This window comes from Kutzneria sp. CA-103260, assembly GCF_018263855.1.
Taxonomy (GTDB): domain Bacteria; phylum Actinomycetota; class Actinomycetes; order Mycobacteriales; family Pseudonocardiaceae; genus Kutzneria.
Genome location: NZ_CP073318.1, coordinates 518009 through 575679, shown reverse-complemented (window position 1 = coordinate 575679; position 57671 = coordinate 518009). Strand labels below are relative to the sequence as shown.

Sequence of the window (57671 nt, the reverse complement as noted above, 5' to 3'; positions counted from 1 at the left end):
GCGGTCGACACGGACAGCTCGACGCCGGCGCCGCTGTGTTCCTTCTCCCCCAACCGGGTCTCCGCCTCCACCTCGCCGACGACCTCCACCGCGGTGGAGGCGTCGACCAGCGTGTCCATGGCCCGCAGCAGGCCGTCCGGGTCGCCGAACTCGCGTTCCATGGCGGCGGTCAGCAGCTCTTCGTGGATGGCTTCCAGCGTGTCGACGAGGAGATGCGTGCCTCGGGTGGACGGCGAGAGCGAGCTGTCGGCGTAGAGTCCGCCGGCCGAGCCGATGGTCCGCAGGTCCACGTAGACCGCGACATCACCGGCCCGCTCCACCACGTCGCTGAGGTACAGCAACGCGTGCGTCTTGCCGGTTCCCCTGCGCCCGTACAGGATCTGGTGATCCTCGGAGTTGAGCATCGCCGAGAACGACCCGGCGGCCACGTAAGTGGTGGCCAGCGTGGACCGGTCGGTGCTCTCGGCGCGGCGCGGGATGCGCATCAGGGCCTGATTGACGTGCCGCTGCCGCCTGTCCGTCATGGTGGCCAAGCCTGCCCTGGGCCTCGCGGCGGGCGCATCGGCTGGGCGGGTGAGGCGACTTGACCGGGCCGACCGGACGGTGGCAACCTATTCAACAGGCGATGAATTCTGGAGGTGGCCATGGGCTGCGTGATCATCGGCGGCGGCCCCGCCGGCATGGTGCTGGGACTGCTGCTGGCCCGCGGCGGCGTGGACGTGACCGTGCTGGAGAAGCACGGCGACTTCCTGCGCGACTTCCGTGGCGACACAGTGCACCCGACAACGTTGCAGCTGTTGGACGAGCTCGGTCTCGGCGAGCGCTTCGCCAAGCTGCCGCAGAGCCGGCTGGACCGGATCGTGTTCCCGCTCGGCGACGACCAGGAGGTCTGCGTCGGCGATCTGCGCCGGCTGCGCGTGCGCCATCCGTACATCGCGATGGTGCCGCAGTGGGATCTGCTCACCATGCTCGCCGAGGCCGCGGCCGAGGAACCGACGTTCACGCTGCGGATGCGCACCGAGGCCACCGACCTGATCCGCGAGAACGGTGTGGTGCGCGGCGTGCGCTACCGCACCGAGGACGGCGAGACGGGCGAGATCCGGGCCGATCTCACGGTCGCGTGCGACGGCCGCTGGTCGATCGCCCGGCACCAGGCCGAACTGCGGCCGAAGGAGCTGCCGGTGCCGATCGACGCCTGGTGGTTCCGCTTGTCCCGCAAGGAATCCGACCGCGCGCAGGCGTTGATGCCACACGCCGGGGCCGGTCGCTTCATGGTCGTCATTCCCCGCGAGGAGCACCTGCAACTCGGCTACATCGGCCGCAAGGGCAGCGATCCGCAGCTGCGGGCCGACGGCGTGACCCGCTTCCGCCGCAACGTCGCCGAGCTCATCCCGTGGCTGGCCGACCGCGTCGGCGAGGTCGAGTCGATGGACGACGTGAAGTTCCTCGAGGTGCGGCTGAACCGGCTCAACCGCTGGCACATCGACGGCCTGCTGTGCATCGGCGACGCCGCGCACGCCATGTCGCCGATGGGCGGCGTCGGCATCAACCTGGCCGTGCAGGACGCCGTCGCCGCGGCCGCCCTGCTCGCGAAACCGCTGCGGCGCGGGCAGGTCACGTCGAAGGAGCTCGCCAAGGTGCGGTCCCGACGGCTGCTGCCGACCATCCTCGTGCAGGCTTTGCAGGGCATGATGCACCGGGCCATCGCGGTGCCGATCGTCGCCGGCGTGCGCAACGGGCCGCCGAAGGCGTTCGTCCGCCTGCTGCGGCTGTTCCCGGCCGCGTCGGTGGTGCCGGCCTACCTGATCGGCGTGGGCCTGCGCCCCGAGCACGCGCCCGCCTTCGCCCGGCGCTGATCCGCCCGTTCGGGCACCGCCTTTGCCACTACCGTTGCGCCATGGCGGAATCCGACGAGCAGTACGACGCGCTCGGCCAGACCTACGAGCGCGCCAAGCACATTCCCACCGGACTGGCCGAACAGGCCACGTTCCTGTCCGCGCTGCCGGATCTGGCCGGCAGGTCGGTGCTGGACGTCGCCTGCGGCACCGGTTTCTATCCCCGCGTGTTCGCCGATCTGGGCGCGGCCGAGGTGGTCGCCGTCGACTCCTCGGCCGAGATGGTGGCGTACGCGAACCACAGGGAGGACAAGGAACCTCGCGGCATCAAGTACCGCCAGCTGGACGCCGCCGAACTGCCGGTGCTGGGCGGCTTCGACATCGTGACGGCGGTGTGGCTGCTCGGCTACGCCGACGATCCGGCCGCGCTGGACCGGATGACCGCCAACCTCGCGGCCAACCTGGCCCCCGGCGGCACGCTGGTGGTGCTGGTGCCCAACCCCGACGCCGACTTCGACGTCCTGGCCGGGCCCTACGGCCGCTACGGCTACGACGTGGTCCGGACCGGCTCGGCGACCTTCCGGCAGCCGGTGTCGGTGCGGGTGCTCGACGAGCCGGCGTTCGCCTTCGACTCCTTCTTCTGGCCGGTCGGCGCGTTCGAGGGCGCCCTGGGCCGAGCCGGCCTGGTCGAGATCACCCGCGCGCCGACCATCGTGCCGGTGGACGAGCGCGGCGAGGAATTCTGGGCCGACCTGCGCCAAAGTCCGAGCTTCGCCGTCTTCACCGCCAAGTCGAATTAGCCGTTCACGCGGCCGGAGAGCAACTCCCCGGCCGCGTGATCGACGGCTACATCCGAGCGTAAGTCATGCAGTTGGTGGTGTTCTCCCCGACGCCCGGCGCCATCCGCACGCCACCGGGTGCCGTGCACTCCAGGTCGCGGTTGTGCATGCAGTCGGTGCGGGAGCAGGCGCCCACCTTGGCGATCGCCATCGGCAGGCCTCCCTTGCGGGCCAACGGAATGAAGGTGGCGCAGTCGGCGTGGCCGTGCTCCCCGCTGACCGTGATCGCGAAGGCGTGGCAGCCGTCGTGGTTGTATGAGCACCCCGTGACGGTGCACTCGCTGACAGCCGGCATATCCGTGGTGGTCATGAGCACTCCTCATGGTGTCATGTTCGGCGGGGCCGACGCTGCCAGTGGAATCCCATGATCGCAACACGAAATCAATTAGGTGAGCCTCAGCTAAACGGCGGAATAGGGGTTGTCACTTTCCGAGGTTGTCGATGATCAGGCCGATGGTGAAGTCGAATCGGTCGTGACCGGCGCCGGCGGCCAACTCGGCCGCGTGCTCACGGGTGTGCGGGAAGCGGTCGGCCGGCAGAGCGGTCATCCGGCTGACGAGCTCGTCCCGGCTGAGGACCCACTCGTCGCCGTGATGTTGTTGGCGCTGTTGGACAAGCGCGCGTTCCAGGGTGTACGCGCCGACGTACAGGGTGAGCGCGTCGAGGGCCCAGGCGGCGGTCCGCGGCTCGACGCCGCCAGCGAGCATGATCGCCAGCAGCCCTTCGCCGACCCGCAGGGTCTCCAGGTGGGTGGGAACCGTCGCCATCGCGGCCCGGGCGACGCCGGGGTATTTCAGGTACTGGTCGCGGATCTGGCCGTACACCTCGCGCAGCTGCTCCCGCCACGAGGCCGGGTCCGGTTCGGGCAGCACGATCCCGGCGTAGACCTGCCCCATGATCAGGTCGTCGAGGTCGTCCTTGTTGACGATGTGCGCGTACAGCGAGGACGGCCCGGTGTCGAGCACGTTGGCGACCCGGCGGATGGTCAGCGCCTCGTAGCCCTCGGTGGCGATGACGTGCAGCGCGGCGTCGGTGATGCGGTCGGTGGTGATCGGCGCCTTGCGCGGCGCGGGCGCGGCGTCCGCGCCGGGCTGGGCGTGCCGGGCGGCGCGGCGCTGCTTGGGGTCGACGGGCATGGGCACCACTCTAGCTTGACACGAACTAAGTTCGCCCAGTAGAACTTAGTTCGTGAACATCGAACTTAGTTCGTCAGAGTCTCGAGCCGCCCCGCCACCGCTCCCCCTCAGCCGGGCCTGGCTGGTGCTGGTGGTCGTGGTCGCCGCCGAGCTCATGGACCTCATCGACACCAGCGTGGCCAACCTGGCCGGCCCGTCCATCCGCGCCGACCTCGGCGGCGGCCCGATGACCCTGCAGTGGGTCCTGTCCGCCTACACCGCCGCCTTCGCCCTCGGCCTGATCACCTCCGGCCGGCTCGGCGACCTGCTCGGCCGCCGCCGGCTGTTCCTGATCGGCATGGCCGGCTTCACCGCCGCCTCGCTGGCCTGCGGCCTGGCCCCCAGCGCCGGCTTCCTGATCGTCGCCCGCCTGGGCCAGGGCCTGTTCGGCTCGGTGATGATCCCGCAGGGCATGGCCCTGCTGAAGCTCGTCTTCCCGCCCCAGCACTTCCGCAAGGCGATGGCCCCGATCGGCCCGATCATGGGCCTGGCCACCGTGGCCGGCCCGATCCTGGCCGGCTGGCTGCTGCACCTGAACCTGTTCGGCAGCGAGTGGCGCTCGATCTTCCTGATCAACGTCCCGATCGGCGTCCTGGCCGGCCTGCTCGGCTGGCGCGTCATGCCCCGCCACAGCGGCGAGGACCGCGGCGCCCGTCTCGACCTGCTCGGCGTCGGCCTGCTGACCGTCGCCTCGGCGCTGCTGATCGTGCCGCTCATCCAGGGCCGTGACCTCGGCTGGCCCGCGTGGACGTACGCCATGATCGCCGCCGCTGTCGTGCTCTTCGGTCTGTTCGTCGGCTCCGAACGCCGCAGCCGGCATCCGGTCATCACGCCGTCGCTGTTCACCAAGCGCGGCTTCGTGGTCGGCCTGGTGATCGTCGCCGCCAGCTACGCCTCGCTCAGCGCGTTCGTCCTCGTCGTGAACCTACTGCTGCAATCCGGCCTCGGCTGGTCCCCGCTGGACACCGGCCTCGCGCTGATCCCGTGGGCCGTCGGCACCGCGGCTTCCACCCTCGCCTCCGGCACCCTGCTCGCCGAGAAGCTCGGGCGCGCCAACCTGCACCTCGGCCTGGCTATCGCCGCCGTCGGCCTGCTCGGCCTGTGGTGGACCACCGCCCACTGGGGCGCGGACCTCACCGTGTGGACGCTGACCCCGGCCCTGTTCGTCACCGGCATCGGCTCCGGCCTGCTGTTCATCCCCCTGTTCGACTTCATCCTCGGCGACGCCACGCCCGAGGAGGTCGGCACCGGCGCCGGCGTGCTCAACGCCGCCCAGCAGTTCGCCAGCGCCATCGGCGTCGCCGCCCTCGGCACCGTGTTCTTCGCCAACCTCGGGCCGTCCCCCTCGTCCTACTTCTCCGCCGCCGAGCTCGTGTTCGGCATCTGCGCCGGCGGCTACGCCCTGGCCCTGCTGCTCGTCGGCCTCCTGCCCAAGCACGCCCAGCAAGCACCCGAAAGCGAGTGACACCATGACCACCAAGACCGCTCTCATCACCGGCGTCAGCCGCCCCATCGGCATCGGCTTCGCCGTGGCCCAACAGCTCGCCGAGCAGGGCTACCACGTGATTCTCACCGCCCGCGACCTCGCCCGCGTCGACACGCTCGCCGCCCAGCTCCGCCGGGACGGCCTCGCCGCCACCGCCCTACGCCTCGACCTCACCTCGCCCGCCACCATGGCTGCCGTCGCCGAATACCTCAGCTGGTCCTTCGGCCACCTCGACGTGCTCGTCAACAACGCCAGCGACGTCGTCGACTTCACCGTCCTGTCCGCCCTCGACGCCGACATCGACGCCGTGCGCTCCGCCATCGACGTCGACGTGCTCGGTCCGTGGCAGCTGGTCCAGACCCTGCTGCCGCTGCTCAAGGCCGCACCCGCCGCCCGTATCGTCAACGTCTCCAGCAACTCCGCCCTGCAGATCTCCGCCGGCCTCGACCTCGGCGCCAGCCTGCGGGCCCCCGCCCACTCCTTCGGCAAGCACGCCCTCAACGTGGTCACCGAGATGCTCGCCCACGCCCTCGTGGACACCCCCATCCTCGTCAACGCCGTCGACCCCGGCTCCACCGCCACCCACCCCGAACGCGGCGACGACGAGCACGACCGCCCCGCCGCCGACAGCGCCCGCGGCGTGGTCTGGGCCGCCACCCTCCCCGCCGACGGCCCCACCGGCGGCTTCTTCCTCGACGGCCGCCCCCTGCCCTGATCCCCTCTCTTCAGCCAAACTCCTTGCCCTTGCAGCACTTCAGCCCGAAGCCCTTGCCTTGCGGTACTTGTGCCCCGAAGTCCTTGCCTTGCACTCCCCCTCCCGAAGCCTTGCCCCGCAGTCCTTCTACCCTGAGTCCTTGCCCCGCAAGGCCTCCATCAACAGTTCTTGTCCCACAACAGTTTCCACCCGTTCGAGTGGCGAGTTCGATCTCTCTGGCAAGTAAAATCGTTGGCATGGAAGAGAAAGTCGCTCGCTTGATCGAACGTGAGCGGGCCATCCGGCATCGCCAGGCCGAACCGGTTGCGGTTGATCGCCGAGTTGAACGTCGACGACTGGGCGGCCAACGACATCGGGATGGCGCTACAGCTGTCGCCCAGCAACGCTTCCTCCCTCGTCGACTGGGCTACCCGCGTGGCCACAGTGTTTCCCGACGTGCTGGACGCCATGGACGCCGGGGTGATCAGCGAGTGGTCCGCCCACGGGTTGGTCGATCCGACCGAGGACTATCAGCCCGAACTGGCACAGAAGGCCGTGGCCAAGACGTTGGAGACCGCTGAAGGCCGGTGCTGCCAGCAGCTTCGCCGATCGGTGCAGGCACGGTTGCGGCGGGCGGATCCCGCAGCGTATGCCCAGCGGCGCGAGCAACGGCGTCGAGACCGGAAAGTCGTGCTCTACGACGAGGAAGACGGCATGGCTGCCCTCAAGTGCGAGCAGCCGGTAGAGATCGCCCAGATGATGTACGCCAAGATCGACCGCCTGGCCCGCCAGGAACCCAAGGCCGACCGGTCGATGGACGCGGTTCGCGCGGATGTGTTGGCCGCGTTGGTGTTGGAGGAACCGAAGAGTGCGGGGTCCAAGGTGCTCATCCAGGTCACCGTGCCGATCACCGCCCTGCTGGGCGTCGACGAGCGGCCGGGGCGACTGGACACCGGGCAGGTGATCCCGGCGGAGGTGGTGCGGGATCTCATGACTCATCCGGGGACCGTGTTCCATCGGCTGCTCACCGATACGGCGGGACAGTTGTTGGAGTACAGCCCAGGGGTCTACCGCCCGAAGGCCGATGTCGACCGCTTCATCCGGACGCGACACAGGACGTGCGTGATGCCCTGCTGCTCCCATCCCGCACGGTCCTGCGACATCGACCACGCGGTGGCATGGCCGGAGGGTAAGAGCACTGGGGCGAACCTGGGACCCCTGGACCGGAGGCATCACCGCTACAAGCACGCCACCAAGGCGAAAGTCACCATCACCGACGACGGCACCACCACCATCGAGACCCGGTGGGGACAGACCTACACCGCCAAGCCGGAGCCGGTGGAAGAGCCTCCGTTCTGAGGCTGTGCGGGAATTCGCTCGCCACCACCCCGTGCGTCAACCACTACTTCAACCGGACGTCGTGGCTGGTGAGCCGGGTGACGGGCGGCGGCGCGTGACCCGGCCGGTGGCCGGCGAGATCACTGTTGATCATCCCTCGGTGTCCGTCCACGGTGGCCCCGCAGCACCACCCGGCGTGCCCGACTGAACAGAATCACCCCCAATCCTGGCGACTTCGCAGGATTGGGGGTGACAACTCCTACAGCTCGATCCCCAGCAGGGCGTCGACGGCGGTGCGGATGAGGTCGGGAGCCTCGGCGTCGGAGCCGCCGTGGGTGAGGGCCTGCTCGGCCCAGGCGTCGATGGCCGCGAGGGCCTTGGGTGTGTCGAGGTCGTCGGAGAGGTGGTCACGCAGCCGAGCCACGGTGTCCTCGGCGGACGGGGCCGAGTCCAACGCGACGGCGGAACGCCAGCGGGCGAGGCGGTCCTGGGCGGTGGTGAGGAGCTGGTCGGACCACGGCCGGTCGGTGCGGTAGTGGCCGGCGAACAGGGCCAGCCGGATGGCGCCGGGATCGACCTCGTCGGCCCGCAGCCGGGAGACGAAAACGAGGTTGCCACGGGACTTCGACATCTTCTCGCCGTCGAGGCCGATCATGCCGGCGTGCGCGTAGTGCCGGGCGAACGGGTGCCGGCCGGTGAGGGCCTCGGCGTGGGCGGCGCTGAACTCGTGGTGCGGGAAGACGAGGTCGGAGCCGCCGCCCTGGACGTCGAAGCCGTCGCCGAGGCGGTTGAGGGCGATGGCGCTGCACTCGATGTGCCAGCCGGGACGGCCGGCGCCGAGCTCGGATTCCCACGAGGGCTCGCCGGGGCGGGCCATCCGCCACAGCAGGGCGTCGAGGGGGTCGCGCTTGCCGACGCGGTCGGGGTCGCCGCCGCGCTCGGCGAAGAACTCGGTCATCGTCGGGACGTCGTAGTTGGACTCGTAGCCGAAGTGCCCGGAGGCGTTGCGGTCGAAGTAGACGTCGGGGTACTCGGCGTCGTCGGCCCGGTAGGCGGCCCCGTCGGCCAGCAGCTTGGCGATGGCCTCGACGATCTCGGGAATGGCCTCGACCGCCCCCACGAACTCCCGCGGCGGCAGCACCCGCAGCGCGACCATGTCCTCCCGGAACAGGGCGGTCTCCCGCATGCCGAGCACGACCCAGTCGTCCTGGTCGCGCTCGGCCCGCTCCAGCAGCGGATCGTCGATGTCGGTCACGTTCTGCACGTAGTGCACCTCGTGCCCGTTGTCCAACCACTGCCGCTGCACCAGGTCGAACGCCAGGTAGGTGGCGGCGTGGCCGAGGTGGGTCGCGTCGTACGGGGTGATCCCGCAGACGTAGATGGTCGCCGTCTCGCCGGGGGCGGTCGGCCGGACCTGCGCGGTCGAGGTGTCGAACAGCCGCAGGGGCCGAGGCGTGCCGGGAACCCGGGGTACCGGGACTGATGACCAGGTCTGCATGCCTTCGACCCTAACTGCGGCCGCCGCCCGGGTCAGCACACCCCGTCCGACCAGCCGAGTCAGCCGCCCACGATCTGGGACGCGACCTGGTAGATCCTGGTCTGGGAATTCTGGAACACCAGCTTCAGACTCCGCACCTGGTCGAGGCCGGTCAGACCGTCGGGGTGGCCGGGCTTGGCGCCGGTGATCGAGCCCTGCGACAGGAACACGTAGTCGACACGCAGGTCACGCACGGCCGCCTGGATCGCCGGGTCGGTGTCGAGCTTGTTGAACCGCTCGAACAGGGTCATGCGCTGCTGGCCGACCGACGCGGCGTCCTGGGGCAGGAGCGGCGCGTGCCCGAACACCGGGTGCACGTCGGCCAGCGCCCACATCCACGGCGAGCCGTCGTACGGGTCGTTCATCACCATGGAGCCGGCCGGGGCCAGCTTGGCCAGCTCGTGCATGCCGGCCTCGGCGGTGTGCGTGACCACGGGTCCGTCGGGGAAAGCCTGGGCCAGGCGAGCGGTGTTGCGGTTGAGGTACAAGCCCTTGGTGGCGATGATCACCAACAGCGCCACCAGCACGACGGCGGCGGCCGAGTGCAGCCGGGGCACGACCCGGGACAGCAGGCGGGCGAGGGTGACCAGGCCGACCGCGGCGAGCACGACAACGCTCATGGTGCCGATCGCGTACAGCCGCCAGGAGTCGTTCCACCACGGCTGGGTCACGGACTTCACCCAGTGCGCGTCGGACGAGGCGTCGAGGACGAACAGCCCGGCGAACACGACGCCGCCGGCCAACCACCAGATCAGCTTTGTGGCGCCGCGCAGCAGGAACAGGCCGATCAGGCCGACGGCACCCAGGCCCATCAGCCAGACCGCGGGCAGGCCGTTCGACCGGCTGCCGGTGACGAACTGCTCGGTGGCCGCCAGCGGGGTCAGCGACGCCGGCCAGGTCGAGGTGGAGCCGCCGGCGGCGGTGAGAGTGCCCAGCACCTGGAAGACGCCCGTGACACCACCGGCCACCGCGACCAGCAGCAGCGTGCGCAGGTCGGCCAGCGGCACGCGGCGCATCGTGACCCAGCGCTGGACCAGGAAGAACACCGCTGGAATGGCGGCGGCGACGGTGACGCTGGGGTGCACAGCCGTCAGGCCGACCCCGGCGAGCGCGGTGGCGACGATGGCGCCGCTGGTGGGCACGGCCAGCACGCGGCACAGCAGGGCGAGCAGGGCCGGGATAACCGCGACGCCGGCGGTGAAGGGGAACAGCGGACCCCACACGAGGGTGTCGTACGGGAATTGCGTGAACGCGCAGGCCAAAATGCCGGTAGCGGCCGCCAGCGCGGGCATTTTCGTGACCTCGGCAACGAGCACGGACAGCGTCAGGGCGAACAATCCCGCCTGAAATCCATTGCCCACATCGAGGACCTGCGGAATCGACCAGCCGCCGATCTGCGCCACCGTGGCGTCCAGCACATGGTATGCGTTCGGATAGAAGAAACTGGTACTTCCAGTCGAATCGATGGCGGCGAGAGCGGCCGGCGACGAGTTGCCCGAGTCCGTGATGAAGCGGATCGCATTGGCGTGGAACTCGGCGTCCCACCACTGCGGGATGGCGGTGAAGCCGCTGGCCCGACCCATCGCCAGCAGGCCCACGGCGGTCGCGATCAGCACCGCTCCGGCCAACATCCAGTGCCTTGACCTGGGCCAGTACAGCCCGGACCGGGGCTGCTGGGCGTCCGGCGAGCGGAACAGCCGGCGCAAGCCGAACGCCACGGCCGCGCACAGCAGACTCCCGCCGAGCAGGGTCAGCGCATTCCACCGGATGCCAATTACCGGAGCCAGCGGACCGAAGATTCCGATCACACCATAGGTGAGCACCGGTGACGCGGCCGCCAACAGCCACCCACGAATTCCCGACGCATAGCCGATCAAGGCACCCGGCACGATCACGACCGCCAGATAAACGGCAGCCGTCATCGCGACGGCAAGAGCCGCCCCGCTCATGTTATTTCCCCCTGAAATCGTTCACTGCCAGCCGCAGTGCCGATGGATCATCTCGCAGGTCGTACGTTCAGGAGACGGGTTTTCAGATTTCTCGTTGCCCCGCCTTCCCGGTCGTTATCGACCTGAGACCGGGTCAGCTGGTAGAACGCACACCGTGACGACTCGTGTGGACAGCGTCGGCGACTTCGACCTGCCGGTGTGGCTGCCGGCCGGCGGGCAGGGCCCCGCCATCCTGCTGATCCAGGAGATCTTCGGTCTGGACGACTACCTGCGCTCGGTTGCCGGCGAGCTGGCCGCCGCCGGTTTCGTGGTCGGCGTGCCCGACCTGTTCTGGCGCACCGATCCCGGCTGGTCCTCCGCGCACGACGAGGCCGGCCTCAACGCCTCCCTGGCCGTCTCCGCCGAGTTCGACCCGGAGCTCGGCCTGGCCGACGTGGTCGCCAGCCTCGCGCATCTGCGCTCGCTGCCCGAGGTCACCGGCAAGGCCGGCGCCCTGGGCTTCTGCCTCGGCGGCTCGCTGGCCTACGGCCTGGCCGCCACCGCCGACCCCGACGCCGTCGTCTCGTTCTACGGCTCCACCGTCCCCGCCCAGCTCGACTTACTGGACCGGATCACCTGCCCGCTCCAGTTCCACTTCGGCGGCCAGGACCCCTACATCCCCCGCGACGCCGTCGCCACCGTCGAGGCCGCCGTCGCCAGCCGTCCCAACATCGAGATCCACGTCCAGGAACAGGCCGGCCACGCCTTCCACAACCACGCCGCCCCCATGTTCCACCACCCCGAAGCCGCCGCCACAGCCTGGCAACTAGCCACCACCTTCCTCACCACCCACCTCCACTGAGCTCGCGAGTCCCGCTCTCCAGCAACTGAAACACCGGTTTCAGCCATGACCAAAACCGGTGTTTCGCGTGCCTGAGAGCGGGACTCGCGAGGTAAAGCGGTTGCGCTGGTGAGGCAGGATGAACGGCTGTGGAACCGCTCGACGAAACGACGATCCGTGCCTCCTTCGTGAACTGCTCGAAAGGGGAGGCGCGGCGGTTGAACCTGCCTGGCCGGCTGGGGGACGTGGCCTGGGAGGATCTGGACTTCCTGGGCTGGCGCGATCCGAAGGCACCGGCCAACGCCTACCTGGTGCTGCCGCGTGACGGCAAGGTGGTCGGCCTGGCGATGCGAGCCGCGGCACCGCACGCGAGCCAGTTGAAGAGCTCGCTGTGCGCGCTGTGCCAGACCACGCACGCGGCGGCGGATGTGTCGTTGTTCGCGGCGCGGAGGATCGGCAACGCGGGCAAGCTGGGCAACACGGTGGGCACGTACATCTGCGCGGACCTGGCCTGCAGCCTCTACATCAGGGGCAAGCGCAAGCCGTCGACCACGGCAACCGCCCGAGTGACGTCCACTGTGGACGAAGAGATCCAGCGGACCATGAACAGCCTGAACAAGTTCGTGGACGAGGTGCTGACCGACAACGCCTGACGCTCGCGGACACACCGAATGCGGGTGTGCTCGAAACCTGCATTCGGTGTGCCCGAGAGCGTGACTCGCGGGGTTCAGCGGTTGCGGCGGTTGCGGAGGTAGTCGCCGACCACGGCGGCGCCGAGGCCGTCCAGGTCGGGGGCGATCACCCGGCCGCCGCTGCGGCGGGCCACGACGTCGACGAAGTGGGCCAGCCGGGGGTCGTCGCCGAGCCGGAACACGGTGACCGACGCGCCCAGCTTGGCCAGGGCGTCGACCTCGATGAGCGTCTTGCCCAGGGTCCGCTGCATCGGCGGGTAATTGAACACGGCCTCGCCGTCGGACTCCAGGTGCGCGGTGGGCTCGCCGTCGGTGACGACCAGCACCACCGGCTGCGCGTCGGGGTGCCGACGCACGTGCCGACCGGCCAGCAGCAGCGCGTGGTGCAGGTTGGTGCCCTGCTCCCACGCGCCCTCCAGGGCGGTCAGCTCCCCGATGTCCACAGTGGACGCGTGCCGCCCGAAGGTGATGAGCTGTAACGCATCCGTGCGGAACCGGGTGCTGATCAGCTGGTGCAGGGCCAGCGCGGTGCGCTTCATCGGCAGCCACCGGCCGTCCTGCACCATCGACCACGAGGTGTCCACGCACAGCGCGACCGCGGCCCGGGCCCGCTGCTCGGTCTCCACGATCTCGACGTCCTCGACGGCCAGCCGCACCCGGCCACCGCCCGAGGAAGCCGTGCGCAGCACAGCATTGCGCACGGTCCGCGACACGTCCCACGGCTCGGTGTCGCCGAACTCCCACTCCCGGGTGCCGCCGGTCGGCTCACCGGCCGCGCCGGCCCGGTCGCTGTCCCGTTCGCCCCGGCCCCGCAGCTGGTCGACGACCTGGCGCAGCGCCGTCTCGCCGAGCCGCCGCAAAGCCTTGGGCGTCAACCGAAGCCCGCCGTCAGCGGCCCGCTCCAGCAGCCCCTGCTGGCGCAGCTGACGCTCCAGTTCGGACAGTCGGCGGGCGTCCACACCGGACTCCTGGCCGAGCTGCCGGACCAGCGCCTCGACGTCGATGTCCTCCAGCGACGCGCCCGGATAGGACTGCGCCAGCTGCTCGGCCAGCGCGTCGAGCTCGGCCAGGTCGGCCATGGCCTGGGCGCCCTCGCCCAGACCCATCGGATTCCTGCCGCGGAAGCGGGCCGAGCCGGTCCAGTCCTCCCCCGGCCGCATCTGCTGCAGGTGCGCGTCGAGCAGGTCCAACTGCGCCCCCAGGCTGGGGTCGCCGAAGGCCTGCTGGCCCAGCTGGGCCAGCTCGGCCCGCTGCTCGTCGGTCATCGAGTTCAGCATCCGCTGGGCCGCGGCCGAACGCTGAGCCAGCGCGTCGACCAGTTCGTCGGTGTTCTGCGGGTTCTCCGGGAAGAACTCGCCGTGCTTGCGCATGAACTCCTGGAACTGCTCGGTGGTGTCCTGCCCGGCCGAGTGCGCGGACAGCAGCGAATTCAGGTCGGACAGCATGTCCTTGATCCGCTCCACGTCCTGCGGCGTGGCGTTCTGCATGGCCTGCTTCATGCCCTGGAAGCGCTGTTCCAGCATCTCCCGGCCGAGCAGGTCCTGGATCTGCTGGTACGACTCGCGGGCGGCGGAGGACTGCCAGTCGTAGTTGGCCAGCTCCGTGACGGCGGCGGCGGTGCCAGGCGGCAGCGCGTCCAGCTGCGCCTCCCGGAACCGCGCGTCGTCGGACGGATTCGGGAACAGCTCACGCCGTTCGGCCGTGAGGGCCTCGTTCAGCAGCCGCTGGACCTCACGCATGGTGCCGTCCAGGTTGTTGCGCCGCTGGATCTGCGAGCGCCGCTCCCAGACCTGCCGGGTCAGGTCGTCCAGGCCACGGGTGCCCGGCATGCCCCGACGCATCAGCTCGCGCAGCGCCGCCTGCGGCGACGAGCCCTCCATCACCTCGCGCCCCAGCTCGTCCAGCGCCGCCCGCAGATCGGCCGGCGGGGCGAGCGGATCATCGCCACCAAGCCACTCGTGGTAGCGGTAACGCCGTGCCGGGGTCGCCATCAGCCGTAGACCGTCATCTCGTCGTCGGCGTCCTTGCCCAGCTGGCGGCTCAGGTAGAGGTACTCCAGCGCGAACTCGACGGCCGAGGCGATCCAGCCGGCCGGCTGGTCGGCCTTGACGTCCAGGCGCGCGGCGACCTCGTGCAGCACCGGCAGTTCCGGCAGCGCGGACAGCACCTCGGCCGCCGGCACCCGCTCGCCGGTGGCCACCGGGTGCCCGTTGGTCACGGCCTCGGCCAGCGACTTCAGGTTCAGCCCGGCCAGCTTGCCGCGGGCGGTGTCGGCGACGGACCGGCGCAGCAGGTGCTCCAGGATCTCGTGCTCGCGGCCCTCCTCGCCGGACTCGAACTCCAGCTTGCCGCGCAGCACCGCCGGCACGGCCTCCAGGTCGACCGGCCGGGCCACGGCCTCGGCCTCGCCGGTGAGCGCGGCCCGGCGCAGCGCGGCGGCGGCGACGGTCTCGGCGGCGGCGATGGCGAACCGGGCGGACACGCCGGAACGCTGGTCCACCGACGAGGACTCGCGCAGGTGCCGCACGAACCGGGCCACCACCTCGATCAGGTGGTCACCCACCTCGGCCACCAGCTGGGCCTCCTGGTTGATCAGGTCGATCTCGCCGGCCACCTCGAGCGGGTAGTGGGTGCGGACCTCGGCGCCGAACCGGTCCTTGAGCGGCGTGATGATCCGGCCGCGGTTGGTGTAGTCCTCGGGGTTGGCGGTGGCCACGAGCAGCACGTCCAGCGGCAGCCGCAGCGTGTAGCCGCGGATCTGGATGTCGCGCTCCTCCATGACGTTGAGCAGCGCCACCTGGATCCGCTCGGCCAGGTCGGGCAGCTCGTTGACGGCCACGATGCCGCGGTGCGCCCGGGGCACCAGTCCGAAGTGGATGGTCTCCGGGTCGCCGAGGCTGCGGCCCTCGGCCACCTTCACCGGGTCGACGTCGCCGATGAGGTCGCCGACCGAGGTGTCGGGGGTGGCCAGCTTCTCGGTGTAGCGCTGGGACCGGTGCAGCCAGGCCACCGGCAGGTCGTCGCCCAGCTCGGCGGCGCGACGACGGGAGGCGGGGGTGATCGGGTCGAGCGGGTGCTCGGCGAGCTCGGCGCCCTCGATCACCGGTGTCCACTCGTCGAGCAGTCCGGCGAGCGTGCGCAGCAGGCGGGTCTTGCCCTGGCCGCGCTCGCCGAGCAGCACGACATCGTGGCCGGCGATGACGGCGCGCTCCAGCTGGGGCAGCACCGTGCGGTCGAAGCCGACGATGCCCGGCCACGGGTCGCGCCCGGCGCGCAGCGCGTCGAGCAGGTTGTCCCGCAGTTCGGCCTTGACGGAGCGGGGCTCGTGGCCGGCGGCGCGCAACTGGCCCACGGTCGTCGGCAGCGAGTGGGGTGGGGTCGGAACAACTGTCACCCTTATGAAGCTAATAGCCGCGCGCAAATAGGTCGACGTGGAGCAACTCCACCACCAGACTTCGTGCACATGATCGATCTCGACTCGTTCGCGGCCCGGCTGGCCGCGATCCCCGGCGTGATCGGCGTGGTGCTGGGCGGATCCCGCGCCCGCGGCACCGCCGACGAGCACTCCGACACCGACCTCGGCGTCTACCGCCGCGGCGTCATGGACCTGTCCGCTCTGCGCGAAATCGCCGCGGAGTGGCCCGGATCGGCCGTGACCGAGCCGGGCGAATGGGGCCCGTGGGTCGACGGCGGCGCCTGGCTGACAACGCCCGGCTCGAAGACGGATCTGCTCTGGCGGGATCTCGACCGGGTCGTCGGGATCCTCACCGAGGCGCGGCGGGGCGTGGTCCGCTGTGAGGCCCAGGTCGGACATCCGCTGGGTTTCTTCTCGTACGCCTATCTCGCGGAACTGGCGACCAGCCGTGTGCTGGCCGATCCCTCGGGAGCGTTGGCAGAAGTCAGGGCCGAGTTGGATCCGTATCCGGCCGAGCTGGCCGAGGCCGTCGAGCGGACGTACGGCTTCGAAGCGAAGTTCAGCGTCGACAACGCGGCGACGCCGGCGGCGCGGGGCGATCGGTTCGCCGCGACCGGATTCCTGTTCCGGGGCATCGGTTGTCTCGTGCACGTGCTGCACGCACGGAAAGGTGTGTGGCTGGCGACGGAGAAGAACGCCGTCGCGTCCGCGGCGAAACTGCCCGGCATGCCGGGCGATTTCGTGGAACGGGTGGAGCGGATCCTGGCGGCGGCGGATGTCGCCGCCGCCAGGGACCTGCTCAGTGAGTGTTCGGTGGCGTGACCGTGTTCGCGCCGAACGTGGACGTCGGCGGGGCGGTGGGCCATTCGGCCGGGCAGTGCGTGCCGCGCGGCGGCAGTTTCAGGGTCAGCAGGTACGCGTCGATGGCGTCGTGGGCGCAGAGGCTGTTGCCGTAGTCGCCGTGACCGGTGCCGTCGTAGGTGAGCAGCGTGGCGGTGGGCAGCTGCTCGGAGACGTCCAGGCCCCAGTCGTACGGAGTGGCGACGTCGTGGATGGCGTTGGTCATCAGGATCGGCGGGGCGTTGTGGGGCCGCAGCACGTGCTGCGGGTTGTTCAGCGGCCCGGTCCAGCCGAGGCAGCTGGAGACGTCGGAGAAGAACTCGAACACGTGTGTGTGCGGGGCGACGGCCTCGGACTTCTCCCGCAGCTCGGTCACCGCGTGGAAGTCGTCGATGGTCGGCCAGGTCCAGTCCGAGCACCAGATGGCCTGGTAGCTGTTGTCCTGGGTGGCGGCCCGGGGGGCAGGGGTGACCGGGACGCCAACGGAGATCTTCTTGAGCACGTCGGCCAGGCCGAACCAGGCCCGGGCCGGGCGGTACATGTCGGTGAACGCGGTCTGGCGCAGCGCGTACGGGGTCACGGGCCCGCCGGTCGCGGGGTTCTTCAGCGCGCCGCCCTCGGCCTGGGCGTACAGCTTGTCCCACAGCGCCAGCACGTCCTGGTCGTGCAGCGCGCACGTGGCCGTGCGCTGGCACCAGGAGGCGAAGTCCCTGAACGAGTTCTCGAAGGCGAGGCTGGCCGTGACCGCGTAGCGGGTGGCGTCGATGCTGTGGTCCATGTTCGAGTCGAGCACGATGGCCCGCAGGTTCTGGCCGTACAGCTCCAGATACTGCTGGCCGATCTGGGTGCCGTAGGAGACGCCGTAGTAGCTGATCTCGGCCTCGCCCAGCTGACGCCGCAGCGAGTCCATGTCCCGCACCACACCGACCGTGTCGACGTGGTCGAACAGCGGGCCGTTGAGCTGCTTGCAGTTCTGGGCGGCGCGGGCGTTGTGGGCCAGCAGGGTCCTGTACTGGTCCCCGGTCGTGGGCACGGACTCGTAGGGCTCGCCGAGGACCGTGCTGTCGCACTGGATGTCGGCGCTGGCGCCGACGCCACGCGGGTCGAAGCCCACGATGTCGAAGGAGTCCTTGAGCGCCTGGTACCGGGGGTTGCCGGCGATGGACTCGACGTAGGACACGCCCGAGCCGCCGGGGCCACCCTGGTCGACCATCAGGACACCCTTGCGCTGCGCGGGTTTCGCGGCCTTGAGCCGGGCGACGGCCAGGCCGGTGGTGGGGCCGTCGGGATGCGCCCAGTCCACCGGCATGTGAACGGTGGCGCAGTCCACGGCGGCGTTCCGCTGGCACGGCTGCCAGGCGGTCGCGGCAGCAGCGGCGACCGGGGTGGCCGAGGCGACTACGCCGAACGCCAGCGCGCCCAAGCCGACAAGGATTTTTATGAGCATCGCTCAACCATCGCGAACGAGCGGTACCGCCACAACGGCCACGCGGTCACAGTGAACCCCGGCGAGCCGGGTTCAGCGGGAGCGGCGGACGCCGGCGGCAGCGTCGATGGCGGCCAGGCGGCGGCGCACCTGCTCCACGCGGTGGTCGCCGACCTCCTCCAGGATGGCGAGCGACTGCTCCCAGGAGACCTTGGCCTCGTCCAGTTTTCCGTCCTCGTGCAGGACGCTGGCCAGCTCGTGCAGGGACCATGCCTCCCCCGGCCGCCCGCCCGATTCCCGGAACAGCCGCACCGCGCCGCGGAAGCAGTCGGCGGCCCGGTCCAGCTTGCCGAAGTGCCGGTGGGCCTCGCCCAACTCCCGGTACACCTTGATCGCGCCGGCCCGGTCCTCCATGTCCACGAACAGTCGCAGCGCCCGGTCGAAGTTGGCCACCGACTCGGTGTACCGGCCGAGCACCCGGCAGTAGCTGCCCAGGTGGCTCAGGGCCCAGGCCTCGCTCCACCGGTCGCCGGTCCGCTGGCTGGTGGCCAGCGCGGCGTTGGTCAGCTCGAACGCCTCGTCCACGCGCCCGGCCCAGAAGTAGGCCGATCCGAGCGCGCCGCCGACGACGTGGTCGAGCGGGCCACCGGACAGCGGCTCGTAGACGATTCGGGCCCGCTCCATGCACTCCAGCACCTGCATGTGCCGGCGCAGCTCGTTGTAGCAGTAGCCGAGGCCGATCAGCAGCCGCACCTCGCCGTAGCGGTCGCCGGCCGCCACCGCGGCGCCGATTCCGGTCTGGTGGCTGGAAATCCACTCCGGCCACGGCGTGCGCAGCGCGAAGAACGCCCACATCGCGCCGGGAATGCCGGTGGCGTGGTAGGTGTCGCCGAGCTCGGCGGCCTGCGAGGTGGCGGCGACCAGGTTGGACAGCTCCGCCTCGCACCAGGCCAGGGCCGCGCTGCTGTCGGCGAAGACGGCCGGCTGCCCGCCCGGCACCGGCGGCGGCAGCTCGGAACGCCGCCGGAACGGCGCGAGCATGCCGTCCACGGTGTTGGCGGTGTGCAGGTAGAAGTCCAGCAGCCGGCTCACCGCGGCGATCCGCTCGGCCCGGCTGTCGTGCTCGGCGGCGCACTCCGCGGAGTAGACGCGCAGCAGGTCGTGGAACCGATACCGGTCGCGGCCGACGCCCTCCAGCAGATGCCCGCTGGCCACCACGTCGAGCAGCCGCCGGGCCCGCACCACCGGCACGTTGGCCAGCGCGGCCGCGGCGGCGACGCTGATCTCGGTGCCGGCGTGGAGCCCGAGCATCCGGAACATACGGGCCGGCTCCGGCTTCAACGCGTGGTACGACCAGGAGAACACCGCCCGCACCGCGGTGCTCTCGTCGTCCACGGCCAGCACGTCCAGCCGGGCCCGCTCGTCGGCCAACTCCTGGCACAGGTCGTCCAGGTCCAGGTGCGGCCTGTCGTTGAGCTGCGCGGCGGCGATCCGCAGCGCCAGCGGCAGGTGCCCGCACAGACGGGCCAGCTCGGCGGCGGCCTCCGGCTGGGCCTCGATCTGCGCCGGCCCGACGCCGGCGGCCAGCATCTGCACCGACTCGCGCTCGTCGAGCACGTCCAGGGTGACGCGGTGCGCCCCGTCCCGGGCGACCAGGCCGCCGAGCCGGCTGCGGCTGGTCACCAGCACCGAGCAGCTGGGGCTGCCGGGCAGCAGCGGCCGCACCTGGTCGGTGCTGGCCGCGTTGTCCAGCAGCACCAGCATGCGCTTTCCGGCGATCAAGCTCCGGTACAGGCCGGCCTGCTCGTCGGTCTCGGCCGGGATGGCGCCCGCCTCCACGCCCAGACCCCGCAACAGCTGACCCAGCGCCGCGGCCGGTTGCAGCGGCGGCTGCTGCGGGTCGAAGCCGCGCAGGTTGACGTAGAGCTGGCCGTCCGGGAACTGGCCGGCGACGCGGTGCGCGACGTGCACGGCCAGCGCGGTCTTGCCGATGCCGCCGCTGCCGTCGATCGCCGAGATCACGGCGACGGTCCGGTCGCCGCCGGCCAGGACCTCCTCCAGCTGGGCCAGCTCGCGGACCCGGCCGGTGAAGCCGGGCACGTCGTGCGGCAGCTGGGCCGGCTTGGGCGTGGCCGGGGCGCCGGCGCTGACCGGCGCGGCGACCGGGGCCGGCGCGGCCGGCTTGTCAGCGATCAGGTCTCGGTGCAGGTCCCGCAGCTCCGGGCCGGGTTCGATGCCCAGCTCGTCGACCAGCACCCGGCGGGCGTCCTCGAAGACCTCCAGCGCGTCGGCCTTGCGGCCGGCGCCGTAGAGGGCGGTCATCAGCAGCGCCCGCGGCCGTTCCCGCAGCGGCTGCTGGCGCACCACCGGCGACAGCTCGGCGACGGCGTCGTCGTTGCGGCCCAGGGCGATCAGGGCGTCGGCCAGCGACTCCACAGTGGCCAGCCGCAGCTCGTCCACGCGGGCTCGCTCGCCGGCCACGAACGGGCAGGAGATGCCGTCGAACGGCAGGCCCCGCCACAGCCGCAGGGCCGACTGGAGCTGCACCACGGCCCCGTGAAGATCGCCTGAAGTTCGGGCGATCCTTGCCCGTTCACGCAGCTGCTCGGCGCGGTCGCAGTCCAGCGCTCCGCTGTCCAGCCGCAGCATGTAGCCGGAGTTCGCGCCGGCCGAGACGAGCAGGGCGCTGGGCGCGCGGCTGGGCCGGTCGGGTTCGAGGGCCCGGCGCAGCGCCGACAGGTACGTGGAGACGCTGCCGCCGGCCGTGGTCGGCGGGTCGTCGCCCCACAGGGCGTCGACCAGTTCCGTGCGTCCGACGGCACGGTTCGCCCGCAGCGCCAGCAGCGCGAGCAGGGCGCGTTGCATCGGGGGACCCAGTGCGATCTCGCGATCCCCGAGCAGCGCCCGCACCGGTCCCAGCACCTCGACCCGCAGCGGAACCCCGTTCGCCGCGTGCACCTTTCCACCACCTGCCCCAGCAGAGCCGCGCCGGGAGCATACAGCGAGACGACCAATGCGAACCGTTGTCAGATCCACTACGGACAGTCCCCGGCGATGACGCTCGGCGAACCTGGACAACCGCCCGGCGCGCCGAAGTGGCAATCGATCACTCTTCTGGAGCAGACTGGCGCATCCGCTGTGTGACGTAGATTACGGAGGCGCCCGTGCGCGTCGAGTTCTCCTGGGAGCCGGAACCGGCCGATCGGCGGGACGCCCTGCGCGCCGTCGCGCCCGCGGTCCGGTTCGCTCCCGCCTTCGCCATCTGCCTGGTGATCGTGGCCGCCGTGCTGCTGGTCGCCGGCAACACCCAGGCCGCCGTGTTGAGCCTGGTCGCGGCCGGTGCGGTCGCCGTCGGCGTGCCGTGGCAGGCCCGTCTGCTCTACCGCGACGCCGTGTCGCCCAACCAGCGCGTGCGGGCCACCGCCGACGAGTTCGCGCTGCGCATGCACGGCGCCGGGCTGCCCGGCGAGCTGGTCTGGTCGTCGCTGCAGGGCTGGCAGGAGACCGAGCACGGCATCGTGCTGCGGATCGGCGCCCGGGCCCACGGCCCGGTGTACGCGGTGCCGCACCGGGCTTTCGCGCTGCCGTCCGACGAGCACATGTTCCGCGAATTGCTGATCCGCCGGGTGGGTCCGACCGGTTGATCCGGTCCGCGTCTGTAATGTCGGTAGGCGTGTCATGTCCGAGCGCGACGCTGGTCGTCTGGACGTCTGCCTGGCTGCATGGCGCGGCCGCGGCCGACGACGTCCTGGACGCCCTCCAGATCTGGGCCGAGGCGCACGAGGTGGTGGCCGACGACGACGGCACCGCCACGGCCCTCGACCTTCCCGGCCCCGACGAGATGCCGGCGGCCCCCGCGATGCTGCTCGCGGCGCTGCGGCGCACCCAGGCCGGCGACGGCCGGCTGGTGCTGCCCGTGCCCGGCGACACCCGGGGCCTCGGCGGCAACGGGCCGCTCAGCGCCACCGCGGTGCGCGCCGGGCAGGCCGTGGTGCTGCCGGAGGCCGGGCTGGGCATCGTGCCCCGGCTCGTGGCCGACCAGGTGATCCGGTGGACGGTGTTCGACCTGCCGGAGATCATCCCGCCCGAGCACGTGCCGCTGGGCGAGGCCGAGCACGGGCTGGCCGGCGCCATGCGGCAGGCCGCTTCCACCCTGGTGGACCTCGACGTGGCCCGGCACCGGCCGAACGTCCGCAAGGAGATCGAGGCGGTCATCGCCAACCAGCCGCGGCCGGTGTGGCCGGCCGGCATGCCGGCCCGGTCGCTGCGGGTGCTGCAGCGGGCCGACGAGGTCGCCGCGATCCTGGAGGTCGCCGCCGGCGACGCCCCGGGCGGCGCGATGTCGGCGTCGGCGACCCGGGCGCGGGAAGAGGCGCTGCGGCCGCTCAACGACGCCGTCCGCCGAGCCCGGTGTGCGGCCGTCGAGGAAGCCGTCCGGGTGCTCGGCGACCACGCCAACAAAAAGCACTGATGTCAGGAATGCTCCTTTCCTGACGTTGAACGTCAGGAAAGGAGCATTGATCTTGGGCTACTGCTTCATGCCGAGGGCGGCGTAGTCGTACATGCCGTAGCCGTCGCTGACGAAGACGTTGGTGGCCTTCGCCGGCCGGTAGAGCAGCGACTTCGCGACCACGCCGGGCAGGATGAAGGCGTCGTCCATGACCCGCTGGTCGACCTGGCCCCACAGCTGCTCGCGAGCGGTGGCGTCCTCGGTGATCGAGGCCTTGTCCAGCAGCTGGTCCACCTGCGGGTCCTTGACCCCGAGGTTGCTGTTGCCGCCGGAGGCGCGGATCACCCGGCTGTCCACGATCTGGCTGAAGTAGCCGAAGCCCTCCGGCCAGTCCGCCTGCCAGCCGAACACCATCAGGCCCAGGCTGTTGTTCTTGGCGTAGTCCGGCTTGCCGGCGTACAGCTTGCCGTAGTCGCCCTGCGGGAACGGCTTGATCGTCAGCTTGATGCCGACCTTGGCCAGCGACTGCTGCAGCGCCTCGGCCGTCGCCTTCTCCCGCGGCCGCTCGGCCCGGTAGGAGATGTTGGTGCTGAAGCCGTTCGGCTGGTTGCAGGCCTGCAACTCCTGCTTGGCCTTCGCCTCGTCGCCGGTGTGGTTGGCCGACGGGTACGGGTCGAACGCCTTCGCGCCCGGGATGACCGGCGGCAGCAGGTTGGTGGCGATGTCGCCGCCGATCGAGCCGCCGTAGGCCTGCTGGTAGGAGGTGCGGTCGGCGGCGTACTCGACGGCCTTGCGGCAGTGCACGTTGTCCAGCGGGGCGACGTCGCCGTTGATCGCGGTGTACCAGAGCCGGGCGCTGGCCGGGTTGTCGGTGCTGCCCTTGAGCCGCTGGTCGGCCAGGATCCGGCCCTGGGCCGCTGCCTGCACGCCCACGCCGGTGACGTCGAACTCCAGGTCGCCGGCCATCAGCCGCTGGTCGATGTCGTCGGCGTTGACGTTGAGCGAGACCTCGAACTTGTCGGGCAGCGCCTTGCGGATCGGATCGGTCTTCGGGTCCCACTGGTCGTTGCGGACCAGCGTGAAGCCCTTGCCCAGGGTGTTGTCGCCGAACTTGTACGGGCCGGTCGACAGCACGTGCTTCTTGTAGTCGCTGCCGGTGTCCTTGGCCTGCTCCACCGGCATCGTCGAGGGCAGCATCGCGAAGTAGTCGAAACTGGCGAACGGCTTGGCCAGGTGGAACACGATCGTCGTGTCGTCCGGCGTCTCGATCGCCTTCAGGTCACCCTTGTCCTTGTACGGCGAGGTGTAGCCGTTGAGGTCCAGGTAGTCGTTGAAGTAGGTGGGACCGTCCGGGAACACCGTCTTGTCCAGCGACCGCTCCACCGCGTACTTGACGTCCTTCGAGGTCACGGTGACGCCGTCCTCGAACTTCACGCCCGTGCGGATGTGATACGTCCACGTCTTGTCGCCGTCGCTGGGCGTGCCCAGGCCGGTGGCCAGATCCGGCGTCAGCTTCGCGCCGCCCTGCCCCGGGGCCGCGGCGAAGGTCAGCAGGCTGCGGCCGAACAGCCGCGCGAAGTCCCACTCGTAGCTGTAGTAGGAGTCGGCCGGATCCAGCGAGTCCCAGTCCCCCGAGTTCGCCATCCGGATGGTGCCGCCCTTGGCGTCCGACGGGTTGAACACCTTGCCGACCGCGGCGTTGAAGCCGTCCGCGCCAGACCCCTGGCCCCCTCCGGAGCCGCCGCAGGCCGTCAGGCCCGTGGCCAGCGTCGCGGCGACGGCCACCGCCGCCAAGATCCGCTTACTCTGCATGTTCTGGTCAACTCCTCCTGTGCGCAGGGTTGCCCGAGTTAACCGGAACCCGGTGGGCCAGGTCGAGAGTCGATGTTGTGGGCGGGCGTAAGGTGACGGCGTGAAGCCGTGGGTGTTCATGCTGCTCGGTGTGGTGTTGGTGCTGGTCGGACTGCTCTGGACCGCTCAGGGGCTGGGGTACGTGACCGGCAGTTTCATGACCGGGTCCCGACTGTGGGCCACCATCGGGCCCATCGTGGCGGTGCTCGGCCTGTGGTCGCTGGTGGTGGGGGTGCGGCGCGGGCGGACGCGGTGAGGACCTGACGGGCGGGGCCGGCGCGGGGCGGATCGAGCGGCCCGGGGCCGGCGTTTTGTCCAAATAGGACTCAGCTCGAAGGTTCGCCCCTTCGCGCGGGGATCGGGGGCGGGGACCAAGGCGCTCCCGTCCAGTTTGGACAGTCTCCGGCAGTTCTCCGGCACGGTGCGTCGACGCCGGGGCCTACGCTGCCAACCTCTAGCGGGGCCGCCGAGCCGGCGGCTCACAGCAGGCGACGGCGCAGAACTCTCCGTTGGCGGTGCAGCCCAGGTTCGCGAAGTCGGACAGCTTCCGGGGCTCGGCGCCGCCGAGGTGTTCCCGGATCAGCTCCACGACCATCTCGGCGAACCGGGGATCAGGGCCGGGCGTGGCGGCGCGGGCGAAGCCCATGCCGTGCTCCTCGGCCCGTTCCCGGGCCTCGGTGTCCAGGTCCCACACGACCTCGAGGTGGTCGCTGACGAACCCGACCGGGCACACCACGATGTTGCCGACACCCTTGGCGTGCAAGGCGTCCACGTGGTCCACGATGTCCGGCTCCAGCCACGGCACCTGCGGCGGGCCGGAACGGGACTGCCAGACGACGTCGTACTCCGACGCCCCGACCTCGGCCGCGACCAGCCGGGCGGCCTCGGCGATCTGCTTCGAGTACAGGTGTCCGCCGAGCGCGGCGGGGCCGGCGGTGGCGTCGAAGGAGTTGGGGATGGAGTGGGCGGTGAACACCAGGCGGTAGTCGTCGAGGCCGGCGGCCGCGGCCCGGACGGCGTCGGCGAACGGCAGCACGAACCCGGGGTGGTCGAAGAACTGACGGATCTTCACCAGCTCCGGGGCCGAGGGACCGACGGCGGCCCGGGCCCGCAGGATGTCCTCGTCGTACTGCCGGCAGGCCGAGTAGCCGCCGTAGGCCGAGGTGGGAAAGACCAGCGCGCGACGGACACCGTCGGCAAGCATCTTGCCGACGGTGTCCTCGATCATCGGATGCCAGTTGCGGTTGCCGAAGTAGACCGGCAGGTCCACCCCGGCCGCCGCGAGGGCCGCGCGGACGGCCTCGATCAGGTCCCGGTTGAGCTGGTTGATCGGGGACACGCCGCCGAAGTGCAGGTAGTGCTGGGCGACCTCGTCGAGCCGCTCGGGCGGCACGCCCCGGCCCCTGGTCACGTTCTCCAGGAACGGCCGGACGTCGCCCTCACCCTCCGGCCCACCGAACGACAGCAGCAGCAGCGCGTCCACACTCACGGTCCCCATCCAACACCGGTCACTCGGGGATCGCGGACCCGGCCCTCCGCTTGCCGCCCTTGCTGCTGCGCCGCAGCACCGGGACGACGATGGCGATGCCGGCCATCACCGCGGCGATGACAAAAACCCCGATACTGCTGTTGTTGTCCGAGGTGACCTGGGCCGCGGTGGTCACCGGGGTGATCGGCGGCGCGGTCGGCGAGGGCAGCGCGTTGTAGTTGACCAGCCCGGTCTGCTCCAGCACGGTGATGTGGTCCAGCACCGTGCTCATGCAGACGTTGGCGAAGTCGCGGATCAGCGAGTTGCGGGTGCCGGCGCGCACCTGGGACAGCAGCTGGTAGACGGAGCCGTGCTGGTCGCGCAGCGGCCCGACGAAGGCCCGGTCGAAGTCGATGCCCGGGGCCGAGTTCTTCATGTTGGTGAGGAAGCCCTGTTGCTCGGGCAGCGGCTTGGTCGGCAGCGTGACGCCGAGCTCCTTGGCGATCTCCTCGTTCTTCTGGTTGAGCATGGTGTGACCCATGATCAGGTGCTGCCCGGCGGTGCGGACCGCCGGAGTGTTGGTCATGGTCTGCGCCATCTCGCCGCTGGGCAGCTCCCACGAGCCGGCCAGGGCGACCTTGACCAGCATCAGCCGGTCCGCCGGACCCACCGGTCCCCACTGGCTCTGCGTGACCTGGGTGCCGACGTCCAGCGGGTTGCTCGGGTCGGTCTGCCCCTGTGACGTCGCGGCCTGCGACGTGCCGATGGAGCAGCCGGCGATCGGCAGCAGCGTGCCGATCCCGAGCACGACGAGGACGGCGGCCTTGCGCACCGCGCGAGAGATCACCGGTCCGACCACCTTTCCTGGATAACCATTGCTATCCGGCTTTACGGGGTGGACCGGTGACCCGATCACTCACATCAACCGTCGTTACCTTACCGTGATCTGAAGCGCTTCAGCGAGCACACCAAGGCCGTCATTCAGGACATCGGTCGGGATCACCAGCGGCGGCAGCAGCCGCAGCACGTTGCCGTAGGTGCCGGCCGTGAGCACCACGACTCCCCTTGCGTGGCAAGCCTTCGCGATCCGCCCGGCCAGCTCGGCGTCCGGCTCGCACGTGCCCGGCCTGACCAGCTCCACGGCCAGCATCGCGCCGCGGCCCCGCACGTCGCCGATGGCCGGCGAGCCGGCGGCCAGCTCCCGCAGCCGGGGCAGGGTGATCTCCTCGATCGCCCGGGCCCGGGCGTTCAGGTCCTGGTCCCGCATGATGCCGATGGAGGCCAGCGCGGCGGCGCAGGCGACGGGATTGCCGCCGTAGGTGCCACCGAGGCCGCCTCCGTGCACCGCGTCCATCACGTCGGCCCGCCCGGTGACGCCAGCCAGCGGCAGCCCGCCGGCGATGCCCTTGGCCGTCGTCACGAGATCCGGCACGACCTGCTCATGATCCGACGCGAACCACGAGCCGGTGCGGCAGAAACCGCTCTGGATCTCGTCGGCGACGAACAGCACCCCCTTCGCCGTGCACCAGTCCGAGACCGCCTTGAGGAAGCCCGGCGCCGGCACCACGAAGCCGCCCTCGCCCTGGATCGGCTCGATCAGCACGCAGGCCACGTTGTCCGCGCCGACCTGCTTCTCCAGCTGGTCCAACGCCCGCGCCGCCGCCTGCTCCCCGGTCAGTCCGGCCGGGTCGCGGAACGGGTAGGACATCGGCAGCCGGTACACCTCCGGCGCGAACGGCCCGAACCGGTGCTTGTACGGCATGTTCTTGGCCGTCAACGCCATCGTCAGGTTGGTGCGGCCGTGGTAGGCGTGGTCGAACACCACCACCGCCTGCCGCCCGGTGGCGTGCCGGGCGATCTTGACGGCGTTCTCCACCGCCTCCGCGCCCGAGTTGAACAGGGCCGAGCGCTTCTCGTGCGAGCCGGGGGTGAGCTCGGCCAACTGCTCGCACACCTCCACATAGGCGTCGTACGGCGTCACCATGAAGCACGTGTGGGTGAACTTGGCGACCTGCTCCTGCACGGCTGCCACCACCTCCGGCGCGGCCGCGCCGACGCTGGTCACGGCGATGCCGGAACCCAGGTCCACCAACGTGTTGCCGTCGATGTCGTGCAGCAGGCCGGCGCTGGCCGACTCGACGAACACCGGCAGCGTGCTGCCGACCCCGGCGGCCACCACCCGCTGCCGGCGCAGCTGCGCGGCCTGCGAGCGGGGTCCGGGGATCTCGGTGACGAGGTTGCGGGCGAGAGTGGGCGTGGCCACGACCCTTCCTTTCTGACGGAGCTGTCTTTCTATACGGAGCTGCGGACGCGGTTGCGGTGCCGGACCAGGCCGACGACCAGCACCAGCGCGCCGACGAGCAGGCTGAGCAGCAGTTGCGAGCGGGCGTCGGCGTCGAAGGCCATGCCGGCCAGCAGCACGACCATCGCCCCGATCGCCACCCAGGTCAGGTACGGATACCCCCACATGCGCAGGGTCAGCCGCTCCGGCGCGTCCCGCTCCAGCTGGCGGCGCATCCGCAGCTGGGACACGGCGATCACCATCCAGACGAACACCGCGATGGCGCCGGAGGAGTTGGTGAGGAACAGGAACACGGTGTCCGGTGAGACGTAGTTGAAGATGACCGTCACGAAACCGACCACAGTGGACACCAGCACCGCCGCGGTCGGCACGCCGGTACGGCCGATCCGGCCCAGCGCGGCCGGGGCGTCGGCCCGGCCGGCGAGCGAGTAGACCATGCGGGATGCGGTGTACAGCCCGGAGTTCAGGCAGGACAGCACCGAGGTCAGCACGATCACGTCCATCACCGCGCCGGCCGCCGGCAGCCCGATCCGGTCCAGCACCGCGACGTACGGGCTCTTGGCCACACCGGCGTCGTCCCACGGCAGCAGCGTCACCACCACAGCGATGGAACCCAGGTAGAACACGATGATCCGCCACACCACCGAGCGCACCGCCGACCGCACGGCGTGGCCGGGGTCGGCCGACTCGCCGGCGGCGACAGTGGCGATCTCCGCGCCGAAGAAGGAGAACACCACCACCAACATGGCCGCGAACACCGGCGACGCGCCGTTGGGCAGGAAGCCGCCGTGCCCGGTCAGGTTGGACAGGCCCGGCGAGGCGAAGCCCGGGATCAGGCCGAGCAGCGCCACCACGCCCACCAGCAGGAACACCGCGATCGCGGCGACCTTGATGGAGGCGAACCAGAACTCGAACTCGCCGTAGGACTTCACCGAGAACAGGTTGGTGACGGTCAGCAGCGCCATCAGGACCAGCGCCCACGTCCACTGCGGCACCTCGGGCACCCACCGGTGCACGATGCTGGCTCCGGCGGTCGCCTCGACGCCGAGCACCACGACCCAGAAGAACCAGTACAGCCAGCCGATGGTGAAGCCGGCCCACGGGCCGATGGCGCGGTCGGCGTAGGCCGAGAACGAGCCGGTCTCCGGGTTGGCCGCGGACATCTCGCCCAGCATGCGCATCACCAGCACCACCAGCAGGCCGCACACCGCGTACGCGAGCAGCGCGCCCGGTCCGGCCTGTTTGATGGCAGCGCCGCTGCCGACGAACAGGCCGGCGCCGATCACGCCGGCGATGGCGATCATGGACAGGTGGCGGCGTTGCAGGGTCGACGCTAGTTTACGCCGAGGTTGATCATTGCTGGCTGCGCTCATCGGCGGCTCCGGTCTGTCGGGACTGTCGGTTCACGGTGGTCGGCGGGACCGCCGTGGCCAAGTAGCCTGTTTGGACAAGTCAGACCGAATTGTTCGCCGAACTGTCGAGGACCGCCCGGTGACCCCCACTCTCGCCGCGCTCGTGGACCGCCCCGACCTGGCCCTGCGCGTGCGGGCCGGCGGCGAGCACCTGGACCGGCCGGTGCAGTGGGTGCACACCAGCGAACTGGCCGACCCGACGGCATTCCTGGAGGGCGGCGAGCTGCTGCTGACCACCGGCCTGTGGGTGCGGTCCGGGGCCGCCGACTACGTGCGCCGGCTGCACGCCGCCGGGGTCGCCGGGCTGGGCTTCGGCACCGGGCTGACCTGCGCGGACGTGCCGAAGGTGGTCATCGTGCAGGCCGACGCGGTCGGGCTGCCGGTGCTCGAGGTGCCGCGGCAGGTGCCGTTCATCGCCATCAGCAAGGCGGTGGCCAAGGCGGTCGCGGCCGAGGAGTACGCCGCCGTGACCCGCGCCTACCAGGCGCAGCGGGCCCTGACCTCGGCCGCCGTAAGACCCAATGGCTTTACAGGTGTTACAACGCAACTGGCCCGTCGGCTGGACGCGTGGGCGGTGGTGCTGGATCCGCGCGGGGCGCTGCGGGCCGGCGACAGCCCGGTGCTGGACAAGGTCCGCGCCGAGCTGTCCCGATTCCACGCCGGTCCGGCCAGCCTCACCTATGAATCGGACGGCGCCGAGATCACCGTGCAGACCCTGGGGGCGGGCGAGCGGATCCGTGGCTTCCTCGCGGTCGGCCGGGTCGGCCGCCTCACGCCGGCCGACCAGCAGGTGCTGACCACAGCGGCCTCGCTGTTGACAGTCAGCTTCGAGCGGCCGCACGCCGTCGAGGCCGCGACGCGAAGGCTGCGCGGCGGGCTGCTGCGGCTGCTGCTGGCCGGCGAGACCGAGCTGGTCGCGGAGATCGCCGCCGACCTGTGGGGCGAGCTGCCGGTGCCGCCGGTGCGGATCGCCCTGGCCGCCGGGCCTTCGCGCTATCGGCTGGCGGCCGTCGATCATGTGGACGACTCGGGCGAGGCTGCCTTCCACGCCGAGCACGGCACCGAGTCGCTGCTGGTGGTCGGGGCCTCGACCGACCTGCTGGCCGAGTTGGCCGGCGTGCAGATCGGCGTCTCCGATCCCGTGGACTACTCGTCCCTGCCCCAGGCCCTGCGGCAGGCGCAGCGGGCCCTGACCACCGCGGTCCGCACCGACCTGCCGATCACCCGGTTCTCCGAGCTGGCCGACGACGGCGTGCTGCGGCTGGTCGATCCGGAAGTCGCCGGCGTCTTCGCGGACCGGTTGCTCGCCCCGCTCGTTGAACACGATGCGACCGGTCGCGGCGAGCTCATCGCGTCGCTGCGGGCGTGGCTGGCCCACAACGGCCAGTGGGATCCGGCTGCGGTGGCGCTCGGCGTGCACCGGCACACCCTGCGGCACCGGATCGCGAAGGTCGGGCAACTGCTCGGCCGGGACCTGGACACCGCGGACACGCGGGCCGAGCTGTGGCTGGCCCTGCGCCTGAGGGATTGAGAGGACCGGGTGGAGGAGAAGGCGGCACGGCTGCTGGCCGACGGCGTGCTGGCCCGGGTGCCGAAGCTGGCCGACGAGCTGGTGCGGGTCATCGCCGAGCAGAACCCCGGCTACCGCCGGATCAACGTGGTGACCTCGGACGATCTGCGCAAGTCCTGCCACGACAACATGATCGGCGTGCTCCGGCTGATCGGCCGGGACGGGGCCGACGAGCAGCTCTACTCGGCCGCCCGCTGCACCGGCCGGCGCCGGGCCGAGCAGCGCATGCCCCTGGACGACGTGCTCCGCTCCTTCCGGCTCGGCGGCCGGCTGTTGTGGCAGGCCCTGGTCGAGCAGGCCCGCGCCGACGGCACCGTGGACGCCGAGGGCCTGTTGGAGATCGCCACCTGGCTGTGGGAGGTCGTCGACTCCACGTCAGCCCAGGTCGCCGCCGCCTATCACGTCGCCGAGCAGCAGCTGGTGCGGATCGACGAGCAGCGGCGGGCCACGCTGTGGGAGGGGCTGCTTCGCGGGCGGGGCAAGGACTTGGCCTTCGCCCACGAGGCCGCCCGCATCATCGGCGTCCCCGTCGACGGGCCGTACGCGGCAATCGTCGCCGATGTCGAGGACGTCAACGCGCCGACGTTCCTCAAGGGGCTGCTGACCGAGCACGGCATCGACTCCGCGTGGCAGCTGCGGGCCCACATGCTGGTGGGACTGCTCTCCTTGGATTCACCCGAATTGGGCATTGTGCTGAAGGTGCTGCGGGATGCCCTCACCGTGCCCGCCGGCGTCTCCCTGGTCGTGCACGGCCTGGCCGACGTCGACGTCGCCTACCGGCAGGCGGTGTTGGCCCGCCGCTCCATCCAGCCCGGCCGGGTCGAGGTCGCCGCCCTGGCCGACCGGCTGCCGGAGGCCCTGGTCCTCAGCTCGCCGGAGCTGGCCGAGCACCTGATCCGGCTGCGGCTCGGGCCGCTGCTCAAGATCCCCGTGGGCGAGCGGCGGATCCTGTTGGACACCCTGGAGACCTGGGTCGCCACCGCCGGCTCGGTCAGCCGGACCGCGGAACTCGTGCACTGCCACCGGAACACGGTGATCAACCGGCTGAGCCGGATCGAGGCCGTCACCGGCAACGACCTCAGCGACGTGCCCCACCTGGAGTTGTCGTTGGCGCTCCGTGCCTCCCGCCTCCTCCCCCCAGGCCCCCTCGCCTAAACGTTTGAGCGTCTCCAAGACCTACAAACCCCAGCCGACAAGGTCTTCAACCGCCACAAACCCCGGCGCTGTTTGTGGCGGTTGAAGACCGCATCCGAGAGGGTTTGTGGGTCTTGGAGACGCACATACCGGGGGTTGTGCATCGTGCACAGTCTGACTACGCCAGAAGTAGGCATCCCGGCCATGGCGACGTGATGTGAGCGGTGACACACTCCGCGCCATGGCCGAAGACCTCCGTCGCCGTAGGTTCCTGGGTTATCTGCTCGCCGCCCCGACGCTGGCCGTCGCGGTGCAGTGGTTCGACACACCCAAGGCCGACGCCGCCGTGCCCACCCTGCCCCAGCCCGAGGAGATCTTCGACCTCGGCGATCTCCAGAACCTGGCCGCCGCACCGACCGCGAACCTGGTGTCGGTGCAGATGAACCGGGACGGCAGCGCCTCGTTCGCGGTGCCACGGGCCGAAGTCGGCCAGGGCATCACCACCGCCGTGGCGATGATGGTGGCCGAGGAGCTGGACCTGCCGCTGGACAAGGTGTCCATCACCCTGGCCGACGCCCGGCCGGAGCTGCTGATGAACCAGCTGACCGGCGGCTCCAACTCGATCCGCAGCATCTACACGCCGGTGCGCACGGCGGCGGCGATCGCCCGCCAGCGGCTGGTGGCGACGGCCGCGAAGCAGTGGGGCGCAACGCCTTCGCAGCTGACCACCAAGGACGGTGTGGTCAGCCACCCCAGCGGCAAGACCCTCAGCTACGCCTCGCTGGCGGTGGCCGCGGCCAGCTCCAAGGTCGAGGCCGCGACCGTGCAGCTGAAGGCCACCGCCGACTTCACGGTGCTGGGCAAGCCGCAGAACCGGATCGACGCCCGCGACATCGTCATGGGGCGCAAGACCTTCGGCATGGACATGCAGGTGCCCAACGCCAAGCCGACCATGGTGCGCCGGCCGCCGACGATCAACGGCACGGTCCGCTCGGTCAACAACAAGGCGGCGGTGCTGGCCATGCCCGGCGTCACCGACGTCGCCGCCGTGTCCAACGGCGTCGCGGTCCGGGCTGACACGTTCGGCCAGTGCATCGACGGTCTGCGGGCGCTGGACGTCACCTGGGGACCGGGCACTGTGGACGGCGAGTCCGACGCGTCGGTGTTGGCACAGCTGAAGAAGGCCGAGCTGCCGATGCTGGTGCCGGGCCTGCTGACCGAGGTGCTGGACGCCGAGTTCACCTTCGCCTTCGCCAGCAACAGCCCGCTGGAGCCGGACAACGCGATCGCCGACGTGCGCCAGGACTCGGCCGAGATCTGGTCCAGCCTGAAGGTGCCGATCGTCGCCCAGGAGGACATCGCCGCCCAGCTGGGGCTGCCGGTCGGCGCGGTCAAGGTGCACGTGGCGCAGGGCGGCGGCTCGTTCGGCCGGCACCTGTTCCACAACGTGGCCGCCGAGGCCGCGGAGATCTCGCAGAAGATGGGCAAGCCGGTCAAGCTGATGTGGTCGCGCACCGACGACTTCCGGCAGGGCCGCGCCCACCCGATGTGCACCTCGCGCATCCGCGTCACCTACGCGCTGGGCAACGTGGTCAGCTACGAGCAGCGGCACACCAGCGTGCAGACCGAGTTCAGCCACGGTCTGGGCGAGATGCTCACCTCGTTCGCGGCCAAGCTGCCCATCGCCGGCAACCTCAGCTTCGCCGAGTCGATCTTCCTGCTGACCCAGTCCTCGCCCTACAACTTCGGCGTCACCACCCAGCTGCTCAACGAGATCCCGCTGAAGTTCAACACCGGCAGCATGCGCAACATCTACTCCCCCAACGTGGTCACCGCCCAGGAGCTGGTGGTCGACCAGCTGGCGGCCAAGATGGGCAAGGACCCGGTGACGTTCCGGCGGGCCTTCCTGCGGGACGCGCGGCTCAAGGCCGTCTTCGAGAAAGCCGTCCAAATCGGACAGTGGGGCCGCGCGCTGCCAGCCGGCGTGGCCCAGGGCATCGCCGTGCACTCCGAGTACCAGGGCGCTGTGTGCTGCCTGATGGAGGTCGACGCCCGCCCGGAGACCGTGAACCGCCCCATCACCGACGGCGTCACCGGGCCGCGGGTGACCAAGGCGCTGCTGGTGGTCGACCCCGGCTTCGCGGTCAACCCGCGCGGGCTGGAGGCGCAGATGATCGGCGGCATCAACGACGGCATCGCGATGGCGATGACGTCCAGCCTGCACATCAAGGACGGCCTGCCACTGGAAGGCAGCTGGGACAACTACTTCTACACCCGCCAGTGGAACACCCCGCTGGACATGCAGGTGGTGATCGCGCCCAGCGGCGGCAACCCCTCCGGCGCCGGCGAACTGGGCGTCGCGCCGGCGATGGCCGCCGTGGCCTGCGCCTACGCGCGGGCGGTGGGCAAGATGCCGACCTCGTTCCCGATCAACCACGGCACGCTGAGCTTCGACCCGCTGCCCGTCGAGCCGTCCACCCCGCAGTCCCCCACCGACGGCCTCGACTCCGCCTTCTGAGGAGAACCCGCATGTCCAGTCACACCTTCGTGCTCAACGGCGAGCGGGTCACCGTCGAGGTCGCCGACGACGTCCGGCTGCTGTGGGTGCTGCGCGACCTGCTCGGCGTCACCGGGCCCAAGTACGGCTGCGGCCTGAACGTGTGCAAGGCCTGCACCTCGCACATCAACGGCAAGGCCTTCAACCCGTGCTCGGTGCCGGTGTCGGCGATCAAGGCCGACGACGAGATCACCACCATCGAGGGCCTGCCGGCCACCGTCGGCCAGGACCTGCACCCCATGCAGGAGGCCTGGCTCGACACCGACGTCGCCCAGTGCGGCTACTGCCAGCCCGGCCAGATCATGACCGCCGTGGCCCTGGTCCGGAAGGCCAAGGCCGAGGGCCGCGCCATCACCGACGCCGACCTCGACTCGATCCGCAACATCTGCCGCTGCGGCACCTACTCCCGCATCCGCACCGCCATCAAGGCCGGCGCGGCCAAGATGTAGCCACCGCCCAGTCCTTTTTGTCATGAAGGGCCCCTTCCTCACGTTGAACGTGCGGAAGGGGCCCTTCATGACATCAAAAAACGTCGGCGAGCCTCACTCACGGCCGGCGGTAGGCGCCGTGCCACCAGATCAGCGCCATCTCCCGCGCGAACGCCTCGTCCTCGCCGGGATCCCCGGCCAGGACCTGGTCGAAGATGGCCCGCTCGCCGCCCATGACGATCACCCGTGTGGCGCTGGTGACGTCCACCCCGGCCGGCGTCCGGCCGGATTCCTGCTCCCGCCGGAGCACCTCGACCGTCCGGTCGGTGAACCGGGCCAGCACCTGGCTCCAGTACTCCCGCACCGTCACGTCGTACGCGGCGACCTCGGCGATGGCCTGCAGCAGCGCCCGGTGCTCCCGGTAGACCCCCACCACCTGGCGGAACGCCGCCGCGAGGCCGTCCGGGCCCTCGGCCGGCTCCCAGGCCGAGGCGATGCCGAAGGACGTGTCCACGAAGGTGGCGGCCAGCCGCATGAGCAGGGCCGTCTTGTCCCTGAAGTGCGCGTAGAACGTCGACCGGGCCACGCCGGCCTCGGCCGCGATGTGCTGGATCCCCAGCTCGGTGAAGGTCGCGCCCTCGGTCAGCAGCCGCCGCGTGACAGCCAGTATCTCCGCGTCCGCCGACGCTCGGCGCGCGGGACCGGTGCTGCGGCGGGTGATCGAAGGCATGGGCAGAACCTAGTGCACGCCCGGCCGGCGTCGCACTACACAGTGTCCGGACACTGTGTAGTCTCGCGGCGAGAGCACGTCACCCCGAAGGAGTAATCCGATGAAGTACCGCCTGCTCGGCCGCACCGGAGTGTGGGTCTCCGAGATCTCCCTCGGCACGATGACCTTCGGCGGCGCGGGCCACCCGGTGTACGGGGCCATGGGCGGCCTCGGCCAGGACGAGGTGGACCGGATCGTGGGCACGGCGCTGGACGCCGGCGTGAACTTCGTCGACACCGCCGACGCCTACGCCGACGGCGAGTCCGAGCAGCTGCTGGGCCGGGCCATCGGCAAGCGCCGCCAGGACGTCGTGCTGGCCACCAAGCTGCTGGCCCCGGTCGGTCCCGGCCCCAACGACCAGGGCCTGTCCCGCCTACACGTGATGCGGGCGCTGGAGGACAGCCTGCGCCGGCTGGGCACCGACCACATCGACCTGTACCAGATCCACAACTACGACCGGCTGACGCCGCTGGAGGAGACGCTGGCCGCGCTGGACGACGCGGTGCGCCAGGGCAAGGTCCGCTACCTCGGCTGCTCCAACCTGGCCGCCTGGCAGGTCAGCAAGGCGCTCGGCATCTCCCGTCAGCGCAACCAGTCCGGCTTCGTGGCCAACCAGATCCACTACTCGCTGCTGTCCCGGGACGCCGAGCACGACCTGGCGCCGATGGCCCTGGACGAGGGGCTGAGCCTGACCGTGTGGAGCCCCCTGGCCGGCGGTTTCCTGGCCGGCAGGATCGACCCGGCCGGGACCGCCACCGACCAGGACACCCGCCGGGCCAAGGTCGGCTTCGACTTCGTGCCGTTCGACGTGGACCGCGGCGTCACGATCGTCGACGTGGTGCGGGCGGTCGCCGCCCGGCACGAGGTGAGCCCGGCTCGGGTCGCGATCGCCTGGCTGCTGGCTCAGCCGGCGGTCACCAGCGTGATCGTCGGCGCCCGCCGGACCGACCAGCTCGCCGACAACATCGCCGCCGCCGACCTGGTCCTGACCGAGCCGGACCTGGCCGAGTTGGACGAGGTCAGCCGGCCGGCGACCGTCTACCCGAACTGGATCCAGGAGGCGTTCGCCCCCACCCGCGTCCCCGCCTGAGTCCGCCGGCCGCATAGGTCACCGTGACATAGCCTTCCTCCCTAGGTTACGTTGACCTATGTGTGGGTGGAGATCGTGATGCTGGCCAACCTGGCCAAGGCGCCGGCGCATGGCTACGAGCTGCGGCAGCGGGTCGAGCAGGGACTGGGGACGACGCTGTCGAACAACTCCCTGTATCCGACGCTGCGCCGGTTCACCGAGGCCGGGGCGGTCACCAGGACGCCGCAGGCCCAGCGCGGCCGGCCGACCCGGCACGTCTACGAGATCACCGACGTGGGCGTGGAGATGCTGCACGACATGCTGGCCGAACTGCCCGACGAGCTGGCCGCCGAGCCGGCCGAGTTCATGGCCCGGCTGGCCAACTTCGACCGGCTGACCATCGCCGAGCGGCTGGCCGTGCTGGAAGCCCGGACCCGAGCGGTGCTCGCCCGCGCCGCGCGCACCGACGAGCACATCGCCTCCGTCGACGACGACAGCTGGGCCCGGATCGTGCTGGACCAGGTGCTCACCCGCTCACACAGCGAACTGCGCTGGCTCGAGACCCTGCGCGTCCGGGCGGCGGAACCACCACTGGAGGACTGACATGACCACCACCGAATCCCGGCCGCGGCTACCGTTCCAGCGGCCGAACGTCATGGACATCGCGCCGCTGTTCGAGGTGCTGCGCCGGGAGGCCGCCCCGGTCGAGGTGACCACCCCGGCCGGCGACCCGGCCTGGCTGATCACCCGCTTCGAGCAGGCCCGGATGATCTTCGGCGACCCGCGCTTCGGGCGCTCGCACCCGGCACCCGAGCAGGCCTCGAAGATCTCCGACGCGGCCGTGCTCAGCGGCCCGTCCGGCGACTTCGACCGGGAGCAGGAGGAGCACAGCCGGATGCGGCGGCTGCTGGTGCCGGCGTTCTCCGCGAGCCGCATGCGCAAGCTGTCCGACCATGTCCAGGAGCTGGTCGACGCCCGGATCGAGGAGATGACGGCCGAGCACGACGCCCATCCCGACCAGCCGGTCGACCTGCACGCGCTGCTCTCGCTACCGCTGCCGGTGCTGGTGATCTGCGAGCTGCTGGGCGTGCCGTACGAGGACCGCGACTACTTCCACGACCTGTCCACCCGGCTCGGCCGGATGGACATCGGCGCCGGGGCCGAGGCCGCCTCCGAGGAGCTGCGCGCGTACATGGGGCGGCTGGCCGACCAGAAGCGGGCCGACCCGCAGGCCGATGTGGTCTCCGACCTGGTGAAGGCCCAGGCCGAGGACCCCTCGTTCAGCGAGGACGAGATGACCCGGCTGGCCGCCGGGCTGCTGTTCGCCGGGCACGAGACGACCATGACCCGCATCGACATGGGCACCGTGTTCCTGCTCTCCGACCTCGAGCGCCGCGACCGGTTCGCCGCCGACCCCGAGGGCCAGGCGCAGGCGACGGTCGAGGAGGTGCTGCGGCTGACCGCGTCCGGCAGCCTCGGCCTGCTCCGCTACGCCCGCGAGGACGTCGAGGTCGAAGGCGTGACCATCAAGCGCGGCGACTGTGTGCTGCTGTCCACCGGCGCGGCCAACCGGGACCCGTCGGTGTTCACCGACCCCGAGGAGTTCGACCCGGCCCGCTCCCCCAACATCCACCTGGCCTTCGGGCACGGCGTGCACTTCTGCATCGGCGCCAGCCTGGCCCGTACCGAGCTGAAAATCGCGCTGTCCACCCTGTTCCGCCGCTTCCCCACCCTCCGCCTGGCCGTCGCCCCCGACGACCTGGAGATCCGCCCCGGCTCCCTCGCCGGCGGCCTAGTCTCCCTCCCCGTCACCTGGTAAACCCCCCGCGAGTCCCGCTCTCGGGCACCCGAAACACGAGTTCGAAACTCGACACATGGCTGCCTGAGAGCGGGACTCGCGGGGTCACAAGTCGCCGTTGGCTATGCGGAGGGCGAGCTGGGTGCGGTCGCGCAGGCCCAGTTTGCGCAGGGTGCTGGAGACGTGGTTCTTCACGGTGCCCTCGGTGATGTACAGCTCGGCGGCGATCTCCCGGTTGGACGCGCCGGCGCCGACCAGCCGGGCGACCTCCACCTCACGACTGGACAGCACCGGCTGGACCGGCGTCTCCCCCCGCAGCTGGGCGACGACCCGCCCGGCGACCTGGTCGCTGAGCACGGTTGCGCCGGCGGCGGCCCGGTGGATGGCGGCGACCAGGTCCTCCGGGGAGGCGTCCTTGAGCAGGAAGCCCCGGGCCCCGGCCTTCAACGCCCCGAACAGGTACTCGTCCTCGTCGAACGTGGTCAGCACGATGCTGGCCACCGCCGGGTAGTCGGCGGTCAGCCGGGTGATCAACTCGATGCCGTCCATGCCCGGCATCCGGGCGTCGACCAGGGCGACGTCGGGCCGGCAGACCGGCACCACCTCCAGCGCGGCAGGCCCGCTGCCCACGTCGGCGACGATGTCGATGCCGTCCTCGATCTCCAGCAGTTTGCGCAGCCCGCTGCGCATCAGGATCTGGTCGTCGACCAGCAGCACGCGCACGCTCACTGCCGCACCTCGCTAGCGCTCGGTGTCCGCGTTCGCGGACGCTCTGCGCTGAATGATTCGCTCGCAAGCTCGCTCATCGGCGCCGCACCGGCAGGTCGGCCCGCACCTCGAAGCCACCGGCCGGGGCGTTGCCGGCGACCAGCTCACCGCCGGCAGCCTCGGCCCGCTGGCCCAGCGACGACAGCCCGAACCCCCTGGTCAGGTCGGACGCGCCGTGGCCGTCGTCGCCGACCCGCAGCGACACCCGGTCCTCGGTGAAGCACAGCACCGCCTCGGCGTGGCGGGCGTTCGCGTGCCGTAGCACGTTGGTCAGTCCCTCCTGGAGCACCCGGTACAACACGACCTCAGTGTCGCCCAGCAGCGGCTGCTCCGGTCCGTGGACCCGGAAGTCCACCTCGATGCCGGTGCCGTCGAAGGTCCGCGCCAGCTCGGCCAGCGCCTGGCTGCCGGTCCGCCCCTCCAGCGCCAGCGGCCGCATCGCCCGCACCCACCGCCGGGTGTCGGCCAGCGCCTCCCTGGTCAGCTCCTTGGCCTGGGCCACCTCGGCCCAGGCCTGCTCGGGCCACTTGTCCCGGAAACGTTCCGCGTTGGTCAGCCCGACCTGGATGACCGTCAGGTAATGGCCGACGGAGTCGTGCATCTCGCGGGCCATCCGGGCCCGCTCCTCGGCCACCGACAGCTCCCGCACCTGGTCGGCGTAGGCGCGCAGCTCCTGGTGCGCCTCGGCCAGCTCGCCGAGCAGCCGCTGAGTCTCCGTCCGCCGCCGCCGGGCCTCGGTGACGGCGGAGGCCAGCCCGGTCACGAACACCGTCAGCACGACGACGACCAGGCTCTGGATGCACGCCGCGAGCACCGTGTAGCCGGGATAGGTGAGCGTGTCGACGAAGGTGAAGGCGACGAAGCTGGCGGCGACGATCACGGTGGCCCGCACACCGAACACGAAGGTGCAGTTGGCCAGGGCCAGCAGCAGCCAGATGTCGGTGGAGTTGTACGAGGACAGCAGGCTCAGCGCGAGCATGCCGCCGATGAACGGGACCAGGCCCAGCTTGCGGGGCAGCGGCGCGGTCGGATCCCACGGCATCGCCAGCCACGCCAGCGTCAGCACGCCCAGGCAGACCAGCGGCCACAGCCCGTACGGCTGCGGCTGGCGGGCGAAGTTGGTGACCTCGGCGGCGGTGACGACCACGATCGTGGCCCAGAACATGGCCCCGTACAGGGCCGGACGGCCAGCGGCCCGGTCGGGGGGCCACCCTACCCGACCGGGCCGTCGAGACTCCTGCGCTGGCGATGACGTCGACTTTTCGGAGCCCACGCCTGGTAACGGTAGCCAGCACGGGCCCGAGAAGCATCGCCCCGGCGGCATGCCGCCGTCCCATGACCAAAGTCATGGGTATCCGGGCCCTCAGGCCCCTAACGGCTACATGCCGACGGCGTGCAGACCGCCGTCCACCCACACCATCGAGCCGGTGGTGGCCGGCAGCCAGTCGGACAGCAGCGCGCACACCGACTTGGCGACCGGGTCCGGGTCGGTCGGGTCCCAGCCCATCGGGGCCCGCTCGGTCCACTGCTTGTCCAGGTCGACGAAGCCCGGGATGGACTTGGCGGCCATGGTGCGGACCGGGCCGGCGGCGACCACGTTCACCCGGATCTTGCGCGGGCCCAGGTCGCGGGCCAGGTAGCGGGTCACCGACTCCAGCGCCGCCTTGGACACGCCCATCCAGTTGTAGGCCGGCCAGGCCACCCGGGCGTCGAAGTCCATGCCGACCACCGAGCTGCCCTCGGTCATCAGCGGCAGCAGGGCCTTGACCAGGGACTTCAGCGAGTACGCCGACACCTGCACCGCGGTGGCCACGTCCTCCCAGGGGGCCTCCATGAAGTCGGCGCCGAGGGTGGAGGGCGGGCCGTAGGCGATCGAGTGCAGCACGCCGTCGACACCGTCGAGGTGCTCGCGCACCTTGGCCGGCAGCGCCTCCAGGTGCGCCGGGTCGGTGACGTCCAGCTCGATCACCGGCGCCGGCTCGGGCAGCCGCTTGGCGATCCGCTCGACCAGACTGAGCCGGCCGAACCCGGTCAACACCACCTTGGCGCCCTGCTCCTGCGCCACCCGGGCCACGTGGAAGCCGAGCGAGGCGTCGGTGATCACCCCGGTGATCACCAGGCGCTTGCCGTCGAGCAGTCCGGTCACGTGCTTTCCTCTCCTGACGTGCTTAGTGGTTCAGTGGCCTGGTTGGTTCAGTGGCCCATGCCGAGGCCGCCGTCGACCGGCAGCACCGCGCCGTTGACGTAGGCAGCCCCGTCGGAGGCCAGGAAGGTGACCGCCGCGGCGATCTCGTTCGCCGCGCCGAAACGGCCGGCCGGGATCTGCGCGAACGTCTTGTCCTTGACGTCCTGCGGCAGGCCCGCGGTCATGTCGGTGTCGATGAAGCCGGGCGCCACCACGTTCGCGGTGATGTTGCGGGAGCCCAGCTCGCGGGCGATGGACCGGGCCACGCCGATCAGGCCCGCCTTGCTGGCCGCGTAGTTGACCTGGCCGGCGCTGCCGGTGAGGGCGACCACCGAGGAGATGTAGACGATCCGGCCCCAGCGGGCCCGCAGCATGGCCCGGCTGGCCCGCTTGGTCACCCGGTAGGCGCCGGTCAGGTTGGCGTCGAGGACCTTGGTGAACTGCTCCTCGGACATCCGCATCAGCAGGGTGTCGTCGGTCATGCCGGCGTTGGAGACCAGCACCTCGACCGGCCCCTGGTGCGCCTCGATCTCGGTGAACGCCTGGTCGACCTGGTCGGCGTCGGTGACGTCGCACTTCACCCCGAACAGGCCCTCCGGTGTCGCCGAGCCGCGGTGTGTGATCGCGACCTTGTCGCCCTGCGCGGCGAACGCCTGCGCGATGGCCAGGCCGATGCCGCGGTTGCCGCCGGTGACCAGTACGGACCGTGCCACAGATGCTCCTCGTCTCGCTGGTGTCGCGTGCGAGGCTATCTGTTACCGGCCGGTCGGCCCGCATCGGTGGTAAGTGATAGACGTGACGTCGAAGCTGGTGGAGCGGCTGCGGGCCGAAGTGGACGGCGAGGTCCTGGCCGATCCGGGGACACGGGCGGTGTACGCGGCGGACGCGTCCAACTACCGGCACGTGCCGGTCGCGGTGGTGCGGCCCCGGACCGTGGACGCGGCGGTGGCGGCCGTCGGCGTGGCCGTGGAGCTGGGCGTTCCGATCACCAGCCGGGGCGCGGGCACGAGCATCGCCGGCAACTCCTGCGGCGACGGGCTGGTGGTGGACTTCTCCCGACATCTGAACAAGGTGCTGGACGTGGACCCGGCTGCCCGGACCGCCGTGGTGCAGCCGGGGGTCGTGCCGGATGTGGTGAACGCCATGGTGTCGGCGCACGGGCTGCACTTCGCGCCGGATCCGTCGACGCACAGCCGCTGCACGATCGCCGGGATGATCGGCAACAACGCCTGCGGGGCGCACTCGGTGGCGTGGGGCAAGACCGTCGACAACGTCGAGTCGCTGGACGTGCTGCTGCCGGCCGGAACCCGCTTCGACGCCGGGCCGGTCACTTCCGATGTCCTGCCGGTGCACCGCGAGCTGCGGGCGTTGCGGGACGACGTCATGGCGGCGGTGCGGACGGGTTTCCCGCGCATTCCCCGTCGGGTGTCCGGCTACAACCTGGACCAGCTGCTGCCGGAGAACGGCTTTCATGTGGGGCGGGCGCTGGTCGGCAGCGAGGGCACCTGCGTGACGGTGCTCGGCGCGACGGTGAAGCTGGTTCCGCTGCCGGAGCGGCGTTCGCTGGTGGTGCTGGGTTTCGAGGACACCTATGCGGCGGCCGACCAGGTGGTGGCGTTGCTGTCACTGGACGTGCTGGCGATCGAGGGGGTCAACGAGGACATCGTGTCGATCCTGCGGCAGCGCAAACCCGGCACACCCGGGCTGAAGGCGTTGCCGGCCGGGCGGAGTTGGCTGTTCGTGGAGACTGTCGACCCGGAGGCCGTGGTGGCGGCGATGCCGGGGGCGACCGGTTCCGTGGTCGTCACAGAACCGGCGCGGATGCGGGAACTGTGGCGGATCCGGGAGGACGGGGCCGGCTTGGCGACCCGGATGCCCGACGGCTCCGAGGCGTGGTCGGGGTGGGAGGACGCGGCGGTGCCGCCCGCGCGACTCGGGGCGTACCTGCGGGATTTCGACGCCCTGCTCGGGCGGCATGGCCGGCGCGGGCCCACCTACGGTCACTACGGCGACGGCTGCCTGCACACGCGCATCGACTTCGACCTGCGCGGTCCCGGCTACCGGACGTTCCTGGAGGAAGCTGCGGACCTTGTTGTCTCCCACGGTGGTTCGCTGTCCGGCGAGCACGGCGACGGGCAGGCCCGCTCGGAGTTGTTGCCGCGCATGTACTCCCCCGAGATCATGGTCGCCTTCGGCCGGTTCAAGACCATCTTCGACCCACACGGCTTGATGAACCCCGGCCGCATCGTCGATCCTTTGCCGCTGGACGCCGATCTCCGTGTGGTTGTCGCCCCGTCCCGGATTCCCGTGCGTACGGAACTGGCCCTGCACGCCGATCAGGGCTCGCTGGCCGCGGCCACCCGTCGGTGCGTCGGCGTCGGCAAGTGCCTCACCGCTTCCGGCGGCGTGATGTGCCCCAGCTATCGGGCCACCCGCGAGGAGAAGCACTCCACCCGCGGCCGGGCCCGACTGCTGTTCGAGATGCTGAACGGATCCGTCATCCGGGACAGCTGGCGGTCACCCGAGGTCCGCGACGCGCTCGACTTGTGCCTGTCCTGCAAGGGATGCAAGCGTGACTGCCCCGTCGACGTCGACATGGCAACCTACAAGGCCGAGTTCCTGCACCAGCACTACCGGGGACGGCTGCGGCCCATGTCCCACTACTCCATGGGTTTCCTCCCCCTGTGGCTGGCGTTGGCGCCCGGCCTGGTGAACGCCCTCGGCGATCTTCGGGTCGTCAAGCGGCTGGGCGGCATCGATCCCCGGCGCACCATGCCAACCGTGTCCCGCCAGTCCTTCCGGTCGTGGTTCAAGGGCCACGAATCCGTTGCCGGGGACCCGGTTGTGCTGTTCCCCGACACGTTCACCGATCACTTCGACCCCCGCATCGGCATCGACGCCGTGACCGTCCTCGAACACCTCGGCTTCCAGGTTTCTTTGCCCCACAAGCGGGTCTGCTGTGGACTGACATGGATGTCCACCGGCCAGCTCGGCACCGCCCGACAAGTGCTGCGGCGCACCGCCCGCATCCTGGACGGCTCCGACACCCCCGTCGTCGGCCTCGAACCCAGCTGCACCGCTTTCCTGAAGTCCGACGCCCTGGAACTCACCGACGATCCCGCCGTCGTACGCCTGGCCGGCCGCGTTCACACCTTCGCCGAGCAAGTCGCCCCCGCGATGCCGTCCCTCGGCTCCGAGAGTGCCGTCATGCAGCCCCACTGCCACCAGTACGCCGAACTCGGCCTCGACGCCGACCGCTCCGCCCTGACGTCGGCCGGCGTCGACACCACCGTCCTCGACGCCGGCTGCTGCGGCCTCGCCGGCAACTTCGGCTTCGAGACTGGCCACTACGACGTCTCCGTCGCCGTCGCCAACCACGCCCTCCTCCCCGCCCTCCGCGCCACCGACCCCGCGACCGCGGTCCTCGCCGACGGCTTCAGCTGCCGCACCCAGATCCGCCAGCTCACCGACCGCGAACCCCAACACCTGGCGACGCTCCTGGCGGGGATGATCAAGCCCTAGTCCCGCGTCTGGGCGATCGGGTGGGCGATTGGGTGGGCGATTGGGTGGCTGTGGGTGTGGTTCGGGTGTCCGCACCGCGCGGTTGCCGTTGGCGGGTGGTGGCGTTGGGTGGTTTGCCGGCGGCGGGGTGGGTGGTCGCGTCTAGGGATGGCTGTGGACTGGGGTGGGGGTCGGGCTTGGTTGTTCGCCTTGCTGTGGGGTGGGTTGCCTGTTGTGGGGTGTGGTTCGGGTGTCCGCACCGCGCAGTTGCCGTTGGCCGGGAATGGTTACCAGCCCGCCGCAGCCAGGTCGGAAAGCGCTTGCCGAGTTTTGTCACCCACACAGGTAATCCTTGCCCCACAACAGGAATCGATCACATTTGGGACGGTAGAATCGGGGGCATGGAAGCGACCCTGACCGCCGACGCCCAGTGGTGGCGCATGGACGAGGGATCGCTGTGGGCCGCCGGCCAGCAGAGCCAGGACCGGCAGCGCGCCGAGTACGTGCGACAGGTCGAACTGGTCGCCGAGCTGTTGGACCGCACGGCGCGGGACAAGGACGACCAGCGGGCGCTGGTGGCGGATCTCGCGGCCCGGTGGAAGATCACCCGGGCGGAGGCGCGGGATCTGCTGCGGCACGCCCAGTTGTTGCGGCGCGAGGCGGTTCGTGAGGCGGCGCGGGCGGGGGTGCTCAGCAAGCAGCACCTGACCGTGCTGGACAAGACACTCGCCGAAGCGCCCGAGCCCGACCGGGACAAGGTCGAGGCCGAACTGCTGGACAAGGCGCGCGTGTTCGATGGGGCGGCGCTGCGGATGCTCGGACAGCGCATCCTGCAACTGCTCGACCAGGACGGCAAAGAACCCGACGACCCGGACCTGGCCGAACCCGAACGAGAATTCCACTACACCAACCGCAAAGACGGCTCGATGGTGTTCCGGGGCAAGCTCGACCCGGAGAGCGGGGCGACGCTGGAGGCGATGCTCAGCCCACTGGCCAAGCCGGCCTCCGCCGACGACACGCGCACCACCGCCCAGCGTCAGGGCGACGCCCTTGCCGAGATCATCGACCTGGCCGCCGGCAGCGACAGCCTTCCCGACGAAGGCGGCGAGAAGCCCCACCTGGCGCTGACCATGCCGCTCGACGACTTCCTGGCCCAGCACGGTACGGCCGAGATGGACGGGTCGGGGCCGCTCAACGCCACCTCAGCCCGCCGCATCGGCTGCGACAGCACCGTCCTCCGCGTGGTCCTGGGTGCCCAGTCACAGCCCTTGGACATCGGGCGCGCCACCCGCACGATCCCGACACAGATCCGCCGGGCGTTGATCATCCGAGACCGGGGATGCGCCTTTCCGGGGTGTCATCGAAGACCACGGCAATGTCACGCACACCATGTGATCCACTGGGCAGACGGCGGACCCACCAGCATGGACAACCTCGTGCTGCTGTGCGGGCAGCATCATCGACTGATCCACCACAGCCACTGGTCAGTCAAGATCAGCGACGAGGTGCCGGAATTCGGGTGGGCGGCAGCCTAGCTAGGCGAGGGCCGCCCACCAACCGAACCCAGCCCGGCCGGGACCGCTTGTCGCAGCGCCCGCTGCACCGTGGCCACCTCGCCGGTGAAACACGGACCGATGCGCCCGCCTCCTTCAGTCAGCCGGCCCGCTCCACCAGCCTCACCCCTGTCCTCCCAGGCCAGCCCGCCCGGCTTCACCAGCACCCTCGCCCCGTCGTCCCAGGCCAGCCTGCCCAAGCCTTAACCGCAACCACCCCGCACCCCTCCCCCAGCCCCTCCCCGCACCGCTTTGCATGTTCTATGACATAGTGCATACTTACTCTCGGGTAACGTCAACCTGAGGGAGGACCGGTGAGTCCGCGCAGGAGTGACAGCCGCGAGCGGATGGTGCGGAGCGCGGCGGCGTTGTTGCGGGAGTACGGGGCGAACGCGACGACGCTGGATCGGGTGCTGACGCACAGTGGCGCGCCCCGGGGGTCGCTGTACCACCACTTTCCGGGTGGGCGGACGCAGCTGGTCGAGGAGGCGGTGGCGCTGGCCGGCCGGCACGTGGGTGGGCTGATCGACCGGGCAGCACTGACGGAGGACCCGGTCGAGACGATCGACGCCTTCTTCGCGCTGTGGCGGGAGCAGCTGCTGACCCAGCAGTTCCGCACCGGATGCCCGATCGCGGCGGTGGCGGTCGAGACCAACGACGACGCGCCGCAGCTCGCGGAGTCGGCGGGGCGCATCTTCGGTGAGTGGCGGCAAACGCTGACGGGAATCCTGACCCGTGGCGGCGTACCGGAGGAGCGGGCAAAGAGGCTGGCCTCGCTCATCGTCACCGTGGTCGAGGGTGCGCTGATCGTCTGCCGCGCCGAGCAGAGCATCGAGCCATTGGACGCGGCGGCGGCCGAGGTCCGCGAGCTGGTGGCGAACACTATCTGAGTCAAGGACGGGAAATGTCCGCTGTAGACACCAAAGAGCTGTCGGGTCTGGAACTGTTGCGCTGGGTGCAATCGGAGAGACCGGCCGGCTTCCCGGCCATCCAGCAGCTGTTCGGCCTGACCTTCGAAACCGTCGATCCGGGCCGGATGGTCGTGTCGGTCGCGACCCGACCGGAGTTCGGCAACACGATGGGCACCGTGCACGGCGGCGTCCTGGCCACCCTGCTCGACACGGCGATGTCCTGCGCGGTGCACACTACACTGCCGGCTGGCGTGGGCTACACCACCTTGGAAATCAAGGTGAACTACGTCCGAGCCGCACACACCGACGGCCGGTTGCTCACCACGGAAGGCGTGGTCGTCCACGCCGGTCGGCGCACGGCCACGGCCGAAGGCCGGGTGACCGACGCCGAGGGGCGACTGATCGCGCACGCCTCCACGACCTGCTTGATTCTGGACAAAGCGAGCTGACCTCACAATGATCCGAAACCCCGGTTGACGTCCACCCAGCCAGAGTTCAATAATAGGACTCAGCAGGTAGATGGCCTGCTTCGTCTGGGGAAGGCCAGTCATGTCAACCACTTCCTATCTCGTGCGCCCGACCGTCGACGACCGCGTGCGCAGCCGCGCCGCCCGGCTCTACGCCACGGACCAGCAGTTTCGCGACGCCCGGCCGGACGACGTGATCACCGAGGCACTGCTGGCGCCGGAAGTGTCGCTGGGCCGCCAGATCGAGCTGGTGATGACGGGATACGCGGACCGTCCCGCGTTGGCCGAGCGAGCCACCGAACCCGTGGTGGACCCGGAAACCGGCCGCACCACGCGCACACTGCTGCCGCGCTTCGACACCGTCACCTACCGAGAGGTCTGGGACCGCACGGCGGCCATCGCCGCCGAACTGCGGCAGCACAACGACTATCCGCTCCGGCCCGGCGATGTCGTCGCCACCGTCGGCTTCGCCAGCGGCGACTACACGGCGATCGACCTGGCCTGCGTCCACGCCGGCGCGGTGACCGTGCCGTTGCAGAACAGCGCCACGGCAGCGCATCTGAGGCCGATCATCGCCGAGATCGAGCCGCTGGTCCTGGCGACCAGCGTCGAACTCCTGGACGTCGCCCTCGACGCCACCGAGGAAAGCGCTTCGCTGCACCGAATCCTCGTGTTCGACTACCACCCCGAGGTGGACGACGAGCGCGAGAAGTTCGAGGCGGCCCGGCAGCGGCTGGCCGAGTCCGGCCGGCCGGTCGCGCTCGACGCACTGTCCACAGTGGTCGAACGAGGTCGAGCGCTGCCGCCCGTCTCCGCGCACGACTGGAATCCCGACGAACTCGCGCTGCTGATCTACACCTCGGGCAGCACCGGCACGCCCAAGGGCGCGGAGTATCCGTCTCGGCTGGTCGCCGACATCTGGCGCGGCTGGCTGCCGACCGACTTCAGCCTGCCCTGCATCGCCGTGAGCTACCTGCCGATGAGCCATGTCCTCGGCCGGGTGCTCCAGGCCCGGCCGCTGGCCCGCGGCGGCATCTGCTACTTTCCGGCCCACAGCGACCTGTCCACGCTGTTCGAGGACTTCGAACTGGCCCGGCCGACCGAACTGGTCCTGGTGCCCCGCATCTGCGACACGCTCTACCAGCGCCACCACGACGAGGACCCCGCCACCACGTTCCTCGGCGGCCGCGTCCTCTACGCCGGCTCGGGCTCCGCGCCGCTGTCCGACGAGATCAACGACTGGCTGGCCGAGCGCCTCCAACTCCCCATGCTCGACGGCTTCGGCTCCACCGAGGCCGGCCCGATCATGGTCGATGGCGAGCTCATGAACCCGCCCGTGCTCGACTACAAGCTCGACGACGTGCCGGAGTTGGGCTACTTCACCACCGACACCCCGTATCCGCGCGGCGAGCTGCTGCTGAAGACCACCACGATCATCCCGGGCTACTACAAGCGGCCCGACGTCACCGCCGAGGTCTTCGACGCCGACGGCTACTACCGCACCGGCGACATCATGGCCGAGACCGCACCGAACCACCTGGTGTACGTGGACCGCCGCAAGAACGTGCTCAAGCTGGCCCAGGGCGAGTTCGTGGCAGTGTCCAAACTGGAGGCTCTGTTCGCGGCCAGTCCGCTGCTCCGGCAGATCTACGTCTACGGCAGCAGCGAACGCGCCTACCTGCTGGCGGTGGTCGTGCCCGTGGAGAACGCCGACAAGGCGGCGATCGCCCAGTCGCTACAGGAGATCGCGAAGGAGGCCGGGCTGAACTCGTACGAGATCCCGCGCGACTTCCTGATCGAAACCGAGCCGTTCAGCACCGCGAACGGCCTGCTCTCCGATGCCCGCAAGCTGTTGCGGCCACGGCTGAAGGACCACTACGGCGCCCGGCTGGAGCAGCTCTACACCGAGCTCGCCGAGCGGGAGGCCAGCGAGCTGCACGCGCTACGCGAGGCCGGCCGCGACCAACCGGTGCTCGACGCCGTGCTGCGGGCCGCCCAGGCCGTGCTCGGCCGCTCCGCCGGTCTGCCCCAGTCCGACACGCACTTCACCGACCTCGGCGGCGATTCCCTGTCCGCGCTGACGTTCTCCACTCTGCTCAAGGAGATCTTCGCCGTCGACGTGCCGGTGGGCGTGGTCATCAGCCCCACCAGCACGCTGCGGCGAATCGCCGAGACCGTCGAGACGGCCGTGGAATCCGGGACGACCCGCCCCACCTTCGCCTCGGTACACGACACCGGCGAGGCCCGGGCCGCCGATCTCAAGCTGGCCAAGTTCATCGACGCTTCGACCCTGGCCACCGCCGCGTCGCTGCCGCTGCCCGACGGTCCTATTAGGACTGTCCTGCTCACCGGGGCCAACGGCTACCTCGGCCGGTTCCTGTGCCTGGAGTGGTTGGAACGGCTCGCCCCGGTCGGCGGCAAGCTGATCTGCGTCGTCCGCGGCCGGGACGCCGAGGCCGCCCTGGCTCGTTTGGAGGAGGCTTTCGACAGCGGCGATCCCGAGCTGCTGCGGCACTTCCGCGAACTCGCCGCCGAGCACCTGAAGATCCTGCCCGGCGACATCGGCGAACCCGACCTGGGACTCGACGCGAAGACCTGGCAGCGGCTGGCCGACACCGTCGACCTGATCTCGCACCCGGCCGCGCTGGTCAACCACGTTCTCCCGTACGACCAGCTGTTCGGCCCCAACGTGGTCGGCACCGCCGAGCTGATCCGGCTCGCGCTCACCACCCGGCTCAAGCCCATCACCTACCTGTCCACGGTCGCGGTGATCGAGGGCAGCGCCACCATCGCCGACGAGGACGCCGACATCCGGATCACCAGCTCCGTCCGCGCGCTCGGCGACGGCTACGCCAACGGGTACGCCACCAGCAAGTGGGCCGGCGAAGTGCTGCTGCGGGAGGCCCACGACCTGTGCGGGCTGCCGGTCTCGGTGTTCCGCTCGGACCTGATCCTCGCGCACAGCCGCTACCGGGGCCAGGTCAACGTGCCGGACGTGTTCACCCGCCTGCTGCTCAGCCTCATCGTCACCGGCATCGCCCCGAAGTCCTTCTACCGCCCCGGTTCCGGGCCCGCGCACTACGACGGCCTGCCGGCCGACTTCACCGCCGAGGCCATCACCGTCATCGGATCCGGGACCAGCCAGGGATATCGGACGTTCAACGTGTTCAACCCGCACTCCGACGGCATCTCCCTGGACGTCATCGTGGACTGGCTGGTCGCCGCCGGCAACACCATCACCCGCATCGACGACTACGACACGTGGTTCACCCGGTTCGGGGCGGCCATCCGCGCCCTGCCCGAGAAGCAGCGACAGAACTCCGTGCTGCACCTGCTCCAGGCCTTCGCCGCGCCCGCCGAGGCCGTCAACAGCGCCGGCGTCCCGGTCGACCGCTTCCACGAGGCCGTCCGCGCCGCCGAGATCGGCCCCGACAAGGACATCCCGCACATCACCGCCGACCTGATCCACAAGTACGCCGACGACCTGCGCCACCTGTCCCTGATCTGACTGTGGACCGGACCGGGGGCGGTCAGCCCAGCTCCCGGTCCCACCACCAGGCGACGGACGGAATCCCCGGCGGCACTTCGGCATCGGCCGGCGGCTCGGACGTCCACGAACCCACGGTGTGCACGGCGTCGGGCGAGTGGCCGTCCGGGTTGCGATAGCGCTGCGCCAACAGGCCCCACTCCATGTTGCCGCGCAGCAGCCGGGACAGGCACTCCAGGTAGTTGCGCAACGGCTCGCCGGCCGACGGCAACACGGCGTCGCGCAGCTGGACGAACCGATAGGTCATCCGGTTCACCAGCTGCACCGACTCGGCCAGGGCGTCCTCGACGCCGAGGCCCCGTTCGGCGGCGACGATGTCGATCAGGTTCAGCTTGCAGTGGGACGGGGTCGACTCGCGGGCCGCGAACCACGTCTCCTTGCCGTACGAGAAAAGGTCGTCGTCGAACGCGGCGATGGTGAACGACAGCTCCGACAGGGCCCGCACGGCCGGCGAGTCCAGTTCGGCCGACGGGATCTCGACGCCGTCGACGATCTCGATCCAACTGGTGGTGGCCAATCCGCCGGCGGTGTGCTGGCGCAGGTGGGCGTAGTCGTTGAGGCTCGGCGTGACGTCGGCGAGCCTGCACCGCAGCTCCCACAGCACGCCCAGGTACCAGGCGCGGTGCCCCTCGACCAGCCGTCGCACCTGGGTCGGGGTGCCGAACTTGTGCGCCCGCAGCGCCAGGTCGCGCACCGGGGCCAGGAACGGGTCGGAGCCGGCCCCGAGGTTCACGTCGGGCACCTCGATCGCCCGCACCACCCGGGTCGCGATGTCGACGAACTGCCGGCCGGCGGCGCTGGGCGCCACCTCGTCGCAGTTGATGTCGTCGAACGCGAACATCAGGAAGCACCAGTCGACGGCCATCTGCAGCCGCTCGGTGGCCGCCGTCGGCATGATCCGGCCGTAGAAGCCGGCACAGTCGTTGGCCCACAGCCGGGGCCCGCCCAGGCCGTAGCGGGTGAGCCAGTCGGCGCCCCGGCTCTCCAGCAGGTCCGCGTCCGGATGGGTGGCCACCGGCACCGGGCAGTACCGCGGGGGCAGCTCCACGAGTAGCTGGTCGTCGGTCATGGCGGCCAGCGTGGCCCGACCCCACGCGGCCCACATCACGCGATCGCGTAGGTCGAAACCCTAAGCGGATGTAAAGCGTTGGCCGTTCTCCTTGTCGACGCCGAGCTCGGACCTGACATTGAGCGCCATGACTGTCAACGTCAACGAGGACGTGCGGCCCGGCCGCCGCGTGATCGGCAACGTGCTGCGCGGGTCCATCGGCAACCTCATCGAGTGGTACGACTGGTACGCCTACACCGCGTTCAGCCTGTACTTCGCCAAGGTCTTCTTCCCGGCCGGCGACGCCACCGCCCAGCTGCTCAACACCGCCGGGGTGTTCGCGGTCGGCTTCCTGATGCGGCCGATCGGCGGCTGGCTGATGGGCCGATACGCCGACCGCTACGGCCGAAGAGCCGCCCTGACGTTATCCGTCGCGATGATGGCGGTCGGCTCGCTGGTCATCGCCCTGACCCCCGGCTACGACTCGATCGGCGTGGCCGCACCGCTGCTGCTGGTGGCCGCCCGGCTGGCCCAGGGCATCTCGGTCGGCGGCGAGTACGCCACCTCGGCCACCTACCTGTCCGAAGTGGCCACACCGGGCAAACGGGGCTACTACTCCAGCTTCCAGTACGTCACGCTGACCGCCGGCCAGCTGGTGGCGCTGGGCGTGCAGATCATCCTGCAGCACACGCTGTCCTCGGCGCAGATGGCGTCCTGGGGCTGGCGGATCGCCTTTGTCATCGGGGCCCTGGGCGCGCTGGTCGTGATGTGGCTGCGGCGCACGATGGACGAGTCGGAGGCGTTCGTGAACCAGGGTTCGTCGGGCGAGCGGGGCAGCCTGCGGGTGCTGTTGCAGCATCCCAAGGAGTGCCTGCTGGTGTGCGGGCTGACGCTGGGCGGCACGGTCGCGTTCTACACCTACACGACCTACCTGCAGAAGTTCATGGTCAACACCAGCAAGATCGACATCAACGCCGTGACCTGGGTGAACTTCCTGGCCCTGCTGGCGTTCGTGGTGATCCAGCCGGTGGCCGGCGCGCTGTCCGACCGGATCGGCCGGCGGCCGCTGCTGCTGTTCTTCGGCGTCGCCGGCACCCTGCTCACCGTGCCGCTGCTGACCCTGCTGGCCGGCACCCACACGCCGGTGCTGGCGTTCCTGATCATGCTGGGCTCGCTGGTCATCGTCACCGGCTACACCTCGATCAACGCCATCGTGAAGGCCGAGCTGTTCCCGACCAACGTGCGGGCCATGGGCGTCGGCCTGCCGTACGCGCTGACCGTGGCCATCTTCGGCGGCACGGCCGAGTACATCGCGCTGTGGCTCAAGCAGGCCGGCCACGAGTCGGTGTTCTTCTACTACGTGGCCGGCTGTGTGCTCGTGTCCCTGATCGTCTACGCGACAATGCGCGAAACCGCCAAGGAATCGGCTCTGGATGATTAGGTGACGGGCGTGCGTGTGTTACTGGTCGAGGACGACGAAGGCGTCGGCAAGGCCCTGGTCGAGGCGCTGGCCACGGCCGGCCACCAGCCGACCCGGGTCGAGCGCGGCGCGGACGCGCTGACCGGGCACCACCGGGCCGACCTGGTGCTGCTCGACCTCGGCCTGCCCGACATGCACGGGCTCGACGTGCTGCGCAAGCTCCGGCGGGTCACCGACCTGCCGGTGCTCGTGCTCACCGCGCACGGCGACGAGCGGTCCGTCGTGCGCGGCCTGCGCCTCGGGGCCGACGACTACCTGGTCAAACCGGTCCGGCTGGCCGAGTTGCTGGCCCGGATGGAGGCGGTGTCGAGGCGGGCGGCGGCGCGGACCACGCCGCCACCGACCGTGGTCGAGCTCGGTGACGTGCGGATCGACCTGCACTCGCGGCAGGTCTTCGCCGGCGGCGAGCTGATTCCGTTGACCTCCAAGGAGTTCGACGTGCTCGCCGTGCTGGCCGTCCGGCACGGGGCCGCGGTCAGCCGGCAGCAGCTGATGGACGAGGTGTGGGGCGACGCCTATCTGGCCATCTCGCGGTCGCTCGACGTGCACGTGGCGCAGCTGCGGGCCAAGCTGCGCCGACCGGGGCTGCTGACCACCATCCGCAACTTCGGCTACCGGCTCGGCGGCTGACGTGCGGACCCGACTGTTGGTGGTGCTGCTGGTCTTCTCGGTCACGGCCGTGGCCGCGTTCGCCCTGCCGCTGCTGATGGTGACCGCCCGCGAGCGCACCCAGCAGCTGTCCATCAGCCGCACCGCCGACCTCGACCGGTTCGCCGGGCTGACCCAGCAGGACGACGAGGCCCAGCTGGTCAGCGAGGTCACCCGGTTCACTTCGCTCTACGGGGAGCCGGTGATCGTGGTGAACGCGCAGCGGCAGCCCATCATCGCCACCGGCGGGCTGAACGTGGACACCCCCGACGTGGCCCCCGTGATCGACGCCGCCCTGCGCAACCAGCCCGCCCCCGGTCTGGACGACGTGCTGCCCTGGTCCACTTCGGACGTTCTGCTGGCCCGCCCCATCGGCATCGGCTCCCGGGTGATCGGGGCCGTCGTCATGCGGGCGTCGGTCCGGGCCGCCGCCTCCGACGTCGCCGCCGGCTGGGCCGTCATCCTCGCCGGGGCCTTCGCCGCCCTCGTCGGCTGCGTGCTGCTCACGCTCGTCGTCGCCCGCTGGGTGCTGCGTCCCTTGGCCGAGCTCTCCCGTGGTCTCGGCGCCGTCGCCGCCGGGCAGGTCCACACCCACCTGCGGGGCCGTGACGGTCCCCGTGAGCTTCGGGAGCTCGCCGCCACCTTCAACCGCATGTCCGACGCCGTCAGCTCCGCCGCCGAGCAACAGCGCCGCCTCATCAGCGACGCCTCCCACCAGCTCCGCAACCCCTTGGCCGCCCTTCGTTTGCGGGTCGACTCCCTGGCCCCTCGGGTCGTTCCCGACGGCCAGGCGTCGTACCATTCCGCCGTCGCCGAGGTCGAGCGGCTGGAGTCCCTTTTGGACGGTCTGCTGGCCATGGCCCATGCCGAACACACCGCCACCCTCCTGGCCGCCTCCCCCGACCCCGACACCTGCCTCGCCGCCGCCGTTGTCCTGGACCGTGTCGACTTCTGGTCCGTCGCCGCCTCCGACGCCGGCGTTTCCCTGTGCTACGGGGATGTGGACACCTCCTTCGAGATCCGCTGCCCCGAGCACGACCTCAGCCAGGTCCTCGACGTCGTGCTCGACAACGCCATCAAGTACGGCGGCTCCCAGGTCACCGTGTCCTGCTCCCCTGCGGCGATCACCGTCGTGGACAACGGCCCCGGCCTCAGCGCCAACGAACTTCCCTTGGCCACCACCAGGTTCTGGCGCTCCCGCCGGGCTGGTCACCCTCGGGGCAGCGGCCTCGGGCTGCCCATCGCCGAACGCCTGATCACCGCTCGCGGCGGCACCCTCACCCTCCGCCCGGCCTCCTCCACCGGGTTGGCCGTGATCATCGAGCTGCCGTCATGACCCGCCGCGCCGGCTCGGCCTTCACCTTGAACCGCCGCGCCTTCCTCACCGCCGCCGCGGCCGGCATCCTCACCGCCGGCTGCACCACCTCCAGCCCTTCCCGCTCCCTCACCATCGCCGCCGGCGAGTCCGGCGGCTTCTACCTCGCCTTCGGCCGGCTGCTGGCCGACCAGATCAACGCCACCCAGTCCTGGTTGCGGTGCACCGCCGTCGAAACCACGGCCAGTGTCGCCAACATCGACCTGCTGCGCGCCGGCAAGGCCGACCTCGCCCTGGTCCTCGCCGACACCGCCCGCTCCGCCAGCTCCGGCCTCGCGCCGTTCACCTCCGCGATCGACCTGCGGGCCATCGGCCGCGTGTACGAGAACTACATGCAACTGGTCGTCCGCAACGACTCCCCGGCCCGCTCAGTGTCCGATCTGGACGGTCGCGCCGTGTCCCTCGGCGCCTCCGGCTCCGGCGCCGCCCTCACCGGCGACCGCATCCTCGCCGCCGCCGGCATCACCCCCGTCGTGCGCCATCTTCCCTTGTCCGACGCCACTTCCGCGCTCGCCTCCGGGGCCATCGACGCCCTGCTCTGGTCCGGCGGCGTCCCCACTCCCGCCCTGGCCAAGCTCGACTCCTCGATCGGCATCCGGTTGCTGCCCCTGGACGGCGTCCTGCCCACCCTCCGCTCCCGCTACGGCATGCTCTACGAACAGCTCCCGGTCCCCTCCGGCGGCTACCGCTTCGTGCACCAGGTCTCCACCATCGGCGTCGCCAACCTCCTCGTCGGCCTGCCCTCCCTCCCCGACGACGTCGCCGCCGCCGTGGCCGAGGTCCTGGTCAACCGAGCCGACCAACTCGTCCCCCAGGAAGCCCTCGGCACCCAGTTCCTCGACATCCGCACCCTCATCGGCACCGCCGACATCCCCCTGCATCCCGGTGCCGCCCAGGCCTACCGCCAACTCCACGGCTGAGTTATCCACAGGCACCCCTGAACCAAGATCATCCGCGCATCGCCCCAGGTAGACTGGCAGCGGGGCCGGCCCCCTAGGGTCGGGTGGGGGCTGTTGTCCGCGGGTTTAGCGCCGCCGTAGGTGCCAGTGCACGGTCATGGCGGCGACCTGCGTGCCAGCCTCGTCGGTCAACGCCACCGCCACCGGCACGTCGACCTTGCCTCTCGTCTCCAGTTCCCCAACCTCCTCCCCGCACGTCGCCGACGCGGTGATCGGGCCGCGGGCGGGCTTCAGGTAGCGGACCTCCGCGCCACGGGCGACGAAGTCCAACTCGTCGACCCGGTCCCACACCAGGGGCAGCACGGCCGCCCCGGCGGCGACGTCGGCCAGGGCGAACAGCGCGCCGGCGTGCACGGTCGACGCGTGGTTGAGCAC

Annotated in this window: 48 protein-coding genes (2 of these 48 running past the window's edge); 27 read left to right on the top strand and 21 right to left on the bottom strand. The window is 70.7% G+C overall.

Features of this window, described 5'->3' with window-relative positions; translation table 11 throughout:
• On the bottom strand, window positions 1–524 hold the 5' portion of the coding sequence (locus tag JJ691_RS02570) for a hypothetical protein (RefSeq protein ID WP_211767185.1). The gene continues 1039 nt to the left of window position 1, outside the view; only the first 524 of its 1563 coding nucleotides appear in the window; its start codon is at window positions 522–524; the stop codon falls past the left edge of the window.
• 120 nt (window positions 525–644) lie between these two features.
• Here JJ691_RS02570 and JJ691_RS02565 point away from each other — a divergent pair, with 120 nt between their 5' ends.
• Window positions 645–1856, top strand: a complete 1212-nt coding sequence (locus JJ691_RS02565; protein WP_211767184.1) for an FAD-dependent oxidoreductase — start codon at window positions 645–647, stop codon at window positions 1854–1856.
• Window positions 1857–1897: 41 nt separating this feature from the next.
• Window positions 1898–2635: a class I SAM-dependent methyltransferase gene (locus JJ691_RS02560; protein WP_211767183.1), complete on the top strand. Its 738-nt coding sequence runs from the start codon at window positions 1898–1900 to the stop codon at window positions 2633–2635.
• 46 nt (window positions 2636–2681) lie between these two features.
• On the opposite strand, the gene JJ691_RS02555 is transcribed toward JJ691_RS02560, so the two are convergent.
• Together JJ691_RS02555 and JJ691_RS02550 are read right to left on the bottom strand one after the other, a co-directional pair.
• Window positions 2682–2984, bottom strand: a complete 303-nt coding sequence (locus JJ691_RS02555) for a DUF1540 domain-containing protein (protein WP_211767182.1) — start codon at window positions 2982–2984, stop codon at window positions 2682–2684.
• 112 nt (window positions 2985–3096) lie between these two features.
• Window positions 3097–3810 (bottom strand): TetR/AcrR family transcriptional regulator, encoded by a 714-nt coding sequence (locus JJ691_RS02550; protein ID WP_211767181.1) that lies wholly within the window; start codon window positions 3808–3810, stop codon window positions 3097–3099.
• A gap of 52 nt (window positions 3811–3862) precedes the next feature.
• On the opposite strand from JJ691_RS02550, the gene JJ691_RS02545 reads away from it, so the two are divergent.
• From JJ691_RS02545 to JJ691_RS02535, 3 genes are all read left to right on the top strand, one after another.
• A complete protein-coding gene (locus JJ691_RS02545) occupies window positions 3863–5314 on the top strand; it encodes an MFS transporter (protein WP_249227638.1) in 1452 nt (483 codons plus the stop codon).
• Between the two features lie 4 nt (window positions 5315–5318).
• Window positions 5319–6050: an SDR family NAD(P)-dependent oxidoreductase gene (locus JJ691_RS02540; protein WP_211767180.1), complete on the top strand. Its 732-nt coding sequence runs from the start codon at window positions 5319–5321 to the stop codon at window positions 6048–6050.
• A gap of 267 nt (window positions 6051–6317) precedes the next feature.
• The gene (locus JJ691_RS02535) at window positions 6318–7388 is read left to right on the top strand and encodes a DUF222 domain-containing protein (RefSeq protein WP_211767179.1); all 1071 of its coding nucleotides are present in this window, start codon (window positions 6318–6320) and stop codon (window positions 7386–7388) included.
• A gap of 238 nt (window positions 7389–7626) precedes the next feature.
• Here the strand turns inward: JJ691_RS02535 and mshC are convergent, their stop codons facing one another.
• A complete protein-coding gene (mshC, locus tag JJ691_RS02530; RefSeq protein ID WP_211767178.1) occupies window positions 7627–8865 on the bottom strand; it encodes a cysteine--1-D-myo-inosityl 2-amino-2-deoxy-alpha-D-glucopyranoside ligase in 1239 nt (412 codons plus the stop codon).
• 59 nt (window positions 8866–8924) lie between these two features.
• Entirely contained in the window at window positions 8925–10853 is a 1929-nt protein-coding gene (locus tag JJ691_RS02525) for a DUF6541 family protein (RefSeq protein WP_211767177.1), read from the bottom strand.
• 154 nt (window positions 10854–11007) lie between these two features.
• Here JJ691_RS02525 and JJ691_RS02520 point away from each other — a divergent pair, with 154 nt between their 5' ends.
• Together JJ691_RS02520 and JJ691_RS02515 are read left to right on the top strand one after the other, a co-directional pair.
• Window positions 11008–11694, top strand: a complete 687-nt coding sequence (locus JJ691_RS02520; RefSeq protein ID WP_249227637.1) for a dienelactone hydrolase family protein — start codon at window positions 11008–11010, stop codon at window positions 11692–11694.
• 128 nt (window positions 11695–11822) lie between these two features.
• On the top strand, window positions 11823–12326 hold the full coding sequence (locus tag JJ691_RS02515; RefSeq protein WP_211767175.1) for an FBP domain-containing protein: 504 nt from the start codon (window positions 11823–11825) through the stop codon (window positions 12324–12326).
• Between the two features lie 74 nt (window positions 12327–12400).
• Here JJ691_RS02515 and JJ691_RS02510 read toward each other — a convergent pair whose 3' ends face one another.
• Together JJ691_RS02510 and JJ691_RS02505 are read right to left on the bottom strand one after the other, a co-directional pair.
• The gene (locus JJ691_RS02510; RefSeq protein WP_211767174.1) at window positions 12401–14356 is read right to left on the bottom strand and encodes a VWA domain-containing protein; all 1956 of its coding nucleotides are present in this window, start codon (window positions 14354–14356) and stop codon (window positions 12401–12403) included.
• On the bottom strand, window positions 14356–15759 hold the full coding sequence (locus JJ691_RS02505) for an ATP-binding protein (protein ID WP_211767173.1): 1404 nt from the start codon (window positions 15757–15759) through the stop codon (window positions 14356–14358). The genes JJ691_RS02510 and JJ691_RS02505 overlap by 1 nt, the downstream gene beginning before the upstream one ends.
• A 69-nt stretch (window positions 15760–15828) precedes the next feature.
• On the opposite strand from JJ691_RS02505, the gene JJ691_RS02500 reads away from it, so the two are divergent.
• Window positions 15829–16602 (top strand): nucleotidyltransferase domain-containing protein, encoded by a 774-nt coding sequence (locus tag JJ691_RS02500; RefSeq protein WP_211767172.1) that lies wholly within the window; start codon window positions 15829–15831, stop codon window positions 16600–16602.
• Here the strand turns inward: JJ691_RS02500 and JJ691_RS02495 are convergent.
• Both JJ691_RS02495 and JJ691_RS02490 read right to left on the bottom strand, forming a co-directional pair.
• Window positions 16580–18067 (bottom strand): alpha/beta hydrolase, encoded by a 1488-nt coding sequence (locus JJ691_RS02495; protein ID WP_211767171.1) that lies wholly within the window; start codon window positions 18065–18067, stop codon window positions 16580–16582. The two genes, JJ691_RS02500 and JJ691_RS02495, sit on opposite strands and share 23 nt — an antisense overlap.
• A 72-nt stretch (window positions 18068–18139) precedes the next feature.
• Complete coding sequence (locus JJ691_RS02490) at window positions 18140–21004, bottom strand: AfsR/SARP family transcriptional regulator (RefSeq protein WP_211767170.1); 2865 nt, start codon at window positions 21002–21004, stop codon at window positions 18140–18142.
• A gap of 206 nt (window positions 21005–21210) precedes the next feature.
• Here JJ691_RS02490 and JJ691_RS02485 point away from each other — a divergent pair, with 206 nt between their 5' ends.
• Window positions 21211–21690, top strand: coding sequence for a YcxB family protein (locus JJ691_RS02485; protein WP_211767169.1), 480 nt, complete (start codon window positions 21211–21213; stop codon window positions 21688–21690).
• A 29-nt stretch (window positions 21691–21719) separates the two neighbouring features.
• Entirely contained in the window at window positions 21720–22517 is a 798-nt protein-coding gene (locus JJ691_RS02480; RefSeq protein ID WP_211767168.1) for a hypothetical protein, read from the top strand.
• Window positions 22518–22574: 57 nt separating this feature from the next.
• Here JJ691_RS02480 and JJ691_RS02475 read toward each other — a convergent pair whose 3' ends face one another.
• A complete protein-coding gene (locus JJ691_RS02475; RefSeq protein ID WP_211767167.1) occupies window positions 22575–24308 on the bottom strand; it encodes an ABC transporter substrate-binding protein in 1734 nt (577 codons plus the stop codon).
• Between the two features lie 100 nt (window positions 24309–24408).
• Between JJ691_RS02475 and JJ691_RS02470 the strand changes: the two genes are divergently transcribed.
• Window positions 24409–24603 carry a hypothetical protein gene (locus tag JJ691_RS02470; protein WP_211772284.1) on the top strand — a complete coding sequence of 65 codons (195 nt, stop codon included), beginning with the start codon at window positions 24409–24411 and terminating at the stop codon, window positions 24601–24603.
• Between the two features lie 198 nt (window positions 24604–24801).
• Here JJ691_RS02470 and JJ691_RS02465 read toward each other — a convergent pair whose 3' ends face one another.
• From JJ691_RS02465 to JJ691_RS02450, 4 genes are all read right to left on the bottom strand, one after another.
• Window positions 24802–25836 carry a ferrochelatase gene (locus JJ691_RS02465; protein ID WP_211767166.1) on the bottom strand — a complete coding sequence of 345 codons (1035 nt, stop codon included), beginning with the start codon at window positions 25834–25836 and terminating at the stop codon, window positions 24802–24804.
• Window positions 25837–25855: 19 nt separating this feature from the next.
• A complete protein-coding gene (locus JJ691_RS02460; protein WP_211767165.1) occupies window positions 25856–26662 on the bottom strand; it encodes a DUF4142 domain-containing protein in 807 nt (268 codons plus the stop codon).
• An 84-nt stretch (window positions 26663–26746) separates the two neighbouring features.
• Window positions 26747–28078 (bottom strand): 4-aminobutyrate--2-oxoglutarate transaminase, encoded by a 1332-nt coding sequence (gene gabT, locus JJ691_RS02455; RefSeq protein WP_211767164.1) that lies wholly within the window; start codon window positions 28076–28078, stop codon window positions 26747–26749.
• 29 nt (window positions 28079–28107) lie between these two features.
• The gene (locus JJ691_RS02450; protein WP_249227636.1) at window positions 28108–29421 is read right to left on the bottom strand and encodes an amino acid permease; all 1314 of its coding nucleotides are present in this window, start codon (window positions 29419–29421) and stop codon (window positions 28108–28110) included.
• Between the two features lie 187 nt (window positions 29422–29608).
• Between JJ691_RS02450 and JJ691_RS02445 the strand changes: the two genes are divergently transcribed.
• The 4 genes from JJ691_RS02445 to JJ691_RS02430 all read left to right on the top strand — a co-directional run bounded on the left by JJ691_RS02445 (window position 29609) and on the right by JJ691_RS02430 (window position 35239).
• Window positions 29609–31060: a PucR family transcriptional regulator gene (locus JJ691_RS02445; protein ID WP_211767162.1), complete on the top strand. Its 1452-nt coding sequence runs from the start codon at window positions 29609–29611 to the stop codon at window positions 31058–31060.
• A 9-nt stretch (window positions 31061–31069) separates the two neighbouring features.
• Window positions 31070–32254, top strand: a complete 1185-nt coding sequence (locus JJ691_RS02440) for a PucR family transcriptional regulator (RefSeq protein WP_211767161.1) — start codon at window positions 31070–31072, stop codon at window positions 32252–32254.
• A 220-nt stretch (window positions 32255–32474) separates the two neighbouring features.
• Window positions 32475–34751, top strand: a complete 2277-nt coding sequence (locus tag JJ691_RS02435; RefSeq protein ID WP_211767160.1) for a molybdopterin cofactor-binding domain-containing protein — start codon at window positions 32475–32477, stop codon at window positions 34749–34751.
• Window positions 34752–34762: 11 nt separating this feature from the next.
• The gene (locus JJ691_RS02430; RefSeq protein ID WP_211767159.1) at window positions 34763–35239 is read left to right on the top strand and encodes a (2Fe-2S)-binding protein; all 477 of its coding nucleotides are present in this window, start codon (window positions 34763–34765) and stop codon (window positions 35237–35239) included.
• Between the two features lie 97 nt (window positions 35240–35336).
• Here the strand turns inward: JJ691_RS02430 and JJ691_RS02425 are convergent, their stop codons facing one another.
• Complete coding sequence (locus JJ691_RS02425) at window positions 35337–35948, bottom strand: TetR/AcrR family transcriptional regulator (RefSeq protein WP_211767158.1); 612 nt, start codon at window positions 35946–35948, stop codon at window positions 35337–35339.
• Window positions 35949–36048: 100 nt separating this feature from the next.
• Between JJ691_RS02425 and JJ691_RS02420 the strand changes: the two genes are divergently transcribed.
• Genes JJ691_RS02420 through JJ691_RS02410 form a run of 3 tightly spaced genes read left to right on the top strand, consistent with a single transcriptional unit; the run spans window position 36049 to window position 38875 of the window.
• Entirely contained in the window at window positions 36049–37077 is a 1029-nt protein-coding gene (locus tag JJ691_RS02420) for an aldo/keto reductase (RefSeq protein WP_211767157.1), read from the top strand.
• Between the two features lie 60 nt (window positions 37078–37137).
• Window positions 37138–37659, top strand: coding sequence for a PadR family transcriptional regulator (locus JJ691_RS02415; RefSeq protein ID WP_211767156.1), 522 nt, complete (start codon window positions 37138–37140; stop codon window positions 37657–37659).
• Between the two features lies 1 nt (window position 37660).
• Window positions 37661–38875, top strand: a complete 1215-nt coding sequence (locus JJ691_RS02410) for a cytochrome P450 (RefSeq protein ID WP_211767155.1) — start codon at window positions 37661–37663, stop codon at window positions 38873–38875.
• A gap of 84 nt (window positions 38876–38959) precedes the next feature.
• On the opposite strand, the gene JJ691_RS02405 is transcribed toward JJ691_RS02410, so the two are convergent.
• The 4 genes from JJ691_RS02405 to fabG all read right to left on the bottom strand — a co-directional run bounded on the left by JJ691_RS02405 (window position 38960) and on the right by fabG (window position 42520).
• Entirely contained in the window at window positions 38960–39583 is a 624-nt protein-coding gene (locus tag JJ691_RS02405) for a response regulator (protein WP_211767154.1), read from the bottom strand.
• Between the two features lie 73 nt (window positions 39584–39656).
• Window positions 39657–40787 (bottom strand): sensor histidine kinase, encoded by a 1131-nt coding sequence (locus tag JJ691_RS02400; RefSeq protein ID WP_211767153.1) that lies wholly within the window; start codon window positions 40785–40787, stop codon window positions 39657–39659.
• Window positions 40788–41000: 213 nt separating this feature from the next.
• Window positions 41001–41768 carry an enoyl-ACP reductase FabI gene (fabI, locus tag JJ691_RS02395; protein WP_211767152.1) on the bottom strand — a complete coding sequence of 256 codons (768 nt, stop codon included), beginning with the start codon at window positions 41766–41768 and terminating at the stop codon, window positions 41001–41003.
• A 47-nt stretch (window positions 41769–41815) separates the two neighbouring features.
• Complete coding sequence (fabG, locus tag JJ691_RS02390) at window positions 41816–42520, bottom strand: 3-oxoacyl-[acyl-carrier-protein] reductase (protein WP_211767151.1); 705 nt, start codon at window positions 42518–42520, stop codon at window positions 41816–41818.
• A 73-nt stretch (window positions 42521–42593) separates the two neighbouring features.
• Here fabG and JJ691_RS02385 point away from each other — a divergent pair, with 73 nt between their 5' ends.
• The 5 genes from JJ691_RS02385 to car all read left to right on the top strand — a co-directional run bounded on the left by JJ691_RS02385 (window position 42594) and on the right by car (window position 51747).
• Window positions 42594–45329, top strand: coding sequence for an FAD-binding and (Fe-S)-binding domain-containing protein (locus tag JJ691_RS02385; RefSeq protein ID WP_442912596.1), 2736 nt, complete (start codon window positions 42594–42596; stop codon window positions 45327–45329).
• Window positions 45330–45709: 380 nt separating this feature from the next.
• Window positions 45710–46843: an HNH endonuclease signature motif containing protein gene (locus JJ691_RS02380; protein WP_211767150.1), complete on the top strand. Its 1134-nt coding sequence runs from the start codon at window positions 45710–45712 to the stop codon at window positions 46841–46843.
• Between the two features lie 332 nt (window positions 46844–47175).
• On the top strand, window positions 47176–47751 hold the full coding sequence (locus JJ691_RS02375; RefSeq protein ID WP_211767149.1) for a TetR/AcrR family transcriptional regulator: 576 nt from the start codon (window positions 47176–47178) through the stop codon (window positions 47749–47751).
• Window positions 47752–47765: 14 nt separating this feature from the next.
• On the top strand, window positions 47766–48221 hold the full coding sequence (locus JJ691_RS02370) for a PaaI family thioesterase (RefSeq protein ID WP_211767148.1): 456 nt from the start codon (window positions 47766–47768) through the stop codon (window positions 48219–48221).
• 100 nt (window positions 48222–48321) lie between these two features.
• Complete coding sequence (car, locus tag JJ691_RS02365) at window positions 48322–51747, top strand: carboxylic acid reductase (protein ID WP_211767147.1); 3426 nt, start codon at window positions 48322–48324, stop codon at window positions 51745–51747.
• A gap of 22 nt (window positions 51748–51769) precedes the next feature.
• On the opposite strand, the gene JJ691_RS02360 is transcribed toward car, so the two are convergent.
• Window positions 51770–52855: a terpene synthase family protein gene (locus JJ691_RS02360; RefSeq protein WP_211767146.1), complete on the bottom strand. Its 1086-nt coding sequence runs from the start codon at window positions 52853–52855 to the stop codon at window positions 51770–51772.
• A 127-nt stretch (window positions 52856–52982) separates the two neighbouring features.
• Here JJ691_RS02360 and JJ691_RS02355 point away from each other — a divergent pair, with 127 nt between their 5' ends.
• The 4 genes from JJ691_RS02355 to JJ691_RS02340 are packed head-to-tail and all read left to right on the top strand — an operon-like array spanning window position 52983 to window position 57257.
• Window positions 52983–54275, top strand: coding sequence for an MFS transporter (locus JJ691_RS02355; RefSeq protein ID WP_211767145.1), 1293 nt, complete (start codon window positions 52983–52985; stop codon window positions 54273–54275).
• Between the two features lie 9 nt (window positions 54276–54284).
• Window positions 54285–54944 carry a response regulator transcription factor gene (locus tag JJ691_RS02350; RefSeq protein WP_211767144.1) on the top strand — a complete coding sequence of 220 codons (660 nt, stop codon included), beginning with the start codon at window positions 54285–54287 and terminating at the stop codon, window positions 54942–54944.
• Window position 54945: 1 nt separating this feature from the next.
• Window positions 54946–56298 carry a sensor histidine kinase gene (locus JJ691_RS02345; protein WP_211767143.1) on the top strand — a complete coding sequence of 451 codons (1353 nt, stop codon included), beginning with the start codon at window positions 54946–54948 and terminating at the stop codon, window positions 56296–56298.
• Entirely contained in the window at window positions 56295–57257 is a 963-nt protein-coding gene (locus JJ691_RS02340) for a TAXI family TRAP transporter solute-binding subunit (RefSeq protein ID WP_211767142.1), read from the top strand. The genes JJ691_RS02345 and JJ691_RS02340 overlap by 4 nt, the downstream gene beginning before the upstream one ends.
• A gap of 105 nt (window positions 57258–57362) precedes the next feature.
• On the opposite strand, the gene JJ691_RS02335 is transcribed toward JJ691_RS02340, so the two are convergent.
• Window positions 57363–57671: the 3' portion of a YiiD C-terminal domain-containing protein gene (locus tag JJ691_RS02335; protein ID WP_211767141.1), read on the bottom strand. It continues 111 nt past the right edge of the window; only the last 309 of its 420 coding nucleotides appear in the window; the start codon falls outside the window, past its right edge; its stop codon occupies window positions 57363–57365.

Coding starts and splice junctions, on each gene's coding strand:
- JJ691_RS02565 (WP_211767184.1), top strand. CDS start 645: ATGGGCTGCGTGATCATCGGCGGCGGCCCCGCCGGCATGGTGCTGGGA.
- JJ691_RS02560 (WP_211767183.1), top strand. CDS start 1,898: ATGGCGGAATCCGACGAGCAGTACGACGCGCTCGGCCAGACCTACGAG.
- JJ691_RS02555 (WP_211767182.1), bottom strand. CDS start 2,984: ATGACCACCACGGATATGCCGGCTGTCAGCGAGTGCACCGTCACGGGG.
- JJ691_RS02550 (WP_211767181.1), bottom strand. CDS start 3,810: ATGCCCGTCGACCCCAAGCAGCGCCGCGCCGCCCGGCACGCCCAGCCC.
- JJ691_RS02540 (WP_211767180.1), top strand. CDS start 5,319: ATGACCACCAAGACCGCTCTCATCACCGGCGTCAGCCGCCCCATCGGC.
- mshC (WP_211767178.1), bottom strand. CDS start 8,865: ATGCAGACCTGGTCATCAGTCCCGGTACCCCGGGTTCCCGGCACGCCT.
- JJ691_RS02525 (WP_211767177.1), bottom strand. CDS start 10,853: ATGAGCGGGGCGGCTCTTGCCGTCGCGATGACGGCTGCCGTTTATCTG.
- JJ691_RS02510 (WP_211767174.1), bottom strand. CDS start 14,356: ATGGCGACCCCGGCACGGCGTTACCGCTACCACGAGTGGCTTGGTGGC.
- JJ691_RS02500 (WP_211767172.1), top strand. CDS start 15,829: ATGATCGATCTCGACTCGTTCGCGGCCCGGCTGGCCGCGATCCCCGGC.
- JJ691_RS02495 (WP_211767171.1), bottom strand. CDS start 18,067: ATGCTCATAAAAATCCTTGTCGGCTTGGGCGCGCTGGCGTTCGGCGTA.
- JJ691_RS02475 (WP_211767167.1), bottom strand. CDS start 24,308: ATGCAGAGTAAGCGGATCTTGGCGGCGGTGGCCGTCGCCGCGACGCTG.
- JJ691_RS02450 (WP_249227636.1), bottom strand. CDS start 29,421: ATGATCGCCATCGCCGGCGTGATCGGCGCCGGCCTGTTCGTCGGCAGC.
- JJ691_RS02435 (WP_211767160.1), top strand. CDS start 32,475: ATGGCCGAAGACCTCCGTCGCCGTAGGTTCCTGGGTTATCTGCTCGCC.
- JJ691_RS02430 (WP_211767159.1), top strand. CDS start 34,763: ATGTCCAGTCACACCTTCGTGCTCAACGGCGAGCGGGTCACCGTCGAG.
- JJ691_RS02425 (WP_211767158.1), bottom strand. CDS start 35,948: ATGCCTTCGATCACCCGCCGCAGCACCGGTCCCGCGCGCCGAGCGTCG.
- JJ691_RS02420 (WP_211767157.1), top strand. CDS start 36,049: ATGAAGTACCGCCTGCTCGGCCGCACCGGAGTGTGGGTCTCCGAGATC.
- JJ691_RS02410 (WP_211767155.1), top strand. CDS start 37,661: ATGACCACCACCGAATCCCGGCCGCGGCTACCGTTCCAGCGGCCGAAC.
- JJ691_RS02400 (WP_211767153.1), bottom strand. CDS start 40,787: ATGTTCTGGGCCACGATCGTGGTCGTCACCGCCGCCGAGGTCACCAAC.
- JJ691_RS02380 (WP_211767150.1), top strand. CDS start 45,710: ATGGAAGCGACCCTGACCGCCGACGCCCAGTGGTGGCGCATGGACGAG.
- JJ691_RS02370 (WP_211767148.1), top strand. CDS start 47,766: ATGTCCGCTGTAGACACCAAAGAGCTGTCGGGTCTGGAACTGTTGCGC.
- car (WP_211767147.1), top strand. CDS start 48,322: ATGTCAACCACTTCCTATCTCGTGCGCCCGACCGTCGACGACCGCGTG.
- JJ691_RS02360 (WP_211767146.1), bottom strand. CDS start 52,855: ATGACCGACGACCAGCTACTCGTGGAGCTGCCCCCGCGGTACTGCCCG.
- JJ691_RS02355 (WP_211767145.1), top strand. CDS start 52,983: ATGACTGTCAACGTCAACGAGGACGTGCGGCCCGGCCGCCGCGTGATC.
- JJ691_RS02340 (WP_211767142.1), top strand. CDS start 56,295: ATGACCCGCCGCGCCGGCTCGGCCTTCACCTTGAACCGCCGCGCCTTC.